The organism is Azohydromonas australica DSM 1124, from assembly GCF_000430725.1.
Lineage (GTDB): Bacteria > Pseudomonadota > Gammaproteobacteria > Burkholderiales > Burkholderiaceae_C > Azohydromonas > Azohydromonas australica.
In genome coordinates, this window is sequence record NZ_KE387207.1 from 244,680 (window position 1) to 300,100 (window position 55,421).

Here is a 55,421-nt window from a genome sequence, read left to right on the forward strand (position 1 = left end):
GCGCCAGCGACTCCATGGCCGCCGCCCTCAGCGCACCAGGCCCGCGAAGTCGCTGAACACGCGGTCGCCGAACTGGTAGAGCCCGCCGCCCAGCAGCGAGGCCGTCACGAAGATCGTCAGCACGATGGCGAAAAACTTGAGGACGTACTGCAGCGTCTGCTCCTGCAGCTGGGTCGCCGCCTGCACGAAGGCCACCAGCAGCCCCACCACCGCCGCCACCACGATGGGCGGCGCCGAGAGCATCAGCACGAACCACAGCGCCTGCTGCGTCAGTTGCACGATCTCGCCGTGATGCATGGTTGCGTCCTCACAGATAAGTCAGGATCAGCCCGTGCGTGAGCTTGACCCAGCCGTCGATGAGCACGAACAGCAGCAGCTTGAACGGCATCGACACGGTGGTGGGCGAGAGCATCATCATGCCCATCGCCATCAGCACGTTCGAGATCACCAGGTCGATGACCAGGAACGGCAGGAAGATCAGGAAGCCGATCTCGAAGGCCACCGCCAGCTCGCTCACGGTGAAGGCCGGCACGACGACCAGGAAGTCGCGGTCGGTGATCTTGGCGGCCTGGCCCGGCGGCAGCGCGCGCTGCGCGGTCTTGAGGAAGAACTCCCGCTCCACCGCCCGGCTGTGCTTGACCAGGAACTCGCGCAGCGGCTCCTTGGCCGTGTCCGCGGCCTGCAGCATGTTCTGGGTGCTGGCGCCGATGCGGTCCATGCCCTGCAGCCGCTGGCCCATTTCCAGGCCCACGGGCGTCATGACGTAGATGCTCAGCACCAGCGCCATGCCGTTGAGCACGACGTTGGGCGGCACCTGCTGCAGCCCCAGCGCGTTGCGCAGCAGGCTCAGCACCACCACCAGCTTGGTGAAGGAAGTGACCATCACTGCGACGAAGGGCGCCAGCGCGAGCAGGACGACCGTCAGCAGGGCGGAGGAGGGGGTGAAAGAGGTGAGGTCCATCGCGCATTGGGTTGCGCGGCGGACCGCGGCGGTTCAAGCCATCACGCCACCGGCAGCGTGGCGTCGTCGGCCTCTTCCAGCGTCTCGATGAACAGCGCCCAGCCGCAGCCCCAGGGCAGTAGCCGGCCGCGCGCCAAGCACAGCGCCGGGGCGCGCTCCTGGGCGCGCAGCCACAGCGACGCGCCCGGGCCCGTGTCCTCCAGCACCGCGCCGGCCTGCCAGCCGGCCAGCGCCGCCAGGGGCTGGCCACGCGGCAGGTCCAGGCGCACTTCGCAGCTCGGACCGTGATCGCCATGAGAACGGAGAAGCTCCGTTCGGGCTGAGCTTGTCGAAGCCCTGTCGCCCGACTGGGCTGCAGGCCCTTCGACAGGGCGTGTCCTGGGCTTGTCGGAAGGCTCAGGGCGAACGGGGTACGAGGTCGAGCCACCGCTTACCGCCCCCAGCCGCGGCGCCAGCGGCGACTCCAGCCGCACCGGCACGCCCGGCGCGCCGTCGCCGTCCTCGCCGTCCGCGCGCAGCAGGCCCTGCCAGGCGGGCTGGAACGATTCGGGCAGCAGCAGCGCACCGCCGGGCTCGATCTGACGCAGCTCCTCGGCCTGCAGCCGCGGGCGCGACAGCAGCAGCTGCGCCGGCACCAGCGGCGGCTGCAGCAATGCGGCCAGGGCGACATCGGGTGTGGGCAGCGCGCGCAGCAGCGCCCAGGGCAGCTCGATGCTGCCCTGCGGCGCGCTGCCGTCCAGGCCGGGGTCCAGCCGCCAGGGCACGCGCACCTGGCTGCCGCGCGGGGCGGGCGCGCGCGGAATCTCGGTCCAGCACCAGTCCAGCGGCTGCCGCAGCCACGCTTCCAGCGCCAGCAGCAGCGGCTCGCAGCGCTGCAGCGCGATGGCGGCGTCCAGCGCGTGGCGCAGCGCCGGCGTGTCGATGCGCAGCCGCAGCGGCCCGGCCGCCACGGCCAGCTCGAACACGCCGCCGCGCGGCGGGCTGGCGGTCCGGGTGAATGCCGCGGCGCTGGGGGACGGGCCGTCGTCCGCGGCCGCCTCGGCGCGCGGGATGTCGAGCACGGCGTTCATGGGCTCAGGCCCGCTGGCTGACCATCATGCGCGTGAGCTGCGCCACGGAGCGCGCCTGCATCTTGGCCATGCCGCGCGCCCGGTACAGCTCCACCGTCTTCACCGACAGCCCGATGCGGTCAGCGATGTTCTTGTTGTAGATGCCCTGGATCACGTAGCCCAGCACCTGGCGCTCGCGCGGCGTCAGCGCCCGCTCGCGCGCGACGAAGCGCGCATGCGCCTGCGCGTCCTCGCCCTCCAGCGCCGTCGGCGCGGCGCTGGCCGCGTGGCGCGGCGCCGGGGCCTCGCCCTCGGCGTGCTCGGCCTGCGCGGTCCAGGCGAAGGCGCTGTGCAGCGCTGCCTCCAGCGTGTCGTCGTCGAAGGGCTTTTCCAGCAGCGTGACCGCGCCCTTGCGCATGGCCTGCACCGCCAGGGGCACGTCGGCATGGCCGCTCATGTAGATCACGGGCAGCGGCGCGCCGCGCTCCAGCAGCGCGTCGTGCACGTCCAGGCCCGACATGCCGGGCATGCGCACGTCCAGCAGCAGGCACGCCTCCTCGGCGCGGTCGCGCCCGGCCAGGGCCTCCAGCGCCTCGTGCGGGTCGCTCCAGGCCCGCACCGTGTAGCCCGCGCCGCCGAGCCAGAAGTCCATCGCGTCGCGGAACTCGGGGTTGTCGTCGAGGATGTAGATGGTGCGCATGGTCAAACTCCTGGCGGACGGTTCACTGCTGGGACGCCGGCAGGCCGACGTGGAAGGTGGTGCCGCGTTCGGGATTGCGGCTGAACCACAGCCGGCCCTGGTGCAGCTCGATGAAGGAGCGGCAGATCGACAGCCCGATGCCCATGCCCGACGGTTTCGTGGAGGCGAAGGGCACGAACAGCCGGGCCTGGGCCTCGTCGTCGAGTCCGCAACCGTTGTCGCTGACCTGCAGCTCCAGCTCGCCGTGGTGGCGCAGCAGGCACAGCGCCAGGCAGGGCTGCGGCGGCGGGTCGGTGCGCAGCGCGTCCAGCGCGTTGCGCATGAGGTTGATCACCACCTGCTGCAGCATCACCTCGTCGCCGCAGACTGTCGCCTCGCCCTCGGGCAGCGCCAGTTCCAGCCGCGTGCCGCTGCGCTGCAGGTCCCAGTCCAGCAGCGGCACGGTGGCGCGCAGCAGCCGGTTGAAATCCAGCTTCACGCGTCGCGGCTGGTGCGAGTGGGTGAACTCGCGGATGCGGGCGATGATGCGCGCGGCAAACATGGCCTGGTCGATGGCGCGGTCCAGCGCCTGCGCCTCGGCCTCCTGCAACCGCCCGCTGCTGCGCCGCGACAGCCGCGAGCGCAGCCCGCGCAGCAGGTTGGCGCAGGCGCCGATGGGCTGGTTGATCTCGTGGGCCAGCGTGGTGGCCATCTCCCCGACCGACAGCACGCGCGAGGTGAACAGCAGCTGCTCGCGGGCATCGAGCTGGCGCTGCAGCGCGCGGCCCTGCTCGCGGCGGTCGGCCAGGCGCAGCAGTCGCTGCCCTTCCGAGGGTGCCGACAGCTCCGCCTGCCACTCGTGCGCGTCGCCCAGGATCAGGCACTGGGTCTGGTCGCCGTCCTTGCCCAGCGCCGCTGCCAGGCCGGGCAGCGCGTGCTCCAGCTGCACCAGCGCCGTGCCGGCGCCCAGCGTGGGCAGCAAGCGTTGCCAGGCGGGGCTGGTCCAGGCGACGCGGTGCGCAGCCGGGTCCAGCGCGGCGACGGCGTCGCCCAGGGCGGCAAAGCCGGCGTGCGCGGGCGCGGCGGTCTGCTCGGGCAGGTCGAGGACGGCGTTCATTCCGATGCTCCATCACGAGTAGGGGCGGTGGCGCTGACCCCGGCCAGCGGCAGCGGGCACACCACCAGCAGCGCGCTCCACTGCACGCCCAGCGCGTTCCAGAAGCTGCGCGCCGCGGCGATGCGCAGCGTCACGGCGCCGGGCGGGCGCTGTTCGGACAGCACCGGGCCGAGCTGCACGCCGCACGCGGCGGCCTGCGACGCGTCCGCGGCCACGAGGCGGCGGCCGTGGCGCGGGTGGTGTTCCTTGACCAGGCGCGCATGGCACCAGCGCGCGCCGCGCGGCGCCTCCCGCCATTGCAGCCAGGCCTCGAAGCAGGGGCCGGCCAGTCGCACCGAGGCGCCGTCGCGGCCCGCCGTCGCCTGCGGCGCCAGCACGAAGGCCCACGCCATGCCCTGCGGCGCCGGGCGCTGCGGGCAGGCCAGGATCACGATCCGCCCGCGCTGCCATTGCTCGGCCGCCGCGCGCAGCGCCGGTGGCGCGTCGGCCGCGCACAGCGCCGCGTGCAGCGCGTGCAGCAGCGTGTCCAGGCGCGCATCGGCGGCGTCGAAGACCAGCGGCGCGGCGGGTGCCTGCTTGCCGGTGTCTTCTTCCGGCGCTTGTTCATCCGCCGCGTCGTCGCCGCGCGCGTCCCGCTCGGCCGGCTCGCGCTCCGCCTCGCCGTCCTGCGTGCGCGAGCGCTCCTGCAGCGGTTGAGGCTGCGGCAGCATCCAGCCGTAGCCCGGATCGACCTGCAGCCCCACCAGCAGCGCCGGCGCAAGTTGCGCGTCCGGCAGCGCGAAGTCCCCGGTGCTGCCCTCGGCCGCCGGTGCCGCCGGCACTTCGGGCTGAGGCTGAGGCGCCGTGTTCGCGTTCTGGGGCTGCGGCCGGCCAAAGGTCTGCAGCATCGCCGTCTCGGCCGCCGGGTCGGTGGACGGCAGCGGCGCGCCCGAGGGCTCCTGCAGGGCGGCGGCCTGCGCCGGGCCGAGCAGGCGTTCGGCAAGGCCTTCGCGCTGCAGCAGCCGGCCCAGCGCGTCGGCCGGCTGCGCCGCGGTGCCGCCGGGCGTGCCGGATGCGGCGCCCGCTGTCTCCGCCTGCACGGCTTCCGCGACCGCGTCGGCCAGGGCCTGGGCCACGGCCGCGAGGGCGTTCTGCGCGGCTTGCAGGGGCGAGGCGTCCATGGCCTGGATGCGGTGGCCGGTGCTTCTTCAGGCGGCGCAGGCCACGGCCTCGCGCAGCACCAGCCCCTGGGCGCCCAGCATCAGCTGCTCCGGCTCCAGGCTCAGCAACTCGATGAGGTAGCCGCGCGCGGCCTGGCGCACGTTGGCCATGGCGGCGGGGCCCTGGCGCAGCGCCAGCGTCCAGGTCTCGGACACCAGCACCGCCAGCAGCGCGAACTTCTCGAAGTAGATCTGCTGCTCGCGCTCCGGGAGCAGCGACAGGCCCACGCGCAGCACGCCGGCGAGCTGGCGGTGCAGCGCCTCGAACTGCTCCGGCGTCACCTCCAGGCCCTGCACCGCGCGCAGGTTCGCGGCCACGAAGTGCGCTGCCGCGATGCCGATGTCGTCGCCCTGGGGCTGCGGCTGCTTCTGCACGCTGGCGCCGGCCGCCATCACGCGCCGGTAGTGCGCCAGGCAGCGCACGTACAGCGCGCGGCGTTCCTCGCGCGCGGCGGCGCTGCCGGGCTGCGCGTCGGCCATCAGCGCGGGGGCGCGCGGCACGCGGGCCTGGGGCACGGTCAGCGGCGCCGTCTCGGCCATCGCGGCGTGCACGGCCGCGGCATCGATGAGCGTGCGGCGCACGCGCTGCGACAGCGTCCGGGCCGCGGTGGTGGCCGTGGCGAGCTGGGGCATGTTCATGCGGAGGTCTCCTGGATGCCGCTGCCGCGGCGCCCCGGCGCGCGGCCCCGGATCGCCAGGGGCGGCGGGGCGCTGCGGTCGGGGGCGGGGTCGGCGTTCACGGCTGGTCGTCGGGCTGATCGGCGTGGGTGTGGGGAAGCAGTTCCAGCGCTTCGTGCGGCAGGGCCTTGGCGCGCAACCGCTCTTCAAGCCGCCCTAGGTTGCGGCGCAGCTCCTGGGGGTTCAAACCGTTCGCGCCGATGGACAGGGCCCAGCGCGCGCCGGCCACCGGCGCCACGGCATGCAGCGTCACGCCGCCGCCCAGCGGCTCGCGCAGCGAGACCTCGAAGGCGCGCGCCCCTTCCAGTCCGGAAGCGCCGGCCGGCTGCGACAGCTCGCCGCGCAGCGCCGCGGGCGGCGGCTCCACCAGGCCGCGCGCGGAAGGGGCGGCCTCGATGGGCGCGGGCGGCTGCACCTGGGCCAGCGCAAGGGCGAAGGCGGCGGGCAGGGCGGGAGCGGGGGAGGCGAGCGGCGCGGCGTCGTTGCGGGGCTCCTCGGTGTCGAGGTCGGTTTCCGTTTCGGCCTGGGCCTGGCGGCCGGGCTGGCGCTCCTTGCCCTGGAGCTGCGAGCGCTGGTGCAAGGCGCGCTCGAAATCGGCGACGTCGCGGGTGTCGGGAGTGGCGCGGCGGTCGGCGTCGCGGGATGAGGCGGGGGTTGAGGAGCTGGTGCGGGAGGAGGAAGAAGCGGCAGTGGAATTCATCAGATCGGCTCCAGGCGGACAGACGAGGCAAGGGCCGTAGCCCGGACAAAGGAAGGTCGCTGGGCGTGGGCCGTGAGCTGCTTCGTTGCGCTCTCTACTTCGTCACTCCCGCAAAGGCGGGAGTCCAGGCGGTCCCCACGTCGGCTGGCGGCACATCGGGTGGCACGCCAAGGCCTTCTGGCTCGCTTCGCGGCACCCGTACGCCGCTGTGGCGTGGGGCCGCCTGGATTCCCGCCTTCGCGGGAATGACGGAGCGGTGGGCGAAGCCGGCCAGCTCACGAGCAGCGTCCTCAAAGTCATTGCCCCTGTGTTGCCTGTCTCCCGCGTGAGGTTCACCCCCTGCGCCGCCCCTGGTCCTCCAGCTCCACCTCCCCGCGCCGCTCCACCGCCCGGGCCAGCTCGCGCCGTGCCTCGTCGGCCAGGCTGCGCACGGCGTCCTCGCCGGCGAGCGCGCGCGTGAGCTCGGCGCGGGCCTTCTGCAGCGCCTCCTGCTTGGCCTCCAGGTGCTCCTCGTCGTCAATCAAGGTCACTTCCAGCCGCTCCAGCCGGTCGGCCAGGCGTTCGCGCTCGGCCGCGGCGATGCCGTGCCAGCGCGGCAGCGCCGCCGCCTGCTCGTGCACCAGGCTGTGCGAGAGCTGCTTCATGTCCTGCCGGCAGCCTTCGATCGCGCGCTGGCTCTGGTGCACCGCGTGCAGCGCCTCGTCCACCTGGACCTGCGCCTCCGCACAGCGCGTGCGCAAGCGCTGCACGCGCAGCGCGCGCAGCCGCAGGAGCTGCTGCGCCTCGCGGATCACCCGACCGTCTCCCGCAGCCGCGCCAGGGTCTCGTCGAAGGGCGTGGGCTCCTCGGCGTGCTGCTGCAGCAGCGCCTTGATCGCCGGCATGCGCTCGATGGCGGCATCGGCCACCGGGTCGCTGCCGGCCTGGTACTCGCCCACGCGCAGCAGGAATTCCACCTCCGCGTGCCGCGCCATCAGCGTGCGCAGCCTGGCCGCGGACTCGCGGTGCGGCTTGTCCGCCACGCGCGTGAACACCCGGCTGGCGCTGCCCAGCACGTCGATGGCCGGGTAGTGGTGCGCCTGCGCCAGCTTGCGCGACAGCAGGATGTGCCCGTCCAGGATGGATCGCACCTCTTCCGCCACCGGGTCGCTGTTGTCGTCGTCCTCGGCCAGCACCGTGTAGAAGGCCGTGATGGAGCCGTGCGCGTCGTTGCCCGCGCGCTCGAAGAGCTTGGGCATCTCCGCGAACACCGAGGGCGGATAGCCCCGGCGCACCGGCGGCTCCAGCGCCGACAGCCCCAGCTCGCGCAGGCCGCGCGCGAAGCGGGTGACGGAGTCCATCAGCAGCAGCACGCGCTTGCCTTCCCTGCGGAAGCCTTCGGCGATGGCCGTGGCCGCGTAGGCCGCGCGCACGCGCTCCAGCGCCGGGCGGTCGGAGGTGGAGACCACCACCACCGAGCGCGCGAGGCCGTCCGCGCCCAGGCTGTCGTCCAGGAACTCGCGCACCTCGCGCCCGCGCTCGCCGATGAGCGAGATCACGTTCACGTCGGCCTTGGCGCAGCGCGCGAGCATGCCCAGCAGCGTGGACTTGCCGCCGCCGGCCATGGCGAAGATGCCCACGCGCTGCCCTTCGCCCACGGTCAGCGCCGAGTCGATGGCGCGCACACCGGTGGGCAGCGCGGTGTCGATGCCGCGGCGCTTGAGCGGCGAGGGCGCCTCGGCGTGCAGCGGCGTGCTGTCGAGCTGGCGGGGGTCCAGCGGCCGGTCGTCCAGGGGGCGGCCGAAGGGGTCGATCACGCGCCCCAGCAGCGCCGGCCCGCAGGGCACGCGCGCTTCCTCGCTGAGCGCCTGCACCGCCGCGCCCACGCTCAGGCCCAGCAGCGGGCCGTAGGGCGCGAGGATGGCCTCCGGCCCGGCGAAGCCGATCACCTCCGCCATCAGCGGCTCGCGCGCCGACAGGCCCTCGGCCGCGTCGAACACCCGCACCTGCTGCCCGATGCGCGCGCGCAGCCCGGTGGCGCGCAGCACCGTTCCGCCGGCCTGCACCACGCGGCCCTGCTCGGCCACGGTGCGGGTGCCGTGCAGGGCGCGCAGCAGGCGGTCGGATTCGGGGGTGGTGAGGGGGGTCATGGCGCGTCCTCTTCCGTCGTCTGCGGCGCCCACGCCTGCTCCAGCCGCGCCAACTGTGCTTCCAGCGACGCGTCGATGCAGCCGTGCTCCGTCTCCAGCCGGCAGCCGTCCGGCGCGCACGCGGCGTCGCCGCGCACCTCGATCTCCGGCGATGGCGCCCCGCGTGCCGCCAGCCGCGCGTGCACGGCCTCAGCCTGGTCCGGATGCACGGCGAGCACCAGCGGCTGCGCCGGCACCACCTCGGCCGCGGCGGTTTCCGCCAGCGCCGCCAGCACCTCGTCGGCGGCCAGGCGCCCAAGCAGCTTGCGCACCACCTGCAGCGCCAGCACGCCGGTGTCGCGGCGCAGCCGCTCGCGTTCCTGGGCGGCTGCCTGCGCGAGCTGCCGCAGCGTGGCGGCGACTTCGTCCCGGGCGGCCAGGCGGCCTTCCTCCAGTCCTTGCGCCTGGCCTTCCGCGCGCGCCGTCTCCAGCACCGCGGCGATGCGCTGCGCCTCGTGGCGCTGCAGCTCCGCCAGCTCGGCGCACAGCCGCTGCGCGTCCTGCAGCACCGGCACCTCGGCCGCGCGCAGCACCAGGCGCGGCGAGGCGATGCGCGTGGCCCCGTCGGCCTGCCACAGCAGCCAGCTCATGAGTGGGCCTCCAGCGCCTCAATGGCCGCAGTCAGCGCGCGCGCCGCGTCGGGCGGCAGATCCAGCGGTGCAGGCATCGCCAGCAGCGGCGACGCGGCGCGGCGCAGCACAGCCGGCTCCAGCGCGGCCAGCAGCACGGCCGCACCCAGGGCCTGCAGCCGTGGCGCCACCGGCAGGCCTTCACCCAGGCGCGGCGGCGTGACGCCGGCCGGCAGCAGCGGCGCGGGCCGTGCCAGCAGCGCCTTCCACCAGCGCTCGCCCACGGCGGCGTGCACGGCCGCCACCAGCGGGCGGGCGATCCACAGGCGCAGCTCGGCGTTGCACAGCAGCGCGCCGGCGCGGCACTGCAGCCGGTCGGCCGCCGCGGCGTCCAGCGCCAGCCAGGCGGGGGCGCGGTCCAGCGTGTCCCATTCGATCTCCGCCGCCAGCGCGGGCGCGGCCACGAGCAGCTGCTCGGCGATGGCGGCACGCCGGCGGCGGCGGGTGTAGACGGCGGCGGCGTCCAGCGCGGCGGTGGCGTGGCCTTGCGCCTGCGCGCTCATTGCGCCTTCTCCGCCGCGCGGCGCAGCATGGCCTGCAGCCGCTCCTGCGTCATTTCGGGCGTGGGCAGCGCCGGGCGCGAGGGCGAGGCGGCGCCGTCCGGCTGGCCGGCCGTGTCGCGGCGGCGCAGCCACAGCATCCCGCCGCCGCCCAGCAGCAGCACGCCGCCGAGGGTGCCGGCCATCAGCGGCAGCGGCAGGCCCGCGGTGGTGGCGCTGGCGCCCGCGGCGGGGACGGGGGCCGGCGTGGCCTGGGCCGGGCGCGGGGCCGACAGCTCCTCGGCCGGGAACAGCGCCACGGTCACGTTGTCGTAGGGCAGGCCCTCGATGCTGTTGACCACCAGGGCCTTGATCTGTGCCACCTGCGCGGTCATGTCCTTGTCCGGGCGGTGCTTGATGAACACCGAGGCCGCCGAGGGCGTGGCCTTGTCGGCCAGCGGATGGCGCTCGGGCATGACCAGGTGCACGCGCGCCTGCACCACGCCGTCGATGCTGGCCAGGGTGTTGGAGATCTCCTGCGACATGGCGTGCACCAGCCGCGCGCGCTCCTCCAGCGGCGAGGAGACGAAGCCCTCGCGCTTGAACACCGTGCCCATGGTGTCGTAGTTCTCCCGCGGGTAGCCCTGCGCGGCCAGCGCGCGCACCGCGGCGGGGAAGTCGTCGCGCTGGGTCTGGATGGCGAACACGCCGTCCTTGCCCTGCTTGTCGGCCTCGATGCCGGCGCTGCGCAGCACGGCCACCATCTCGTTGGCCTGGCGCTCGGAGAGCTGGCCGTAGAGCTCCTGCTCGTTGCAGGCGGTGAGGAAAGGGAGGGCCAGGGGAAGCAACAGCATGGGCCGCAGCCGTGAGCCGATTCGCTCCGCACCCCGACCCGTCATTCCCGCGAAGGCGGGAATCCAGGCGGCCCCACGCCGGAGCGCAGCACCCAAGCAGGCCAACCGTTGCCCCGTCCTTGCCGGGCCGACCTGTCTCGCTTCCGGCTGGCTTGGAGACCGCCTGGATTCCCGCCTTCGCGGGAATGACGAAGCAGTCGGCGCAACGGCTTCGCTATCGGGATGCACGTTCTGCATGGCAAGCCTTCTGGATGGTTGAACCACTCACGCCTGTTGCTTGAACAACTGCTGCAAGCCGTCCGAAGTCCGGTTGGCGATGTTCGAGGTGAGCTGGCAATGGAACATGAACTCCTGGCAGCGCACGGTGAGCATCACCACCTCGCCCGGCGTCATGGACGCGCCGCCGGCCTGGGCGTTGTGGGCCTGGGCGGCCAGCTGCGTGGCCTCGGTGTTGATGAAGTCGAAGGGCCGCATGAGCTGGCGCGCGGCCTCGTTGGTGGCCTCCACCGGCCGGGCCTCCAGCCGTGCTCCCACGCGCGCCAGCGCGCCCTCGAAGCCGCTGAAGTCGCCCAGGGCCACGCCGTAGCCGGCCTGCACCGGCGCGCCGCCGCCGGCCTGCAGCGCGCCGGCGGCGCCACCGCCCGGACCTCCGGCCACCAGGGCCGCGATCTCCATGCTCATGGCGCTGTCCTCACTGCTTGCGCGCCATCGTGTCGAGCGCCTGCCCGATCGAGGAGATGGCGGTGTGCGAGGTGTTGGACAGGAAGCTCATCTTCAGCGACTGCGCCGAGAGCTCCGTGATCGCGCCGGGCGTGTCGTCGCCCCCGGACACGATGTCCGACTGCTGCTGGATGCGCCCGGCCTGCGCGTCCAGCGTCTGGCCCCAGGCGCGGGCCATGGCCTCGAACCAGAGGCCGCTGCCGCCCTTGCTGTTGCTGCTGCTGCCGCTTTGCTGCATGGGCGCCGCGGCGATCAGGGCCAGGGCGTTGTTGGGGTAGTTGGTGGTGGTGGTCATGGCGGGTCTCCTTTCCTCGGGTGGTCCTGGTGGATGCTGGGTTGCACGGGGGTGCTCAGAAGTTCAAGGTCGATTCCTCCCCGCTGCGCTCCAGCGTCACGCGCTGGCCGTCGATGCGGGTGATGCGGTGTCCGGTGGGCAGCATCGCGCCCACGAAGTAGCGCGCGCCGTCGGCGGTGACGAGGTAGGCCGGGTCGCCGGGCACCAGCGAGGCGATGCGCTTGCCGGGGTCGTCGGGCACCGGCGGCGCCGGGGGCGGCGCGGGCTTGGCGCGGTTCACGACCGACAGCCGCGCCAGGCCGCGCACGTCGCGGCGCACCACCTCCTCGGCGCGGGCCAGGCGCTGCGCATCGGGCTCGCTGGCCTCCACCGCCACCTCGCCCGCGCCCTGCACGCGCGCCTGCACCGGCACGCCATTGAGGCGGAAGGTGTCGGTGACGTCGCGCGCCAGGCCCTCGTCGACCTGGACCTGCAACTGCACCGGCTGCGCGGACGCGCTGGGCTGCCGCGCCAGCCAGGCGTCCAGCCGCGCGCGCTCGGCCAGCGTCGCGAGCCGGCCCTTCAGCTCCGGCCGGCCGGCGGTGTCCCAGGCCACGGTGAGCGACGCGAACTCGCTGCGCTGCAGCGCCTCGGCCAGCGACGGCGGCTTCACGGCCGCCACGGCCGTGCTGTTGCCCATGCCGTGCACCAGCGCCAGCGTCAGCGCCGCCATCCCGCCCAGCGTGGCCAGCAGGCCCAGTGGCAGCAGCCAGGCGGCGCCGGGACGGCGCTTGGCGGCCGGCAACCGGGCTACCTGGGCGATGGCGGCCTGCGCTTCCCCGGCGGCCTGCGCGGCGACGTCGGGATCGGCGTCGGCTGGCGCGTCCCAGTCGGCGCTGCCGGCCGGGCCGAAGGCCACCACGGTGCCGCCCAGGCGCAACGCGGCGCGCGGCGGCCAGGGCGCGACGCGGCCGCTCTCCAGCGTCTCCCCGGCGAGGTCCACGCTGCCGGCCAGCACTTCCAGCAGCGCGTGGCCGCCGGCGGCGGCGATGCGCACGCGCGCGGCGGGACCGGCGGGGTCGTGCAGCAGCAGGTCGGCGCTGCCGTCATCGATGAGGGTGTCGGCCACGGCCAGCACGCAGGTGCCGGCCAGCGGCGCCCGCGCCCCGGCCTGCGGGCCTTCCAGGACACGCAGCTCCAGGGCGTCGTCGTCCAGGGCGGAGAAGGCGGTGTGGTCCATGCCTGTTGTCCTTTCGTTGCGATCTCAAGCAGGTGCTGAAAGCGCCTTGTCATGCCCGCGAGGGCGCTGTGCTGTCGGGGGAAAGCGGCTGAGCGCTGGCCGTGAGCTGGGTTGCCCCGTTAACTGCTTCGTCATTCCCGCGAGGGCGGGAATCCAGGCGGCCCCACGTTGGCGCGAAGTCAGGGTGCTGCGAACCGACCCTCCAAGCCTTCCCGGCCTTCCGCCCGATCTGCTTCCGGTGGACTCGGGGGCCGCCTGGACTCCCGCCTTCGCGGGAGTGACGAGTCGGGGTGCGAGCCGACTTGGCTTGCGAGATGCCACGGGGCAGCACTTTCCCCGGACAGCACTGCGCGGGAGCAGCCATGGCATGCATTTCTTCATCAGCCGTCAGTTGCCGCTGTCAGCGCCCGGGGCTCATCGCATCCAGGTCGATTTCCACCGGCGCGCGCTCGGGCGTGTAGCGCGCGCCGGCGGCCGGGGCGGCGGCCACCGGCGGGACGGCCGGCTGCAGCGCGGTGTTGGTGGGCGCCGGGCGCGAGGAGGCCAGGCGCGGCGTGATCAGGAACATGCGTTCGATGCGCGCGCTGCTGCTGGTCTTGTTCTTGAACAGGTTGCCCACCACCGGCACGTCGCCCAGGCCCGGCACCTTGTCCACGTTGGCAGAGCTCACCTCGCGCGTCATGCCGCCGATGAGCAGGCTCTCGCCCTCGGCGATCAGCGCCTGCGTGTTGATGCTGGAGCGCTCGACGATCGGGATCTGGTCCACCTGGCGCCCGGTGAGCGAGCCGTCCTCCACGTTGACCAGCAGCTTGATGCGCGTGGCGTCCTGGTCGCGGAACACGTGCGGCGTCACGCGCAGCGAGGTGCCGGCGCTGACGTTGAACAGGTCCACCTCCTCGCGCCCAGCCACGCGCACGAAGAAGGTGGAGGTGTTGTCGAACACCGCTTCCACGTTGGAGAGCGTCACCACCTGCGGGCTGGAGACCACGCGCGCCGCGCCCTCGGCCTGCAGCGCGTTGATGCGCGCGATGAACTGCCCCAGCGAGCCCAGCACCGTGGTGGCCACGCCGCCGCGGCCCAGCGTGCCGGCGGCCAGGTTGCCGAAGGAGGCGGAGTTGCCGGCGTTGTTCCAGCGCCAGTTGACGCCCAGCTCGCGCAGCCGGTCGGTGTTGACGTCGATGATGGTCGCCTCGATCTCCAGCGACTGCGGCTCCACGTCCAGCGCGGCGATGAGCTGCTCGTAGCGCACCAGCCGCTCGGCCACGTCGCGCACGATGATGGCGTTCAGGCGCGGCTCGGCCTCGATGGTGACCTGGCGCGGGTCGTAGGCCACCGCCGGCCCGGCCGGGGCGCTGGCCGTGGGGCTTTCGCCCGCGGGCGCCGCGGTGCTGTTGAGCGCGTTGACCAGCGCATCCACCGCGCGGCCGCGCGCGGCGTCGGCCGACTCCTTGCCGCGCTCGGCCGACGTGGGCGCCACGCCCTGCGAGGACAGGCCCTGGCCCTTGAGCTTGGGCAGCGTCGGCCGCAGCGCGACGTCCTGCGCGCCTGCACCACTGGGGCGCGAACCCACCAGCGAGCGCAGGATGGACGCCACCCCGGGCACCACGATCTGCCGCCCGCCGAGGTTCACGGTGGTGTCCTGCGCCCAGGCGTAGCGCAGGTAGAAGACCTTGAAATCCATCTGCCCCGGCACGGCCGGCGCGGTGGCCGCGGTCTGCACCGACTGCGCGGCGCGGATGAGCTCGTCCACCTGCTCGGCGAAGCGCTTGGTGCCGCTGATCACGAGCTGGCTGCCCGCGGTCAGGCGCAGCGTGTTGCGCGCGTCGGGCAGGCCCAGCGCCTGCGCCTCGCGCATCACGCGCTCGGCGGCGGCGGGCGCCAGGGCCTGGCTGCGGTTGACCAGCTCGGCGGCCGGCACCACGTGCATGGCCGCGCCGTCGTAGTAGGTCACCAGGTTGTAGACGCGCGCCACGTCGCGCAGCACGCGCTCGGCCGGGCCGCTGAAGTTGCCGTTGACGCTGCCCGCGAGCTGCGGGCTGATCACGGCCGGCACGTCCACCGAGGCGAAGAGGTTCTGCAGGAACGCGGCCACCGGCTGCTCGCGCGCGGTGAGCGTCAGCGGGCGCGCCGCGTTGGGCATCGGTGCGGCCAGTGTGGTGGCCGTGGCGGCGGCGCAGAGCAGGGCGCAGGCGGCGCGGCGCAGGGCGCGCGGCAGGGCAGTGACGGTGTTCACGCGGCCTCCAGCATCGGCGCGGCCGGCAGGGCCACGCGTTCGAGCACGTCGAGCTGCAGCGTGGGCATGAGCTCGTGATAGGACAGCACGGGGGTGTCGAAGCACTCGGCCTCGACCAGTCGCCGCACGTGCCAGCGGATGTCGATGGGGGTGAGCAGCGCCGAGGGCTGGTGGCGGTGCACCGCGGCGCACAGCGCCTGGCTGATGCGCTGCGCCACCGCCGGCTCCAGCGCCAGCTGCGAGCCGCTGCTGTTGGTGCGCACGCCCTGGCGCAGCAGGTCTTCCAGCGCCGGGTCCAGCATCAGCGCGCGCAGCTTGCCGGTGGGCGCCACCTGCCAGCTGATCTGGCGCTTGAGCGCGATGCGGGCCAGCTCGGCCAGCGAGTGCGCGTCCTTCTCGCGCTGCGCGGCGTCGGCCAGCGCCTCCAGGATGTCGCGCAGATTGCGGATGGAGACACCTTCGCCCACCAGGCGGCGCAGCACCTCGGCCACGCGCTGCATGGGCAGCGCGCGCAGCACCTCCTTGACCACGTCGGGCATGTCGGTGGAGGCGCGGGTGAGCAGCAGCGTGGTGTCCTGCGTGCCCAGGAACAGCGGCGTCTGCCGGCGCAGCGCGTGCCGCAGCGCGTCGGCCAGGCCGCGCGCCACGTCTTCCGTGGGCAGCGGCCCGTGCGCCAGCGGCACCTCGAAGGCCAGCAGCTCCCAGTCGTCCTCGCCCGCGCCGTGCAGGTGCACGCGCGGCAGGTGCAGGCCGAGCTGGAGCTGGAAGTCGTCCAGCACCTCCTCCAGCGCGCGGGCCAGCCTGGCGGCGCCGTCGTCCGCCAGCAGCCGCGACGGCACGCGCAGCAGCAGCGGCACGGCGGGGCGCGCCTGCGGCAGCGCGGTGGAGGTGACCTGCGGCGCGGTCTGCAGCCGCTTCACGAGGCCGCGCACGGCCGGGTTGCGCGCCTGGGCCAGGCGGTCGCGCCAGGCCGGGGTGAGCAGCACGCCGGCGCCGATGCACAGCAGCGCCAGCGACAGGAAGGCGCCGATCGGGAAGCCCGGCACCAGGCACATCAGCACGCAGATGCCGCCGGCCACCAGCAGCACGCGCGGCTTGGCGGTGATCTGCTTGCGGATGGCGTCGCCCAGGTGCTTGTCGTCGTCGTCGCCGCTGCGGGTGACGATCAGGCCCGCGGCCATGGCGCCCAGCAGCGCCGGCACCTGCGCCACCATGCCCTCGCCGATGGTCAGGATCGAGTACTTGTGCACGGCGGTGCCAACCGCCATGTCCTGCATCACCACACCCACGGCCAGGCCGCCGAGCAGATTGATGGCGATGATGACGATGCCGGCGATGGCGTCGCCCTTCACGAACTTCATGGCGCCGTCCAGGCTGCCGTGGAGCTTGCTCTCCTGCTCCAGCGCCTTGCGCTTGCGCCGGGCCTCGTCCTTGTCGAGCAGGCCCGAGCGCAGGTCGGAGTCGATGGAGAGCTGCTTGCCGGGCATGGCGTCCAGCGAGAAGCGCGCCGCCACCTCGGCCACGCGCTCGGCGCCCTTGGCGATGACGATGAACTGCACCACGGTGATGATCAGGAACACCACCAGGCCGACCACGAGGTTGCCGCCGGCAACGACCTTGCCGAAGGTGTCGATGATGTGGCCCGCGTCGCCGTGCAGCAGGATCATGCGCGTGGTGGCGATGGACAGCGAGAGGCGGAAGAGGGTGGTCATCAGCAGCACGCTGGGGAACACCGAGAACTCCAGCGGCGACTGGATGTAGATGGCCAGCAGCAGCAGCATCAGCCCGGAGGCGATGTTGGCCGCCACCAGCAGGTCGATGAGCCACAGCGGCAGCGGCAGCACCATCAGCGCCACGATGGCCACCACGCCCGCGACCAGCAGCAGGTCGCTGTAGCGCGCCAGCAGGCTCTCAGGCGCCTTGGCCGAGCCCCGGAAGAAGTCGGCCATGCTCATGACGGGCTCCCAGCCTTGGCGACGATCTGGCCCGTGGGCGAGACGCTGAACTCCTGGTGGAGCCGGCGGTACACCGCCGTCACGTCGCGCACGTAGGCCTGGGTCTCGGCGTAGGGCGGCACGCCGTTGTACTTGGCGACCGCGCCTTCGCCGGCGTTGTAGGCGGCGAGCACGCGCGCGAGGTCGGCGCCGAAGCGCTGCTGCAGCGTGCGCAGGTAGGCGGCGCTGGCCTGGGCGTTGGTGCCGGCGTCGAGCAGTGCGCCGGCGTCGCTGCCGGCGCCGAAGCGCTTGCCGGTGGCGGGCATCACCTGCATCAGGCCGCGCGCGCCGGCGTGCGACACGGCGGCGGCGTTGTGGCGCGACTCCACGTGCGCGATGGCGTGCATCAGCAGCGGGTCGACGCCGTTGGCCTGCGCCGCCGACATCAGCGCCGGGGCGACCACCAGCACGCGGCGGCCGTGGCTGTCGTTCACGGGCGCCGGGGCACGGCGCGGGGCGGGCAGCATCTGCGGCTGCACCTGCGGATCGGCCGGCTCGGCGTAGGGGTCGGCGGCGGGCTCGGCCACGCGGATGGTCACCGAGGCCGGGCCGCGGTTGTAGAGGTCCAGCTGCGCGGAGCGGTGCAGCTTCGCCTCGCCGTTGAGCACCGCGCACTCCTGGGCGATGAGGCGGAACTTCTCGGTGCTGGGGCCCTTCTCGGCGGACTTGGCATCGGGCAGCGGGCCGCTGCAGACCTGCTGCGCCCGGGCCTGCGGCGCGGCGGCCAGCAGCGCGGCGAGCAGCAGGCTGCCATACATGAACGCGAGGCGCTGCGGTTGTGAGGGGCGGAGAGCAGTTGTTCTGATGGCAGGCGGCTTCATGGGGCGCTCCAGGCTGGGAACCAGGTAGCGCTGGGTTGCCGCTGCGGGGCGGGCGGTTCATGCCGCGCGCAGCTCGGGCGTGCGCTTCCCCCCAGGCGCGGCGGGTCGCCGGCCACGGCGTCGTCGAACACGTGCGGAAGTTCACGCTCGCCCCGTGCGTTGCACCGCGCGCCGCGCCGGCGCATCGGATTGGTAACACCCGCAGTTGGGAATGAACCTGATCGGCAATGGCCGCAACGCAGGGCCATCACCACCTCTCGCGGGAGCTGCCATGGCCGAGGACAGCGGCGACAAGACCGAGAAACCCACACCCAAGAAGCTGCAGGACGCGCGCAAGAAAGGCGACGTGCCCAAGAGCAAGGAGCTCACCAGCACGCTGCTGCTGGGCGTGTGGCTGGGCCTGGGCACCTTCGCCGTGGACCAGGCGGCCCAGCGCGTGGGCGCGCTGTTCGAGGCCTTCTTCGTCACCATCGGCCAGGGCTGGACCCTCACGGGCTTTGCCGGCGCGGTGCGCGCGCTGGGCATGCAGGCGCTCGAAGCCGGGCTGCTGCTCACCGCGCTGCTGCTGGCGCCGGTGGCCGCGGCGGGGCTGCTGATCGACTTCCTGCAGATGGGGCCGATCCTGACCTTCGAGAAGGTCAGGCCCAAGCTGGAGAACATGAACCCGGTCGAGGGCGTCAAGCGCATGTTCTCGATGGACAACCTGGTGGAGCTGCTCAAGGCCGTGGTCAAGGCGGCGCTGCTGCTGTTCATCGGCTGGCTGGTGCTGCGCGCGGCGCTGCCGCAGCTCGTGGGCCTGGCGCGCTCGCCGCAGACCTCGCCGCAGCTCATCGGCACGGTGGCCTGGGAGCTGAGCTCGCGGCTGGTGACGTGGACGCTGGGCGTCTTCGCCTTCGTGGCGCTGCTGGACGTGGTCTACCAGCGCCACTCCTTCGAGAAGAAGATGCGCATGAGCCTTCGCGACATCAAGCAGGAATACAAGGAGAGCGAGGGCGACCCGATCATCAAGCAGCAGCGCAAGCAGGCCCACCAGGAGTGGTCGCAGCAGAACCAGACCCAGGCCGCGCGCAACGCCAACGTGCTGGTGGTGAACCCCACGCACGTGGCCATCGCCATCGACTACGACCGCGAGACCTCGCCCGTGCCCACCATCGCCGCCAAGGGCGAGGACCACGTGGCGCGCGCCATGCGCGAGGCGGCGGAGGAGGCGGGCGTGCCCATCGTGCGCAACGTGCCGCTGGCGCGCGACCTGCTGGCGCGCGGCGAGATCGGCGAGATCGTGCCCGGCGACCTGTTCGAGATCATCGCGGAGGTGGTGCTGTGGGCGCGCGAGGTACGCGAGCGCGTCGATGCCCAGCGCCGCGAAGCCGACGGCGAAGTCGTGCCCCCGCTGCCCGCGCCGCGCCTGCAGGCGCCCGGCGAAGACCTCACCCACTACCCGGATGAATCATGGAACCGTTCGTGAGCAACTTCGCCCGCATGCTGGCGGCGCTGGCCCTGGTGTTGGTGCTGGCGTGGATCGCGCTGCGCGTGCTGCGCGGCCGCCTGGGCCGCGGCACGGGAGCCCAAGCAGGCCGTGCCGGCGGCAACGGCGAGGCGCTGCGCTTCGTGCGGGCGCTGCCCGTGGGCACCAAGGAGCGCGTGGTGCTGGTGGAGCACCGCGGCGAGCGCTGGCTGCTGGGCGTGACGGCCGGGGGCATCAGCACCATCGCGCACTGGAGCGCACCCGCCACCGCCCTTGAAAAAACCCTGCCCGGCGGGCCTTCCGACTGGTAACGCTACTGACTGCGGCCGCTACGCACTGCCGCAGGTCCCGACTTTCGGCGAAGGCTTCCATCGCCTTCAATGGAGACCGTCAGCGATGCAAAACCAACGGTTGAAGCAGCGCAGGCGAAAAGCAGCTCCGCAGCGATGCGGACGGTTACCTCAGCAACCAGGGCGCGGTTTCAAGCCTGAAGCGCCCGATACTCGAAGGAGTTCACCATGTTTCCTGTGATCGGTGCAATTGGCAGCATGCTCGGCGGCGCTGGCGGTGTTGGCGGCCTGCTCGGCGGTGGTGGCCTGATCGGCTCGGTGATGGACGTGGGCAAGCTGCTCATGCCCGGCGCCGGCATGGCGGGCAGCCTCATCAACAACCTGATGGGCGGTGCCATCGGCAATGCCGTCAAGGGCGCCGTGGACCAGCTGTGCAAGGACGCCGGCATGCCCAAGTTCATCGGCGACATCATCAAGAAGGCTGTGGACCAGGCCGTGGGCCAGCACCAGCAGCATTGCGGCACGGAGGGCGGCGGCATCGCCGACAAGCTGGGCAAGGCCTTCGAGGACTTCGGCAAGGGCCTGCTGAAGGACATCGTCGATGCCTTCCAGCAGTACAAGAGCGACGCCCGCCAGAACGGCGCCGAGAACGCCGGCGGCAAGGGTGCGGGCGGCGCCGAGGGCGGCAAGGGCGGCAAGAGCTGGTTCGTGGCGCTGATGAAGGCGCTGGGCGAGGTGCAGAACCAGCAGGCTGCCAAGCTGGAGAAGCTCTCCAAGGAGGTGTCGGACGTGCTGGGCGCAGGCAACGACTCCGCCGGCTCGCAGAAGGCGCAGTTCGACAAGATGGAGGAGTTCAAGGCCGAGTCCAAGCTGCAGGAAGTGCTGGCCAACGTCACCAAGTCCATCGGCGACGCCATCGGCAACTCCATCTCCACGGTGGCCCGCGCGCAGTAAGCCCGCAACCGGGGCACGCCAGTGCCGGGCGGCGGAGGTGCCCAGGTCGGGCGCCTGCCGCCGCCTCATCTTTTCCAAGGAGCCGTGCATGGATGCCAGGAAAGTGCTGCTCGCGCTGGGCGTGGCCGCCGCTGCCGCCTCGGCCGCGCTGCCGCTGCGGGCGCAGGACATGGACTGGGCGCGCCGCGACCACGACTTCGCCACGCGCCAGCTCGACGACTTCATGTGGCGCCACCAGCGCAGCCTGGTCAATCCGGTGGCGCGCGCGGTGCAGCGCAACGCCCAGCAGGGCGCCGCGCCGCAGCGCCAGACGCCGCCCGTGACGGGCCAGGCCGCCGCCGCGAGCACCGTGGTACCCGAGCGCGCAGCGCAGGTGCCCGCGGCGATGGCGGCGCCCTACCCGGCCGAGGAGCGCGCGCGCGTGCAGCGCACCTTCGAGCAGCTGCTGCAGCTGCACCAGGCCGTCGAGCGCAAGTTCGGCGTGCCCGCGCGCGACCTGGCCGGGGCCGCCGCGGCTTACCTGACCGGGGCCTACATGGCCTATCACCACACCAACGTGCCCGACGAGTGGTTCCTGCCGCTGGTGGCGCAGATGCGCGGCATCCTCGCCGCCGAGCCGGCGCAGGCCAATGCGCCGCTGCCGGTGCGCCAGGAGATGTACGAGCAGCTCGCCATCGTCGGCATGTTCGCCGCCGTGATGCAGCTGGGCCTCAAGCAGCAGCCCGATGCCGCCATGGAGCAGCGCATGCGCTCGGCCGGCAAGGACTACCTGGAGCAGCTGCTCAAGGTCGATGCCGACCGCGTGCAGCTCACCGCGCAGGGGCTGGTGGTGCGCTAGCCCGGCATTCCCCGCAACAACAACGGAGGCCGGCCGTGATCTTTCCCGTTGCTCCCATCTATGGCTTCTTCTTCAGATCCATCGCGATCCTGGAGCCGGTACAGGACACGCACACGGACCGTTCCGGCGCAGTGCTGCCGGCGTCCACTGGCGGCGCCGCCCCGCTGGACACGGGCGGCCCGCCGTGGCTCAGCGTCGAGACCGTGACGACGCGCTGGGTGCTCAAGGGCTACGAGCTGCGCCCGGTGGGCGTGTGGTATCCCATGGTCAACCCCGGCTGGGACCATTGCGTGGACAACGACCCGGCCGAGATCCACGACCGCGCCGTGCGCGAGGAGGAGAGCCGCGCCGTGCGCCTGCGCGAGCCGCCGGAGCCGGCGTGGCTGGACCCGCTGCAGCAGCCGCACCATCCGAGCGCGCTGGAGGAGCTGGCCGCGTCGCTGGCCGAGCCGCGGCCCACGCATGAGGGAGATGCCTCATGAACGGCATCCCGACCTGGATGGCGGGCGTGGCGTGGCCGGCCTCGCCACGCCCGGCCGCGGCCGCACCCGCGGCGGAGACCCGCGGCCCGGCCGCCTGGTTCGATGACGTGCCGGGTGCCGTGGACATCAGCGCCGACCTCTCGCCGTCCGCGCGCGGATTGAGCGTCGAGGCGCATGCGGGCCGGGTGCTGGAGCTGCTGGTGGGCGGGCGCGGGCCGGCCTGAGGACGATTCCTTCAGGGGAAAAGCCATGGCCGTCCTGCTGTCTGAACCCCAATGGGCCGCTGCCGCGCAGGCGCTGGTGGACGGCTGTGTCGACCTGCCCAGCGACGAGGAGCGCGTCGCGCTGCTGGCCGCCGTGGCGCAGGGGCTGGGCGACGAGCTGTACCCGGCCTTCATCCGGCTGCTGTGGCTCATCGGCCGGCACGGCGACCACGCGGCCAAGGCTGCGGTGGCGCGGGCGCTGGTGCATGCGCTGCGCACCGGGCGGCTGCCCAGCGGCCGGCGCAGTGCCTGGGGCGCGGACATGCCCGGCGGCGGCGAGGCGGCGGCCTGGGGCCGCACGCGCCAGCTCGATCCGCTGGAATACCTGTGCGCCTGGCATGCGCAGACCGACCCGGTGTGCGCGCTCAGCGCGGAGCAGTTCCACGTGGCCGCGCGGGCGCTGATGGACCTCATCGCCTGCAGCCCCGAGGCGCGGCTGCTGTACTGCGAGAAGCTGCTGGCCGATTCGGGCGATCCCATCGGCGGGGCGCTGTCGCGCGCCACGCGCGAGGCGCTGCGCGCACTGGCCCATGCCTGGAGCCAGGGGGCGGACTCCTTTGACGCCAGCGCGCGTTTCCTGTGCACACTTCAGCGCCCGCGTGCCGATGCGCTCTCGGCCCTGGCCGAACGTTGAGCGCGGCGGGCGGGGGCCGAATAACCAAAGTCATCCGGGCGCGGGTCAACCGATTGGCGCCCGCTGCCGTTGCAGGCAGTTCCAGATTTCAGGAGGGAGCGGCAGCGCCACGGCGCTGGGCCGCCATTGAGGGGAAGCGCCGAGCGCGCACCGCGGGCTGCCGGCCGGACCGGCAGCCCGCGGCAGCGGCCTCTGAAGCCGGCTAGAGGTGCCTTTGCTGACAGCTCACTTGGGAAAGTGAGTCGTCACATCGGCTTTCCGCGTGGGCGCGCTGGTGTCCGGGGAAATTGCCAAGCCGTGGCATCTCGTGAGTCGAGCCGCTTCGCACCCTGATTCGTCACGTCCGCGCGGGCGGGAGTCCAGGCGGCCCCCAAGCCGCCGTCAGCAGTTCGGGTTGAATGCCGGCCTTGGGTCCTGGTTCTCTGCACCCAGGCTTCGCGCTGACGTGGGGCCGCCTGGATTCCCGCCTTCGCGGGAATGACGGACCAGGGAGGTTGCCGCCCGTGCTTCGTCCTGCAAGCAAACCTCGACCTTGCCTTGCCACCCCTGAAAAAACCAATGCCCGCTTGCGCGGGCGCTTCCCCGGCGCGGGCCGGGGTGGGGCAGGTGAGGGCTCAACGCCTGAACAGGTCGGCCCAGTCGAAGCGCACGTGGTCCAGCCCCGGGCCGCCGTGGTTGATGTCGTGGCCCGGACCGCCGTCGAGCTGGTCGCAGCCGGGGCCGCCGTCGAGATGGTCGTTGCCACGGCCTCCGTGCAGCTTGTCGTTGCCGCGACCGCCGTCCAGGTGGTCGTTGCCGCTGCCACCATCGATGTGGTCGTTGCCGTCGCCACCATGCAGGTGGTCGTTGCCGCGCCCGCCGTCGATGTAGTCGTTGCCACGGCCGCCATCGATGTGGTCGCGGCCGTCGCCGCCGCGCAGCTGGTCGTTGCCGTCGCCGCCGTCGATGTAGTCGTTGCCCTTGCCGCCGCGGATGTCGTCATTGCCGCGCCCGCCCAGCAGCACGTCGTTGCCGCGCCCGCCGTCGATCTTGTCGTTGCCGCCGCGGCCCAGGATGACGTCGTTGCCGTCACCTCCCTGGAGCTTGTCGTTGCCGCCGCCGCCGATCATCACGTCGTCTCCGCTGCCGCCGTTGGCCTTGATGTCGGCCTTGACGTCGGCGTCGACCACCATGACGTCGTTGCCAGCGCCCAGGTTGAACTGCGTGTTCTCCAGCTGCTGCTTGGTCATGAGCTGCGTCTGGCCGTTGACGTTGACTTCGTACAGGCCCAGCTGCCCGAGCAGCCCGTCGGCCTTGGAAACGTGCACGAAGTCGTCGCCCGAGGTGCCGTTGACGGTATTGGGGGTGGGGGGCGGGAAGCAGCCGCCGGGACCGATGGACATGGACATGGTGGACTCCTTGGTGGTGGTGCAGCGGCCTGGTGGATGAGGAAATCGGGTGCCGCTGGCCTGTATTTCAGGCGCCGGCGGCCATCGCGCCAAGACGGGACGCTCGGCAGCTAGGCGCAGTCCTAATCAGCCCATGGGGCCCCGATGCCGCGCGGGCCAGGAGCCGCCATGCCGGTTGCCAGTGCAACTTTTTCAGGACTCGTGCGTGCCCGCGGCCAGCTTGAGCGGGAGTGCACGCCTGGATAGCGGAGATGCACCATTGTTGTGCTTGATTCGCCTCAAGCTGGTGCTTTGGCGCGGGTTGTCCCTAGAACGCGCCGGCCATAATTTGTGGCACGCACGTTGCAAAACATATTCAAAGCGTAATTTTTGCCAGGAGCCATTTCAAGTCATGAACATCGACGAATGCCTGCCCCACATGCGCGATGTGGTGACTTGTGAAGCCTCGCTGCGCGACATCAGCCTGATGTGGCGGCTGATCGAAGGCACGGCGCGCATGACCTGTCCGGACGGCACGCAGGGCCTGCTGTCGATGCTGGCGGCCACGCGCGAGGGTTTCGAGTCGCTGGAGCGGGACCTGATCGCCAGCTTCGCGCGGCAGAAGGTGGGCAACCTGATGGTGGAGGCGGGCACGCCGGCGCGGCATGCCATCGATGCGCTGGTGCGCAACCTCTTCGAGCGCACGGCCGACATCGGCTTCCTGGCCACGGACCGGGCGCTGCGCGAGTTCCTGGCCGGCACGGGGATGGACGCGGCGCAGGCTTCGGAGCGGCTGCGCGCCTACCGCGCCAAGTACACGGTCTACGACGCCATCGTGCTGCTGGACGCCGAGGGCCGCGTGATGGCCGCCACCGGCGCCGCCGAGGGCGTGGCGCGCTGCGACGACGCGCTGGTGGCGCGCTCGCTGGAGGCCGACGGCTACGTGGAGACCTTCGGTCCCACCGCGCTGCAGCGCGACGGCTCGCCGGCGCTGGTGTACTCGCAGCGCATGCTGCACCCGCGCACCGGGCAGCCCGCGGGCGTGCTGTGCCTGGTGTTCGCCTTCGCCACCGAGATGGAAGGCATCTTCGCCTCGCGCCACGTGCGCGACGGGCGGTCCAACCTGGTGCTGCTCGATGCCGGCGACCGCATCATCGCCAGCGCCGAGCCCGACTGGATGCCGGCGGGGCTGAAGGTGCCGGTGAACGCGGGCGAGGAGGTGACGCTGCGCATCTGGTGCGGGCGCAAGTACCTGGTGCAGACCTTCGCCGCCGAGGGCTTCCAGGGCTACGCCGGCCCGCCGGGGTGGAAGGCGCAGACCATGGTGCCGCTGGACCTGGCCTTCGACACCTCGGTGGCGGGCGTGCTGGAGGGGCTGGAGGAGTCGGTGGTGGACGGGTTGCTGGCGCACTCGTCGCGCTTCTGCCCGCCGCTGCACGACATCATCGTGGCCGCCGACGCGGTGCGCCGCGTGGTGTGGAACGGTCAGGTGATGGCCCCGGCGCAGCGCCGCGACGAGCGCGCGCTGCGCACGGTGCTGGAGCAGATCACGGACAACGGCTCGCGCAGCGACGCGCTGTTCTCGCGCTCCATCCGCGAGCTGGCCGACACCGCGCTGGCGGCGCGGCTGAGCTCGGCGCGCTTCACCTCGCAGTGGCTGGTGGAGCTGCTGGACCGCAACCTCTACGAGCGCGCCAACGACTGCCGCTGGTGGGCGCTGACGCCCGAGCTCGCCGCCGCGCTGGCTGCGGGCAACGACCGGCTGGCCGCCGACGAGGCCGCGCGCGTGCTCAAGCACATCAACGCGCTCTACACGGTGTACACGCGGCTGGTGGTGTACGACCGCCAGGGCCGCATCATCGCCGCCAGCCACGCGGTGGATGCGCGCGGCACGAGCATGATCGGCCAGCGCATCGAGGCCGACACGCTGGCGGCGGTGATGGCGCTGACGGACCAGCAGCGCTACCACGTCACGCCGCTGCGGCCGAGCCCGCTCTACGAGGGCCGGCCGACCTGGGTCTACCACGCCGCGATCCGCGAGAACGGCGAGGGCCCGGTGCTGGGCGGCATCGGCATCGTGTTCGACACCACGCCGCAGCTCGAAGCCATGCTGCACGGGGCGCTGGCCGGGCAGGACGAGGCCTCGCGCGCGGCCTTCATCGACCGCGAGGGCCGCATCCTGTGCACCACCGATCCCGAGCTGGCGTCGCTGGAGCGGCTGCAGGACCTGCCGCCGGAGCTGCTGAAGCTGCCGCGCGGGCAGGGCGCGGCGCGCATCATGGTGCGCGACGGTCAGTACATCGTGCTGGGCGTGAGCGCCTCGCCCGGCTACCGCGAGTTCAAGCTGTGCGACGGCTACGACGACCAGGTGCTGGCCGTGACGCTGCAGCCGCTGGGGCCGGTGCAGGAAGGCCGCGCTGCGCGGCGGCGTCCGCAGGCGGTGCCCGCCACGCGCCGCACCGATGCGAGCGGCGGCGTCGAGTACGCCACCTTCTGCCTGGGTGAGGAGGTGTTCGCGGTGCGTGCCGACCAGGTGGTGGAGGCGCAGCCCGCGTCGCAGGTGCACCGGCTGCCGGCGGTGGGCAACACGCACCGCGTGGGCATGCTGGCGCTGCGCCGCGACGGGCTGGTGCTGCGCCACGTGTCGGTGTTCGACCTGGACGCGCTGCTGGGCGGGCCGGGCACGGACCTGGCGGCCGGCGGCCAAGTCGTGGTGCTGCGCGCCGACAACTTCGAGCTGGGCCTGCTGGTGAGCGACCTGCACGGGGTGTGGAGCTTTTCGGCCGAGCAGAGCCAGCACGCGCCCTGGACGGGCGACATGCTGCCGCCGCTGGTGACGCAGCTGCTCACGGCCGACGAGGGCCGGCAGCTGATCCAGGTGCTGGACGTGCAGCGCCTGCGCGAGTGGCTCAGCGGCCGTCCGGCGGTGCGGCGGCTGGAGGCGCCGGAGCGGCCGCAGCTGCTGGCGGTGGGTTGACGCCATTGGGGCGGCGTGCTCTTTCCTCCGCCTCTCACGTTTCCTGCGCCGCCACTTCCCGCTCCTCCTCGCCCCCCGGCAGCCGCACCGCGAAGCGGCTGCCCGCGCCGGGCTGGCTGTGCACGTTGATGCTGCCGTGCATGGCTTCCACCAGGCTCTTGGTCAGCGCCAGCCCGATGCCCGTGCCCTCAATGCGGCTGCGCTCGCGCCCCAGGCGGTTGAAGGGCTGGAACAGCTGCGCGAGCTGCGTCTCGTCCATGCCCAGGCCGTCGTCCTCCACCACCAGCTCCACGTCGGCGTTGCCCGCCGGTTGCGCTCGCAGCCGCACCTGGCCGCCGGGGCGGTTGTACTTGATGGCGTTGGACAGCAGGTTCTGCATCACCTGGCGCAGCCGCGTGGCGTCGGCGCGCACGCAGTCGGCCTGCGCCGGCGGCGCCTCCACCCGCACCGTGACCTCCTGGCGTTGCGCCAGCGCGTCCAGGTCGCGCGCGGCGGCGGTCAGCAGCTCGGCCACGTCCACCGTGCCCAGCTGCAGCTCCATGGTGCCGCTCTCGATGCGCGAGATGTCCAGCAGGTCGTTGACCAGCGCCAGCAGGTGCTGGCCCGCGCTGGACACGTGGCCCACCCATTCGCGCTGGCGCGGCTCCAGCGGCGTGAGCCGCGTCAGCAGCTCGGTGAAGCCCAGGATGGCGTTGAGCGGCGTGCGCAGCTCGTGGCTCACGCGGGCCATGAACACCGACTTCTGCCGGTTGGCCGCCTCCGACAGCGCCTGCGCCGCGCGCGCCTGCTCGGCCTCGATCTGGCTGCGGTGCGCCTGCTCCAGCTCGTCGAGCATGGCGTTGATGCGCTGGTTGAGCATGTCGATCTCGCTGGTGCGCGCGCGCGGCAGCCGCACGCTGCGGTCGGCCCAGCGCTCGGTCTGCATGGTGGCGGCGCAGCCGACCAGGTTTTCCAGGTCGCGCGTGAGGCGGCGCGCGAAGAAGCGGCCCGTTCCCGCCGCCAGCACCAGGGCCACCGCCAGCATGCCCAGCACCAGCAGCAGGCCGTCCTCGCGCGGCGGCGGCGCCTGCACCGCGTCGGCCCGCAGGCGCACCCGCAGCTTCAGCGGCAGGAACTGGTCGGCCGAGGGAATGTCCACGGCCGCCCGCGCCGGGTCCGGGGCGGCGCCGGCGACGATCTCGTAGCGCGCATCGGGCACCAGGTCGGCCAGGCGCATGCGCGCCACCAGCGCCCCTTCCGGCGCGGCCGTGCGGGCGTAGCGCACCAGGGTGATGAAGGCCAGCTCGGCCTGCTCGCCCCGGCCGAAGATCGCCACGGCCGCGTCGCCGTGCGCCACCTGCCGGGCCAGCCAGCGCTGCTGCTCGGCGTCGAAGCCGGCTCCGCGCGTGGTGGCGATGGGCTGGCCCTCGAAATCGGCGAACAGCACCGCCACCGGCGTGCGGCCGATCAGGCCCAGCTGCTGCAGGTAGGGCAGCAGGTACAGCTCCTTGCCCGCGCTGTCCACCAGCGCCGTGGCGATGAGGCTGCTGGCGGCGGCCTGCTGCAGGCGTTCCTGCACGGCGCCGAGCCGGTCGGCCACGCGCCGTGCCTGCTCCGACAGCAGCTGCAGCGAGATGTCCTCCTGCGCGCGCACGTGCTGGCGGTGCAGCAGGTAGGCCGCGCCCAGGCCCAGCAGCAGCACCGTGCCCAGCGCCACGAGCACCGCCGCGGCGGTGATGCGGGTGGCCAGGCTGGAGTGCGTGTGCGGGCCCTTCACTTGGCCTTGCGCGGCTGGTCGTCCACGGGCGCGAGGGCGCCGTCCGGGCGGTAGCGCGCCAGCAGCAGGTTGCGCTCGTCCAGCGCCTCGTGCCGGGTGGAGGTGAAGGGTGGGGCGTAGCGCTTGATCAGGCCGTCGTGCTCGCGCAGCCGTTCCAGCGCGTCGCGCACCCGCGCGCGCTCGGCGCTGCCGGCGCGCTCCACGGCCAGTGCCAGGATGTGCATGAGGTCGTAGGCATGGGCCACGCCCACGGGCGCGGCGATCTGCTCCGGGCGCTCGATGCCGTAGCGCGGGCGGGCCGCCTCGGCGAAGCGCCGCCACGCCGCGGGACGGGCCTGGAAGAAGCTGAAGGTCTGGATGACCTGGAAGTCCACCTGCCACAGCGCGGGGCCGGCCTGGCGCACGAAGTCCCCACCCGAGACGCCCCAGTGGCTGAGGATGGGCACGCGCTGCGCGGCGGGCAGCGCCGCCATCTCGCGCACCAGCAGCGCGGCCTCGTCGTCGTTGGCCACCAGCACGATGGCCCGGGCCCCGGCGTCGAGCAGCTGGCGGTAGGGCTCGATCAGCGAGGTGTCGCGAAAGTTGTACCAGGCGGTGCCGACGATGCGCGGCGAGCGGTTGCCCGCGGCGTAGTCCTGCGCCGCCTTACGGTTGCTGCGGCCCCAGCCGGTGTTGGTCAGCAGCAGCCCCACCTCGGAGAGCCCACGCTCGGCGCAGGCGCGCAGCAGCCTGGGCATGGCCAGACTGTCGCGCAGCGACAGCCGGAACACGTAGTTGGGCTGCATGCCGTTGTCCACGATGGCGTCGGCCGAGGACCACGGCGCCATCAGCAGCGTGCGCGTCTCGCGGATGAGGTCCATCTCCTCCAGCACCACGGGGCTGAAGCGCCCGGCGAACACGGCCAGCAGCCCGGGCATGGCGGCGAACTCGCGCAGGTTCTTGATGCCGCGCGCGGCGATGGAGCCGTGGTCGCGCGTGACCACCTCGAAGCGCCGCCCGCCCAGCACGCCGCCGCGGCGCTCGATCTCGTCGATGGCGATGCGGATGCCCATCTCCACCGCCTGCGCCGAGCGGCTGTTCTGCAGGCTGAACTCGCCGTCGATGCCGATGAGGATGGGCGGCGCGCCGTTCGCCGCCGCGGCGACGGCACGGGCCGGCCGCAACCCGGCCGCGGCGCACAGCGGCGCGGCGGCCAGGGCTTGAACGAGTTGGCGGCGTGGGCGGTCCATAGGTTCCGCGAACAATTGTGCATCGCAATACAAGTCCTGGAACCCGGGGCCCGCCGTGGCGGGCCGGCCTGCGATCGTGGGGCCGGGTGCGAAAATCCGCCGCCATGAACGCTCCGCAGTCCCTCACCTTCACCCGCCCCGACGACTGGCACCTGCACGTGCGCGACGGCGCGGCGCTGCAATCGGTCGTGCCGCACACGGCACGCCAGTTCGGCCGGGCCATCGTCATGCCCAACCTGCGCCCGCCCGTGACCACCGCGGCGCAGGCCGTGGCCTACCGCGAGCGCATCCTGGCCGCCGTGCCCGCGGGCGTGGACTTCGAGCCGCTGATGACGCTGTATCTCACCGACCGGCTGCCGCCCGAGGAAATCGCCAAGGCCCGGGAAGCCGGCGTGGTGGCCGTCAAGCTCTACCCGGCCGGCGCCACCACCAACAGCGACGCGGGCGTCACGGACATCAGGCTCACCTACCCGACGCTGGAGGCCATGCAGCGCGAGGGACTGAAGCTGCTGGTGCACGGCGAGGTCACGAACGCCGACATCGACCTCTTCGACCGCGAGGCGGTGTTCATCGACCGCGTGCTCATCCCGCTGCGGCGCGACTTCCCCGAGCTGAAGATCGTCTTCGAGCACATCACCACGCGCGAGGCCGCGCAGTACGTGGCGCAGGCTGACGCCCACACCGCGGCCACCATCACCGCGCACCACCTGCTCTACAACCGCAACGCCATCTTCACCGGCGGCATCCGCCCGCATTACTACTGCCTGCCGGTGCTCAAGCGCGAGGAGCACCGCCAGGCGCTGGTGCAGGCCGCCACTTCGGGCAGCAACAAGTTTTTCCTGGGCACCGACAGCGCCCCGCACGCCGCGCACCTGAAGGAGCACGCCTCGGGCTGCGCCGGCTGCTACACGGCGCTGTCGGCGCTGGAGCTCTACGCCCAGGCCTTCGAGGACGCCGGCGCGCTGGACAAGCTGGAGGGCTTCGCCAGCTTCCACGGCCCGGACTTCTACGGCCTGCCGCGCAACAGCGGCACCGTGACCCTGGTGCGCGAGGACTGGACCCTGCCCGAGACCGTGCCCTTCGGCGACGCGTCGCTCAAGCCGCTGTGCGCGGGCGAGGTGCTGCGCTGGAAGCTGGCCTGAGCGCGCCCCGCCACCTGCGCCTGCCCGTGGCGCGGCTGCCGCTGCGCGAGGCCTTCGCGTCCATCGACTGGACGCGCCCCTGGCTGGCGCCGTACCGGGCACATGGCGAGGCCGCGTGCGCAGCGGTGCTGGGCGGGGCCACGGTGGCGCAGGCGCTCAACGCGCTGGCGGCGCGGCAGCCGCCGCGGCTGGCCGCCGGCACGCTGCATTTCGTGCCCCAGGCCGAGCTGCCCGAAGGGGAGGCTTATGAAAACTTCATCTTCCGTTGCGCGGGCGTGCCCACGCGCGACCACCTGCACGACTTCTTCAACGGCCTGGTGTGGCTCACCGAGCCGGCGCTGAAGCGCCGGCTCAACGAGCTGCATGCGCAGGTGCTGGCCGAGGAGGGCGTGCAGCCGCGGCGCAGCCCGCTGCGCGACGTGCTGACGCTGGCCGACGAGAGCGGTGCGCTGCTGGAGGCACCGCCCGATGCCGTGGAACTGCTGCGCCGGCGCCGCTGGCACGAGCTGCTGGTGGAGCAGCGCGCGCGCTGGCTGCCGGGTGGCGACATCCGGCTGCGGCTGATCGGCCACGCGCTGATGGAGCAGCTGGTGCTGCCCTACAAGGGCATCACCGCCCACGTCTGGCCCGGCGGCTCGGCCGCGGCGCTGGCACCGGGGCCGCAGGCGCTGCAGCCGCGGCCCTTCCTGCCGCTGCCGGTGCTGGGCGTGCCCGGCTGGTGGGCGGCCAACGCCGAAGGCGCCTTCTACGACGACGCGGCGGTGTTCAGGCCGCTGCCGTCGGCGGTGCCGGCGGGCTCGGAGCGGTTGCGTCCCAGCAGCTTGGCGCGGTAGAGCGCGCGGTCGGCGCGCGTGAGCACGCTGTCCATGCTGTCGCCGGGCAGCGCCTGCGCCACGCCGGCGGAGAAGGTGAAGCCCAGCTCGCCCAGCGGCGCCAGGTGCAGCGGCTGCAGGCCGCGGCGCAGCCGCTGCGTCACCTCCAGCGCCGTGTCCTGGCGCGCCCCGGGCGTGAGCAGCAGGAATTCCTCGCCGCCGATGCGGCCGAAGAGGTCGCCCTGGCGCAGCGAGGTGCGCATCTGGGCGGCGAAGTCGCGCAGCACGGCGTCGCCCACGTCATGGCCGTGGTCGTCGTTGACGCGCTTGAAGTGGTCCAGGTCGATCAGCGCCACGCTGCAGGGCTTGCCCATCGCCTCGCAGCGCGCCAGCGCCACGGCGCCGTATTCGAAGACGTGGCGCCGGTTGGGGCCGGCGGTGAGCAGGTCCGTGCGGGCGTCGGTCTCGGCCTGCGCCTGGGCCTGGCGCAGGAGCAGCTCGCCGTGCTTGAGCGAAGTGATGTCGCTGGCCACGCACAGCATCCAGCCGTCGGGCAGCAGGGTCTCGGTCATGCGCAGCCAGCGGCCGTCGAGGGTGTCGGTCTCGAAGGCGCGGTAGGGTTGGCTGCGCCGGCGCGGCAGGACGTCGCGCAGGAAAGCCTCGACGTCGCCGCAGGCGATGCGCACCCCGATGCCGCGGCGGAAGTTGTCGCGCAGCAGCTCGGCGAAGGGCAGCGGCAGCGGCAGCTCCCGCACGAAGCTGCGCGCGTAGGCGCTGTTGCACCAGCGCAACTCATCCCGCGGGTCGTACAGCGCCGCCAGCAGCTCGCTGGCCGACAGCGCCTGCAGCAGCGTGCCGGCCACGGTGGGCGGGAAGGCGCCGCCCCCGGCAGCGCGCGAGCGGGTGGGTCTTTTCTTCTTCAAGGGCGGCGGCGCGCTGGCGCGCGCACCGGCCGGGTCGGCACGCGAGCCCGCACGTAATGCAGGTCGGTGCCATTAGCTTACTAACTTTCCGTTACTCGGTCGGCAGGAAGCCTTCGATGGAGAGGTAGCGCTCGCCGGTGTCGTAGTTGAAGCCCAGGACGCGGCTGCCCGCGCCCAGCTCGGGGAGCTTCTGCGCGATGGCGCTGAGCGTGGCGCCGCTGGAGATGCCCACCAGGATGCCTTCCTCGCGCGCGCAGCGGCGCGCCATCTCGCGCGCGGCCTCGGCCTCGACCTGGATCACGCCGTCGAGCAGCTCGGTCTTGAGGTTGGTCGGGATGAAGCCGGCGCCGATGCCCTGGATCGGGTGCGGTGCGGGCTGGCCGCCGCTGATCACGGGCGAGGCGCTGGGCTCCACCGCGAACACCTTGAGCTTGGGCCAGGCGGCCTTGAGCACCTGGGCGCAGCCGCTGATGTGGCCGCCGGTGCCCACGCCGGTGATGAGCGCGTCCAGACCTTCGGGGAAGTCCTCCAGGATCTCCTGCGCCGTGGTGCGCACGTGCACGTCGATGTTGGCCGGGTTGTCGAACTGCTGCGGCATCCAGCTGCCGGGCTTGGCGGCAATGAGCTCCTGGGCGCGGGCGATGGCGCCCTTCATGCCCTTCTCGCGCGGCGTGAGCTCGAACTTGGCGCCGTAGGCCAGCATCAGGCGGCGGCGCTCGATGCTCATGCTGTCGGGCATCACGAGGATGAGCTCGTAACCTTTGACCGCGGCCACCATCGCCAGCCCGATGCCGGTGTTGCCCGAGGTGGGCTCGACGATGGTGCCGCCGGGCTTGAGCTGGCCCGAGGCCTCGGCCGCTTCCACCATGGCCAGCGCGATGCGGTCCTTGACGGAGCCACCGGGGTTGCTGCGCTCGGACTTGATCCACACCTCCGCGGCGCCGAAGAGGCGCTGCATGCGGATGTGCGGGGTGCGGCCGATGGTGTCGAGGATGGTGTTGGCTTTCACGAAAGGGGTCTCCGTCTGAAGGCGGCGATAATGTCGGTTGTGAAGCAGGCTAGGCCGCCGCTGGTGCACCACGCCGCAAGGCGGCACTGGAGGAAGGTCCGGACTGCACAGGGCAGCGTAGCAGCTAACGGCTGTCCACCGCGAGGTGAGGATCAGAGCAACAGAGACGAGTCCGCGAGCGGCGACGCCCGCGGGGTGAAACGGGCAATCTCTACGCGCAGCAACACCAAATAGGCCGGCGATGATGTGGCTCCGCGGAGCCGGCGGGTAGGTGGCATTGAGCCGTGCGAGCGATCCACGGCCCAGAGGAATGGCGGCCACGGCCGCGGCGCCCGCAAGGGCGTTGCGGACGCACAGAATCCGGCCCATCGGCCTGCTTCACAACACACACCAGGGGTTCGCCGGCATCGCGTCCGGCGGGCTCGCCGAGGGCGGTGCGCACGGGTGCGCAAGCCCCTACGACTGCCTTCTCTTCGGCCGGCTCAACGGCGTGCGAGGCGCGGCGCCATGGGCTTCGGGCTTCAGGTGCCCGTATCCATCAGGTGCGGAATCTCCGCCGCCAGCTCCCGCGCCAGGAAGCCCAGCCCGCCCATGCGCGCCGCGAGCTGCTCGCCCGCGCGCGCGTGCAGCGCCACGCCCCACACCGCGGCCTGCTCCAGCGGCGTGCCGCGCGCGATCAGCCCGGCGATCAGGCCGGCCAGGATGTCGCCCGAGCCCGAGGTCGCCAGGCCGGGGTTGCCGCCCTCGTGGCGCCACAGCCGGCCGTCGGGCGCGGCGACGTGCGTGGTCGAGCCCTTGAGCACCACCACCGCGTGCCAGCGCTGCGCGGCGTCCAGCGCGCAGCGCGCGGGATCGGCCTGCACCTCCTCCTTGGCGCTGCCGCACAGCTGCGCCATCTCGCCCGCGTGCGGCGTGATCAGCAGCCCGCCCTCGCGCTGCGGCACGTGCGGCGCGGCGCACAGGCCCAGCGCGTCCAGCAGCAGCGGCACCGCCGGCGGCAAGTGCTGCAGCAAGGTCTGCACGAACATCGGCGCGGCGGCCTCGTCCTGCAGCCCCGGGCCCACCAGCAGCGCGTTGGCGCGGGGGGCCAGCGGCTTGAGCAGCAGCGCGCCGGCGGCGTCCACGCCGCCGCCGGCGGTTTCGGGCAGGCCGACCACGCGCGCCTCGGGCAGCGCCATGGCCATGGCCAGTGCCATGCGCTGCACCGTGGCCACGGTGAGCTTGCCGGCGCCGGCGCGCAGGGCCGCCGTGCCCGCCAGCAGCACCGCGCCCGGGATCTCGGCGCTGCCGCCCACCACCAGCGTGCGGCCGCGCTCCTCCTTGTCGCTGTGCGCCCCGGGCTTGGCCAGGGGCCAGCCGCGCAGCAGGTCGTCGTCAACGGGAATCGGGTCCATGCAGCCTCCTCTGGAGTCGTTGTGGCTCAGGGCTCACTTCGCAAAACGCGGCAAGAAAGGGACCGGCAGCGGCGGCTGCCGGCTGCCGCGCCCGATGCACCCGGGTTCAGGACTTGGGTGCGGCCGGCACGTCGGGCTCGGCCGTGACCGGCGCGCCGGCCTGGCGCAGCGGCGAGACGAAGTTGAGCTGGCGCAGCACGAGGCGGCCGTTCTTGCCCAGCGCGGGGTCGAAGGCGTAGCTGGTGAGGCCGCAGTTGGGCACGTCGGCCTGGCGGTCCGTCTCCAGGATCTGCTCCTCGTCCATGCGCTCCAGCAAGTAGCGCAGGCAGTTGACCACCACCTGGTGCGCCACGATCAGCACGCGCTCGCCCCGGTACTCGCGCACCACCGTCTCCAGCAGGCTGCGCAGGCGCAGGATCACGTCGCACCAGCTCTCGCCGCCGGGCGGGCGGAAGTAGAACTTGCCGACATGGCGGCGCTGCTCGCTGAGCTCCGGGTACTTGAGCTGGATGCCGTGGCGGGTGAGGCGGTCCAGCAGCCCGAACTCCTTCTCGCGCAGCCGCTCGTCCACCACCCAGTTCACGTCCTCGCACTCGATGCCCGCAGCCTCCAGCACCAGCTGTGCCGTCTGGCGCGTCCGCACGTAGGGCGAGCACAGCACGACGTTGGGCCGTTCCTCGGCCGGCAGCGCGCCGAACCAGTCTCCCAGCGCCTGTGCTTGCTGGCGGCCGAGGTCCGACAGCGGCACGTCCACGTCGCGCTCGGCGATGTCGATCAGCGGCAGCCCGGCGGCTTCGGCATGGTCGCGCGCCACGTTGCCGGCGCTCTGGCCGTGGCGAACGATCCACAGCAGGTCAGGCCATTTCTGTTCCAAGGCAGTTCCCGGACGGTTCAAGACTTCGGTTGAGGACGGTTGCGCCGTACCGCCGCAAGGTGGCCGGGCATGGTTGTGATTGGTGTCAGGGCCAAGCCGGACGGGCGGAGGGAGCGCGGGGCGAGACGGCGGGCGACGTCCGGCAGCGTCGGGCCCTCGCTGGTCGATGCTCGAAGCAGGGCCTGGGCCGCTCGGCTGGGCGCAGCGCGCCTGTCACGGCTTGGCAGAGCGTTTCGGCAACCACCGTGCCCAGGCCGTGCCAGCAGCGTTCAGCCCGGCAGGCCCAGCGCCCGGTGCATGGCCGCGGCGGCGATGGCGGCGCCGCCGGCGGCCACCGTGATCTGGTTCAGGCTCTGCGCCACGTCGCCCGCTGCGTACAGGCCCTCGATGCTGGTGCGCTGGTGGCTGTCGGTGAGCAGGTAGCCATCGTCGTCGTGCGCCGCGCCCAGCGCGGTGGCGAGCTGCGAATGCACGCGCAGGCCCAGCGCGCCGTAGAGGGCGTCGCAGTCGTCGGCGCCGTCCTCATGCTCGACGCGCACGCCCGCGCCCTCGCGCAGGCGCAAGGCGCGCACCGGCGCGGGCTGCAGGGCGACGCCGGCGGCGGCCAGGCGCTGGCGGTCCTCCTCGCTGACCTCCACGCGCTGCGTGAAGTAGAGCGTGACGCGGTCGCTGAAGTGGCGCAGGTACAGCGCCTCGCGCACGCCGGCGCAGCGGTCGGTGAGCACGCCCACGTGGCAGCCGATGACCTCGAAGCCGTCGCACACCGGGCAGTAGCGCAGCGCGCCGTCGCGCAGCGCCTGTGCCAGCTGCGGCATCGCGGGCGCGTTGTCGCTCACGCCCGTGGCCAGCAGCACGCTGCGGCAGCGCAGGGGCTCGCGGCCGTCGTCGAAGTGCACGGCGAAGCCGCCCTCGATGCGCTGCAGCCGCTGCACGCACGCCTTCTCCACCTGCGCGCCGTAGAGGTGCGCCTGGGCGCGCATGGCGGCGATCAGCTCCGCGCCGACCACGCCCTCCGGGTAGCCGGGCATGTTGTGGCTGCGCGGGATCTTCGCGGCGCGGCTGAAGCCGGCATCGAGCACCGTCACGCTGCGCTTGAAGCGCGCCAGGTAGATTGCGCCGGTCAGGCCGGCCGGGCCGCCGCCGACGACGGCCGCCTCGCAATCGAAGGGATTAGCGGCCATCGCGGGCACTGGCGTGGGGTGGGGCGAAGGGCGGCGCTGTCTCAGGCGCCGCCGATGCCCACGTTGACCTTGCCGCTGCCGCCGCAGTCCGGGCAGGCGCTGGCGCCGAGCTGGCCGCTGCCGCCGCAGCGCGGGCAGACGTCCTCGCCGGTGCCGGGCGTGCCGGGAGGCGCCTGGTCGCCCGGGTTCATGGGCGTGCGGCTGGGATCGGCGGCGGCATCGCGGCCGTCGGCGGGTTGGTCGCTGCTGGGGGGAACGGCACTCATGGCAAGTCTCCTCAAGGGTCCCTCAAGAGGGGTCAAAGGGTCAGGCAACGTCGGCAAGCCTCGTTCCCCGCCCCGGACAGGAATGGGCCTTGCCGGCAGCGCCCATGGAACTGCGCATGCACGAGGCCGAGGTCGGACCGCGGCGCCGGTGGCTGCTGATGGCGGCGGGGCTGGCCTGCCTGGGGCCCGGCGCCGCGCCGCTGCGCGCCCAGGAGCGGCAGGAGGTGCCGCCGACGCTGAAGCTGCCGCTGGTGGCCGGGAGCGGCGCCGCGGCGTCCGCGCCGGGCGAGGGTGGCGTGCCCGGCGGCTCGGTGCACTTCATCGGCACGGCCACCGTGGTGCTGCGGCTGGGTCCCTTCACGCTGCTGACCGATCCCAACTTCCTGCACCGCGGCGAGCATGCGCAGCTGGGCTACGGCATCAGCTCGCCGCGGCTGACCGAGCCGGCTCTCGGCATCGAGCAGCTGCCGCCGCTGGACGCGGTGCTGCTGTCGCACTACCACGGCGACCATTTCGACCAGGTGGCCGAGCAGAAGCTCGACAAGCTGCTGCCCATCATCAGTACGCCACACGCGGTGCGGCAGCTGGCCGAGCGGGGATTCCGGTCGCTGCACGCGCTGGCCACCTGGCAGGCAATCGAGTTGGAGAAGGGCGCGGCGCGGCTGCGCGTGACGGCGCTGCCGGCGCGGCACGGTCCGCCGGTGCTGCACGCGGCGCTGCCGCAGACCATGGGCAGCCTCGTGGAGCTGCTGGCGCCGGGCGGCACGCCGGCGTGGCGCATCTACATCAGCGGGGATACGCTCATCCACGACGCGCTGGCGGAAATCCCGCGCCGCTTTCCCGACATCGACCTGGCGCTGCTTCACCTGGGCGGCACGCGGCTGTTCGGCATCCTGCTGACCATGGACGCGGAGCAGGGCGTGCAGGCGCTGCGGCTGATCCAGCCGAGGCGGGCCATCCCGATCCACAACGACGACTACCCGGTGTTCAAGTCTTCGCTGGAGGAATTCCTAGCGGCGGCACGCGCGGCGGGGCTGCAGGACCGGGTGCAGGTGCTGCACCCGGGCGAGCGTTTCAATTTCACACTGCCCGCCGAGCGCTGGCGCTGAAAAGCGCTGTCGCGGCGACGACAATCGCCGCCTTCCGGGCCGGGGCCCGGCGCTGCCGGTTCAGCGCTTGTCCGGGGCCTGCGGGTCCTGCTGCGGGCTCTCCTGCTCCGGCGGGCAGGCGCCGGGCTGCAGCGTCCAGTCGTGGCTGTCCTTGCTGGTGGAGATCTTCTTGTCGGCGTTCATCGCGGCGCTGGGCGAGATCGGGTCGCTGGCCGGGAAGGTCTCGTCCACCGCCTCGTCGAGCAACTCCTGGTAGGTGGGCACCTTCTCCTCGGGCTGCTGGGCCTGGCCCTCAAGGCGCTTGGCTTCCTGCTGGCGGCTGTGGGCGTCGGTCGTCATGGTGATCCTCCTGCGCGTGGCATCCAGCCTGGAGGGCGGCAAGCCCTGTTCCTGAAGGCGGGGAAATTCGGCCGGGATTTATTTCTCGTGCCTTGCGCGCGCCCAAAACCATGAGCCCATCTCACCATTCACTTTCAGTGGGGGGCGCAAGTCCTTATTTCTGCAGCACTTTTTTACTCTCAAACGGGATTCAATTCCACGTCTAACTTGTTGATTTCATTGAATTTTTTGCGCCGGAAAAGTTGACCCGGGTGTGCCACTCCGGTACAGTGGAGAAAAGTGGTTGGAAGTGGGGTGTTGTGGCTGGTCATGTCTTTCAGGGTCCTGCGGCGTTGACGCTGGACGGAAAGGGGCGTCTTACCGTCCCTTCTCGTCACCGCGATGCGCTGATGGCCCTGTCGAATGGCCAGCTCACCCTCACCAAGAGCCCGGCGGGTTGCCTGTTCATGTTTCCGCGTCCGGCGTGGGAACAGTTCCGCGACAAGCTGCTGCAGCTGCCCATGGCGGCTGACGGCTGGCGTCGCGTGTTCCTGGGCAACGCGCTGGATGTGGACATGGATGGCGCCTCGCGTGTGTTGGTGGCGCCGGAGCTGCGCGAGGCTGCCGGGCTGGTGCGTGACGTGATGCTCATTGGCATGGGTTCGCGTCTGGAGCTGTGGGATCGCGCGCGTCTGGCGGCGCACGAGGCGCAGGTGATGAGCTCCGAAATGCCGGCTGCGATCCAGGATTTCATCGCGTGATGCGTTCTTCTTCTCCCGGGCAACACCAGACGGTGCTGCTGCATGAAACCGTGGACGCCGTGTTCGGCGCCCCCGACGGCGTTTACGTGGACGGCACCTTCGGCCGTGGCGGGCACTCGCGCCTGCTGCTGCAGCGGTTGGGTCCGCGCGGGCGCCTCATCGCGCTGGACCGCGACCCCGAGGCGCTGGCCGCGGCCACCTCGGGCGAGGCGGCCATCGCCGACCCGCGCTTCTCGATCCACCACGCCAACTTCGGCGCCATGGCCGAGGTGCTGGCGGCGCTGGGCGTGGAGCGCGTGGACGGCGTGCTGCTGGACATCGGCGTGTCCTCGCCGCAGATCGACACGCCCGAACGCGGCTTCAGCTTCCGTTTCGACGGCCCGCTCGACATGCGCATGGACCCCACGCGCGGCGAGAGCGCGGCCGAGTTCCTGGCGCGCGCCGACGAGCGCCAGATAGCACAGGTGATCCGCGACTATGGCGAAGAACGGTTTGCTGTCCCGATTGCAAAGGCGGTTGTGGCTCGCAGGACAGGCGGGCAGCCCCTCCAGCGCACCGCCGAGCTGTCCGCCCTCGTGGCTGGTGCGGTCAAGACCCGTGAGCCGGGGCAGGACCCCGCCACGCGCACCTTTCAAGCTCTTCGGATTCACGTCAATGGCGAGCTCCAGGAGCTGGAGCAGGGCCTGAGCGCGGCGCTGGGGCTGCTGGCCCCGGGCGGGCGGCTGGCGGTGATCAGCTTCCACTCGCTGGAGGACCGCATCGTCAAGACCTTCATGGCGCGCGAGAGCCGCGCCGAGGTGGACCGGCGCGCGCCGTTCGCGCCGCCGGTGCCGTCGCGGCTGTGCGCGGTCGAACGCATCCGGCCCTCGGCGGCCGAGGTGGCCGCCAACCCGCGCTCGCGCTCGGCGGTGCTGCGCGTGGCCGAGCGCACCGAGGTGCCGTTCGAGGCCGGCGTGCCGCTGCAGGCCGGTGGCGCGCGCGGCGCACGCGCCGCGGCGCCCGCGGGGAGGGGCCGATGACGCGGCTGAACTTCTTGCTGCTGGCCGCGCTGGTGGGCAGCTGCATGTACATGGTGAAGATCACCTACGAGGGGCGCCAGCTGTTCACGGCGCTGGACCGCGCCCGCACCGAGGAGCGCCAGCACGAGCGCGACTTCAAGCGGCTGCAGGCCGAGCGCGAGGCGCAGGCCACCTCCGGGCGCGTGGAGCAGGTCGCGCGCGAGCGGCTGTCCATGCGCACGGCCACGCCGGCCGTGACTTTCTACGTGGACGCCGCGGCGTCGGAGGTGCGGCGATGAGCGCGCTCCACCCGCGCGCCGGCGGCGTCAGCGTGCGCAGCGTCAACTACGCCACCAGCCCGCTGCTGGCGTCCAAGACGCCGCCGTGGCGCTCGCGGCTGCTGGTGGCGATGGTGGGCATCGGCTTCACGGCGCTGCTGGCGCGCGCGGCTTACGTGCAGGTCATCGGCACCGACTTCTTCCAGCAGCAGGGCGAGAAGCGCTACGTGCACACGCTGCAGATGCCCGCCAGCCGCGGCCGCATCCTCGACCGCAACGGCGCGCTGCTGGCCACCAGCGTGGCCGCGCCCTCGGTGTGGGCCATCCCCAAGGACCTCAACCCCGACTCCACCCCGGCGCAGCGCGCCGAGCTGGCACGGCTGCTGGGCATGAACCCGCCCGACCTGGAAAAGCGGCTGCAGGACAACCCCAACTTCGTGTGGCTGCGCCGCCAGGTCGAGGACGAGACCTGGGCCAAGGTCAAGGCGCTCAACCTCAAGGGCGTGCACCAGGTCTCGGAGTTCAAGCGCCGCTACCCCGAGGGCGAGGCCGCCGCGCACGTGGTGGGCTTCACGGGCGTGGAGCAGACCGGGCAGGAAGGCATCGAGCTGGCCTTCCAGCGCGAGCTGCAGGGCAAGGACGGCTCGCGCGAGGTGGTCAAGGACCGGCTCGGCCGCGTGATCGAGGACGTGGGCCAGCAGCTCGACCCCATCGACGGGCGCGACATCACGCTGTCCATCGATGCCAAGGTGCAGTTCTTCGCCTACCAGCGCATCCGCGACGCGGTGGCCGAGCACAAGGCCAAGGCCGGCAGCGTGGTGGTGGTGGACGTGCAGACCGGCGAGGTGCTGGCGCTGGCCAACTACCCCAGCTACGACCCGGCCGACCGCGGCAAGCTCAACGGCAACCAGCTGCGCAACCGCGCGCTCACCGACACCTTCGAGCCCGGCTCGACGATGAAGCCCTTCATCGCCGCGCAGTCGCTGGAAACCGGGCGCGTGCGCGTGGACACGCCCGTGGTCACCGGTGCGGGCTCGCTGGTGGTGGGCGGCTCGACCATCCGCGACGCGCACGCGCACCCGATGCTCACGGTGGCCGAGGTGATCCAGAAGTCCAGCAACATCGGCGCGGCCCGGCTGGCGCTGCAGATGCCTCCGCGCGAGATGTGGGAGCTCTACTCCAACGTGGGCTTCGGCCACAAGCCGCAGCTCAAGTTCCCCGGCGCCGTCACCGGGCGGCTGCGCCCGTGGAAGACCTGGAAGCCCATCGAGCAGGCGACCATGGCTTACGGCTACGGCCTGTCGGCCTCGCTGCTGCAGATCGCACAGGCCTACACCGCCTTCGCGCGCGACGGCGAGGTGGTGCCGGTGTCGATGTTCAAGCAGGACGCGCCGCCGCCGGGGCTGCGCGTGTTCAAGCCCGAGACCGCACGCCAGGTGCGCAAGATGCTGCAGATGGCCGCCGGCCCCGGCGGCACCGGTCCGCTGGCGCAGACCATCGGCTACTCGGTAGGCGGCAAGAGCGGCACCGCGCACAAGCAGGAAGGCCGCGGTTACGCCAGCAACAAGTACCGCTCCTGGTTCGTGGGCCTGGCCCCGGTGGACAAGCCGCGCGTGATCGTGGCGGTGATGGTGGACGAGCCGAGCAACGGCAAGTATTTCGGCGGCGCGGTGGCCGCCCCGGTGTTCAGCCAGGTGGTGCAGCACACGCTGCGGCTGAAGAACGTCGAGCCTGACCTGGAGGTCAAGCCCCAGATCGTGACCAAGGCCGTGCCGGCCGAGCCGGAGAGCTTCTGATGGCCGCCGCATGGATGCACCGGGCCGCTGCGCCCGCAACGGATGACTACAAGGCGACGGCGCATCGGCGCACGCCGCCGGGGAGGGGGAAGCGATGGCAGTGACTGAGCTGGCCGACGCCGACGCGGCCGCGCGCTGGCTGCGCGAGCGCGCCACGGGCACGCTGCGCAGCGACAGCCGACAGGTGCGCCCGGGCGACGCCTTCATGGCCTGGCCGGGCGCGGCGCACGACGCGCGCCGCTTCGTGGCCGGCGCGCTGGAGGCCGGCGCCGGCGCCTGCCTCGTGGCCGCCGAGGGTGTCGAGGCCTTCGGCTTCGACGATGCGCGCATCGCGACGCTGCCCGGGCTCAAGGCGGCCGCGGGCCTGGTGGCCGGCGCCTTCTTCGGCACGCCCAGCGCGGCGCTGGAGCTGGTCGCCGCCACCGGCACCAACGGCAAGACCTCCACAAGCTGGTGGACCGCGCAGGCGCTCACCGCGCTGTCGCGGCGCTGCGGCCTGGTGGGCACGCTGGGCATCGGCGAGCCGCCGCGCGCGGGCACGCGCGAGGGCGCGGCCATCGAGTTCACGGGCCTGACCACGCCCGACCCGGTGAGCTTCCACGCGGCGCTGCGCCGCTTCGCGGACGCGGGCTTCCAGGCCTGCGCGCTGGAGGCCTCTTCCATCGGGCTGGTGGAGCAGCGCCTGGCCGGCGCGTGCATCGCGGTGGCGCAGTTCACCAACTTCACGCGCGACCACCTCGACTTCCACGGCGACATGCAGGCCTACTGGGCCTGCAAGCGCGTGCTCTTCGACTGGCCGGGGCTGCGCGCCGCGGTCATCAACCTCGACGACCCGCAGGGCGCGGCGCTGGCGCAGGAGCTGGCCGCGCGCGCCGACCTTGACCTCTGGACCTACTCGCTGCAGCAGCCCGCGCGGCTGCGCGCCGAGGGCCTGCGCTACGAGGGCGGCGGCCTGGCCTTCGACCTGAGCGAAGGCGGACGCTCGCACGCCGTGCGCAGCAGCCTCATCGGCGACTACAACGCCAGCAACCTGCTGGCGGTGCTGGGCGCGCTGCGCGCGCTGGGCGTGCCGCTGGCCGAAGCCGCGGCCGTGGTGCCGCTGCTCACGCCCGTGCCCGGGCGCATGCAGCAGGTGCGCGCCGACGCCGGCGCCCCGGCGCCGGAGGTGGTGGTGGACTACGCCCACACGCCCGATGCGCTGGAGAAGGCGCTCACCGCGCTGCGGCCGCTGGCGCGCGCGCGCGGCGGGCGGCTGTGGTGCGTGTTCGGTTGCGGAGGCGACCGGGACGCCACCAAGCGCCCGCTGATGGGCGCAATCGCACAACGTCTTGCAGATGACGTGGTGCTGACAAGCGACAATCCGCGGTCCGAGCCGCCGGGGGCCATCCTGGCGCAGATCGCAGCCGGGTTGCCGCAGGGCGCCCGGGCTGCGGTCATCGAGGATCGCCGCCAGGCCATCCTCGACGCGGTGCGCTCGGCAGACCCCGCCGACGTGCTGCTCATCGCCGGCAAGGGACACGAGGACCACCAGGACGTCGGCGGCCGCAAGCTGCCCTTCTCCGATATCGACGAGGCGCTGAACGCGTTGCGGACGCGACAGGCGCAGCCATGACTCATCCAACTGCTTTCCATTCGACTTCGGCAACGCGGCACGGCCGCGTTGCGGCGTTGAGCGCCCTCCACGGGAGGCGCGCATGACCATGCTGACCCTGCGCGAGGCGCAGGCGCTGCTGCCCGGTTCCACCCTGGTGGGTGCGCCGGACACGGTGCTTTCGCGCGTGCACACCGACACGCGCAGCCTGCAGCCGGGCGACCTGTTCGTCGCGCTGCGCGGCGATCGCTTCGACGGCCATGACCACTTGGGCGCCGCGCGCGGCGCCGGCGCGGCGGCGGCCATCGCCCAGCGCGGCCTGGCCGAGGCCGGCCTGCCCGGGCTGCTGGTGGACGACACCCTGGCGGCGCTGCAGGCGCTGGCCGCCGGCTGGCGCGCGCGCTTCGCGGCGCTGCCGCTGATCGCCGTCACCGGCAGCAACGGCAAGACCACCGTCACGCAGATGGCAGCGGCCATCCTGCGCGCCTGGCTCGCCGATGCGGCGCTGGCCACGGCGGGCAACTTCAACAACCACATCGGGCTGCCGCTGACGCTGCTGCGGCTGCGCCCCGGCCACCAGGCGGCCGTGGTCGAGCTGGGCATGAACCATCCCGGCGAGATCGCCGAGCTCGCGCGCATCGCGCAGCCGACGGTAGCGCTGGTCAACAACGCGCAGCGCGAGCACCAGGAGTTCATGGCCTCGGTGGAGGCGGTGGCGCGCGAGAACGGCAGCGTGATCCAGGCGCTGGGCGCGGACGGCTGCGCGGTGTTCCCGGCCGACGACGCCTTCAGCGGCCTGTGGGCCGAGCTGGCCGGCGCGCGGCGCGTGCTGCGCTTCGGCCCGGGCGGCGAGGTGCAGGGCCAGGCCCAGTGGCTGGCGGACCACTGGTCGGTGGCGCTGGACACGCCGCTGGGCTCGGCGCGCCTGGTGCTGCGCATGCCCGGCGAGCACAACGTGCGCAACGCGCTGGCCGCGGCGGCCTGCGCGCTGGCCGCAGGCGCGCCGCTGGCGGCGGTGGTGCAGGGCCTGGAGGCCTTCCAACCGGTGGCCGGCCGCTCGCAATTGAAGAAGCTGCTGCGCGGCGGCCGCGAGCTGCCGCTGGTGGACGACAGCTACAACGCCAACCCCGACTCCGTGCGCGCCGCCATCGAGGTGCTGGCCGCGCTGCCCGCGCCGCGGGCGCTGCTGCTGGGCGACATGGGCGAGGTGGGCGAGCAGGGCCCGGCCTTCCACCGCGAGGTGGGTGCGCTGGCGGCGCAGCGCGGCATCGAGACCTTCTGGTGCGCGGGCACGCTGTGCGCGCACGCGGCCGAGGCCTACGGTGCCGGTGCGCGCCATTTCGCCTCGGCGGACGACCTCGCCGCGGCGCTGCCGCAGCTGGGCGAGGCCGCCTCGGTGCTGGTGAAGGGTTCCCGCTTCATGCGCATGGAACGCGTGCTGCCGCTGCTTGGGGAGGTGCGCTGATGCTGCTCCTGCTCACGCAATGGCTGGCCGAGCTGTACCCGGAGCGCCTGGGTTTCCTGCGCGTGTTCCAGTATTTGACGCTGCGCGCGCTGCTGGCGGCGATGACGGCGCTGCTCATCGGCATCGGCTTCGGCCCGCTGGTCATCCGCAAGCTCGCCGAGCTCAAGATCGGTCAGCCCATCCGCGAATACGGCGTCGCGGCGCACATGGTCAAGAGCGGCACGCCCACCATGGGCGGCGTGCTGATCCTGCTGGGCATCGCCGTGTCCACGCTGCTGTGGTTCGACTGGGCCAACCGCTTCGTGTGGATCGTGATGATCGTCACCTTCGGCTTCGGCGCCATCGGCTGGGTCGACGACTGGCGCAAGGTGGTGCGCAAGGACCCGGAGGGCATGCGGTCGCGCGAGAAGTACTTCTGGCAGTCCGTGATCGGTCTGGTGGCGGCGCTGTACCTGGCCTTCAGCGTCAGCGAGACCTCGGCGATGCGCGTGATCGAGCTGTTCATGCGCTGGGTGGGCAGCGGCTTCTCCAACGACCTGCCGCCCAAGGCCGACCTGATCGTGCCTTTCTTCAAGACCATCAGCTACCCGCTGGGGGTGTTCGGCTTCATCGCGCTGACCTACGTGGTGATCGTGGGCGCCTCCAACGCGGTGAACCTCACCGACGGCCTGGACGGGCTGGCGATCATGCCGGTGGTGATGGTGGGCGCGTCGCTGGGCGTGTTCGCCTACGTCACGGGCAGCGCGGTGTACAGCCGCTACCTGCTGTTCCCCTACATCCCCGGCGCCGGCGAGCTGCTGGTGTTCACCTCGGCCATGGCCGGGGCGGGGCTGGCGTTCCTGTGGTTCAACGCGCACCCGGCCGAGGTGTTCATGGGCGACGTGGGCGCGCTGGCGCTGGGCGGGGCGCTGGGCACCATCGCCGTGATCACGCGCCAGGAGATCGTGCTGGCGGTCATGGGCGGCGTGTTCGTGGTCGAGGCGCTGTCGGTCATGGCCCAGGTGGCGTGGTTCAAGTACACCAAGAAGCGCTTCGGCGTGGGGCGGCGCATCTTCCTCATGGCGCCGCTGCACCACCATTTCGAGAAGTCCGGGTGGAAGGAGACGCAGGTCGTCATCCGGTTCTGGATCATCACCATGCTGCTGTGCCTGCTGGGCCTGGCCACGCTGAAGCTGCGCTGAGACACGGCCATGAGCACCACCGCTTCCACTTCTCCCATGGCCGACCTGCAGGGCGTGCAGGTGCTGGTGCTGGGCCTGGGCGACTCGGGCCTGGCAATGGCGCGCTGGTGCGCCGCGGAGGGCGCGCGGGTGCGCGTCTGGGACTCGCGCGCCGAGCCGCCGCAGGCCGCGGCGCTGCGGGCCGAGTGGCCCGAGGTGCCCGTGTTCCACGGCGAGCTGCTGCCGACGGAGCAGCTGCAGGGACTGCAGCTGCTGCTCAAGAGCCCGGGGCTGTCGCCGCAGGACGCGCGCATCGAGCCGCTGCTCACCGCCGCGCGCGCCATCGGCGTGCGCATCGAGGGCGAGCTGGGCCTGTTCGCGCGCGCGCTGGCCGCGCTCAAGGAGCGCCACGGCTACGCGCCGCGGGTGGTGGCCATCACCGGCACCAACGGCAAGACCACCGTCACCTCGCTGACCTCGCTGCTGCTGCGCCGCTGCGAGCTGCGCGTGGCCACCGCCGGCAACATCGGCCCGACGCTGCTGGACACGCTGTCGCAGGCGCTGGCGCAGGAGACCTTCCCGCAGCCGCAGGCCGAGGCCGACGCCGCTGCTGCCGCTGAGACGGCCGAGGCTGCCGAAGCTGCCGTCGGGGCACCGGCGCAGGACGGCGAGGGCGCTGCCGCCGAGGCTGCCGCGTCCGCCGCCGTGGACCTGTCCGCGCCCGATGCGCCGGCGCTGCCGCCCCCGCCGCCGCCCGCGCCGGTGTTCTTGCACCTGCCCGAGGCCTGGGTGCTGGAGCTTTCCAGCTTCCAGCTCGACGGCGTGCAGGGCTTCGAGCCCGATGCGGCGGTGGTGCTCAACGTGACGCAGGACCACCTGGACTGGCATGGCGACATGGCGGCCTACGCCCGCGCCAAGGCCGCCATCTACGGCCGCGACGCGGTGATGGTCGTCAACCGCGACGACCCGGCGGTGGAGGCCATGGTGCCGCCGCCCACGGTGGTCAAGGCCGCGGTGCGCGGCGGGCGTCCGCGCGTGGTCTCGCGCCGCGTCGTGCACTTCGGGCTGGACGTGCCGCGCGTTCCCGGCGACTTCGGCCTGATCGAGGAGCGCGGCGTGGCCTGGCTGGTGCGCGCGCAAGGCGACGAGGAGCCGGTGGGCCCGCGCCGCCGCCGCGACGAGCAGCCTGAGATCCGGCTGCAGCGCCTGATGCCGGCGGATGCGCTGCGCATCCGCGGCCGCCACAACGCTGCCAACGCGCTGGCCGCGCTGGCGCTGGCGAGCGCCGTCGGCTGCCCGATGGGCCCGATGCTGCACGGCCTGCGCGAGTACCGCGGCGAGCCGCACCGCGTGGAGCCGGTGGGCATGGTCGGCGGCGTGGAGGCCTTCGACGACAGCAAGGGCACCAACGTCGGCGCCACGGTGGCTGCGCTCAACGGCCTGGGCTCGGACCGCGACCCAGCCAAGCTGCTGGTGATCCTGGGCGGCGACGGCAAGGGCCAGGATTTCGCCCCGCTGGCCGAGCCCGTGGCGCGCTACGCGCGCGGCGTGGCCCTGATCGGGCGCGACGCGCCGGCGCTGCAGGACGCGCTGGCCACCACCGAGGTACCGATGCAGCGCTTCGACACCCTGGAGGCGGCCACCGCCTGGTGCTTCGGGCAGGCGCGCGAGGGCGATGCCGTGCTGCTGAGCCCGGCCTGCGCGAGCCTGGACATGTTCCGCAACTACGCGCACCGGGCCGAGGTGTTCGTGGCCGCGGTGGCTGCGCTGGCCACCGAGCGAGGGGAGTCGCTGTGAAAGCCCTGCTGAGCCGGCTGCGGGGAGCGCGCGCGACGGCGCGCGAGTACTCGCTGCCCGTGCGCGACTTCGTGCGCACCGCGCCGGCGCAGCCCGCGCGGCTCTCGGGCTTCGACCAGGGCCTGCTGTGGGTCACGGTCGGGCTGCTGGCGCTGGGGCTGGTGATGGTCTATTCGGCCACCGTGGCGCTGCCGGACAACCCGCGCTTCGCGCGCTACACGCCCACGTACTTCCTGGTGCGGCACCTGGCCGCGCTGGGCATCGGCTTCGTGGCCGCGCTGCTGGTGGTGCAAGTGCCGGTGGCGCAGTGGGAGAAATGGGCGCCCTACCTGTTCGTGGGCTCGCTGGTCGGGCTGGTGGTGGTGCTGATCCCGCACGTGGGCCTGTCGGTCAACGGCGCGCGGCGCTGGATCCCGCTGGGGATCATGAACTTCCAGCCCAGCGAGGCGGCCAAGGTCGGCATCGCCATGTACGCCGCGAGCTACATGGTGCGCAAGATGGACATCAAGGAGCGCTTCTTCAAGGCGGTGCTGCCGATGGCCGTGGCGCTGGGCGTGATCGGTGTGCTGCTGCTGGCCGAGCCCGACATGGGCGCCTTCATCGTGATCGCCGCCGTGGCGCTGGGCATCCTGTTCCTGGGCGGCGTCAACGGCCGCATGTTCTTCCTCAGCGTGGCGGTGCTGGTGGGCGCCTTCGTGCTGATGATCGTGTTCAGCGAATTCCGCCGCCAGCGCATCTTTGCCTACCTCGATCCCTGGGACGAGAAGTACGCGCAGGGCAAGGCCTACCAGCTCACGCACTCGCTCATCGCGCTGGGCCGCGGCGAGCTCACCGGCCAGGGCCTGGGCAACAGCGTGGAGAAGCTGCACTACCTGCCCGAGGCGCACACCGACTTCCTGCTGGCGGTGGTGGGCGAGGAACTGGGCTTCGTGGGCGTGGCGATCGTGGTGTGCGCCTTCTTCTGGCTCACGCGGCGCATCTTCCACATCGGCCGCCAGGCCATCGCGCTGGACCGCGTCTTCGCCGGTCTGATGACGCAGGGCGTCGGCATCTGGATGGGCGGCCAGGCCTTTATCAACATGGGCGTGAACCTGGGGCTGCTGCCCACCAAGGGCCTGACGCTGCCGCTCATGAGCTACGGCGGCTCGGCCATTCTGATGAACCTCGTGGCGCTGGCGCTGGTGATGCGGGTCGACATCGAGAACCGCGCGCTGATGCGGGGAGGCCGCGCATGAGCCGCCACCTCGTCATCATGGCGGCGGGCACCGGCGGGCACGTGATCCCGGGCCTGGCCGTGGCGCGCGAGATGCAGCAGCGCGGCTGGAGCGTGAGCTGGCTGGGCACGCCCGCCGGCATGGAGAACAAGCTCGTGCCGCCTTCGGGCATCACGCTGGACCGCATCGGCTTCAGCGGCCTGCGCGGCAAGGGGCTCGTGCACACGCTCACCGGCGGCATGCGGCTGCTCAAGGCCTTCATCGAATGCCTGGGCATCCTGCGCCGGCGCCGCGCCGACGCGGTGCTGGGCATGGGCGGCTACGTCTGCTTCCCCGGCGGCATGATGGCCGCTGCGCTGGGCAAGCCGCTGGTGCTGGTCAACGCCGACGCGGCGCTGCTGCTGAGCAACAAGGCGCTGCTGCCGGTGGCCGACGGCGTGGCCTTCGGCTTCGACGGCCAGGCCGCGACGGCGACGAAGCACGCCACCGTCACCGGCAACCCGGTGCGCACCGAGATCGAGGCGCTGCCCGCGCCCGAGGCGCGCTTCGCCGGGCGCCAGGGGCCGCTGCGCGTGCTGGTGGTGGGCGGCAGCCTGGGCGCCAAGGTGCTCAACGAGACGCTGCCCGCGGCGCTGGCGCTGATGGACCCGGCGCAGCGCCCGCTGGTGACGCAGCAGACCGGCACCGCCCACATCGACAGCGTGCGCGCCGCCTACGCCCAGGCCGGCGTGCAGGCCGAGCTGCTGCCCTTCATCGACGACATGGCCCGGCGCCTGGCGGACTGCGACGTGGTGCTGTGCCGCGCCGGCGCGGTGACGGTGAGCGAGCTCTGTGCCGCGGGCGTGGCCAGCATCCTGGTGCCGCTGATCGTCAGCACCACCTCCCACCAGCGCGACAACGCCGCCTACATGGCGCAGCACGGCGCCGCCATCCACCTGCCGCAGTCCGAGCTCTCCCCCCAGGCGCTGGCGCAGCGCCTGGCGTCGCTGGAGCGTTCGCAACTGCTGGCCATGGCGCGGCAGGCCCGCGCCCTGGCCCGGCCGCGCGCTGCCGCGCGCGTGGCCGACACCATCGAAAAGCTCGTCAAGACATGAAACACGCCGTCAAGCACATCCATTTCGTCGGCATCGGCGGCGCCGGCATGAGCGGCATCGCCGAGATCCTGCACAACCTGGGCTACGTGGTCTCGGGCTCGGACCAGTCCGAGAGCGCCACCACGCGGCGCCTGGCGGAGCTGGGCATCCGCGTCTTCATCGGCCACGAGGCCGCTCAGATCCAGGGCGCGCAGGCGGTGGTGACCTCCACCGCCGTGCGCGGCGACAACCCCGAAGTCATCGCCGCGCGCGCGAAGCGCGTGCCCGTGGTGCCGCGCGCGCTGATGCTGGCCGAGCTGATGCGGCTGAAGGCCGGCATCGCCATCGCCGGCACGCACGGCAAGACCACCACCACCTCGCTGGTCACCAGCGTGCTGGCCGAGGCCGGGCTGGACCCCACCTTCGTCATCGGCGGCAAGCTCAACAGCGCCGGCGCCAACTCGGCGCTGGGCAAGGGCGAGCACATCGTGGTGGAGGCCGACGAGAGCGACGCTTCCTTCCTCAACCTCAGCCCGGTGCTGTCGGTCGTCACCAACATCGACGCCGACCACATGGACACCTACGGCCACGACTTCGCGCGGCTCAAGGGGGCCTTCGTCGAGTTCCTGCACCGCATGCCGTTCTACGGCGCGGCGGTGCTGTGCGGCGACGACCCCGGCGTGCGCTCGATCATGCCGATGGTCTCGCGCCCGGTGGTGAGCTACGGCCTGGGCGAGGACGCGCAGGTGCGCGCGGTGGACGTGCAGGCGCTGCCTGGCGGGCAGATGCGCTTCACGGTGCGCCGGCGCAACGGCGAGAAGATGCCGGACCTGCGCATCACGCTCAACCTGCCCGGCGAGCACAACGTGCGCAACGCGCTGGCGGCCATCGCCATCGCCACGGAGCTGGAGATTCCCGACGCGCCCATCGCCGCGGCGCTGGCCAAGTTCGGCGGCGTGGGCCGGCGCTTCCAGCGCTACGGCGACCTGGTGGCGGCCCAAGGCCGCTTCACGCTCATCGACGACTACGGCCACCACCCGGTGGAGATGGACGCTGTGCTGTCGGCCGCGCGCGGCGCCTTCCCCGGGCGGCGCCTGGTGCTGGCCTTCCAGCCGCACCGCTACACGCGCACGCGTGACTGCTTCGAGGACTTCGTGAAGGTCATGGGGCAGGCCGACGCCGTGCTGCTGGCCGAGGTGTATGCCGCGGGCGAGAGCCCGATCGTGGCCGCCGACGGGCGCAGCCTGGCACGCGCACTGCGCGTGGCGGGCAAGGTGGACCCGGTGTTCGTGGATGACGTGGGTGCGCTGCCGCAGGCCATCGCCGACTTCGTGCGCGAGGGCGACGTGGTGATCTCCATGGGCGCGGGCTCCATCGGCGCGGTGCCGGGACGCCTGGTCGAGATGCTGCCGCGCGGCGAGTGAGGCGAGGGAGGGGCACAGACATGAACGTGAAATCACTGGGCAAGGTGGCGGTGCTCATGGGTGGCGAGTCCGCCGAGCGCGAGATCTCGCTGCTGTCGGGCAACGGGGTGCTGCAGGCGCTGCTGTCGCAGGGCGTGGACGCGCAGGCCTTCGACCCCGCGCAGCGACCGCTGGGCGAGCTCAAGAGCGAGAGCTTCAGCCGCTGCTTCATCGCGCTGCACGGGCGCCATGGCGAGGACGGCACGGTGCAGGGCGCGCTGGAGCTGCTGGGCATTCCCTACACCGGCTCGGGCGTGATGGCCAGCGCCATCGCCATGGACAAGGTGATGACCAAGCGCGTGTGGGCTGCCGAGGGGCTGCCCATGCCGCGCCAGGTGGTGCTGCGGCGCCAGGACTGCAGCCCCGAGCGGCTGGCGGCGGTGGTGGCCGAGCTGGGCCTGCCGCTGATCGTCAAGCCGCCGCACGAGGGCAGCTCCATCGGCATGACCAAGGTGGAGCAGGCCTCGCAGCTGGCCGCCGCGGTGGAGCTGGCGGCGCACCACGACAGCGTGGTGCTGTGCGAGGAGTTCATCCAGGGCGCGGAGCTGACCTGCCCGGTGCTGGGCGAGGGCGATGCGGCCCAGGCGCTGCCCGTGATCCGCATCGTGCCGCCGGCCGCCGGCTACGACTACAACAACAAGTACTTCACCGACGAGGTGAAGTACCTCGTGCCCAGCGGGCTGGACGCCGCGCTGGAGGCCCGGATCCAGCAGATCGTGCTGTGCGCGTACCGCGTGCTGGGCTGCCGCGGCTGGGGCCGTGCCGACCTGATGCTGCGCGAGAGCGACGGCGAGCCCTTCCTGCTGGAGATGAACACCTCGCCGGGCATGACCGGGCACTCGCTGGTGCCGATGTCCGCCCGTGCCGCGGGCATCAGCTACGAGCAGCTGTGCCTGCGGCTGCTGACGCAGGCGGCGCTGGACGGCGGCGCGCGGGGCTGAAGGGACGGGACACAAGACCATGGTTGCCCGAGCAATGGCCCCGCTGCCGCCTGACGTGCGGCTCACGAACGCGGTGGCCAGCCTGATCTACACGCTGGTGGTGCTGGGGTTGCTGGCCGCGGCGGCGCAGTGGGCGTCGCGCTTGCCCCTGTTCGCGCTGCGCGTGATCAGCGTCGAAGGCGAGATCGAGCGCAGCACCCCGGTGCAGCTGCGCAACGAGGCCGTGCCGCAGCTGCGGGGCAACTTCTTCACGCTGGACCTGCAATCCGCGCGCGAGGCCTTCGAGGCGCTGCCCTGGGTGCGCCAGGCGGTGCTGCACCGGGTCTTCCCCAACCGGCTGGAGGTGCGGCTGCTGGAGCATCGCGCCGCGGCGATCTGGGACGGCGGCGAGGAGGGCGGCGACCGGCTCGTGAGCACGCAGGGCGAGATCTTCGAGGCCAACGTCGGCGACGTGGAGGACGAGGGTCTGCCCGTCTTCGAAGGCCCCGAGGACGGGGCCGCGCGCATGCTGGGGATGCACGCGCGGCTGGCGCCGGTGTTCGAGCCGCTGGGCGGCATCCGGCGCCTGAAGCTCAGCGCGCGCGGCTCCTGGAGCGTGGAGGTCGGCGGCGGCGGCAGCGGCAGCGGTGCCGCGCATGTGGAGCTGGGCCGCGGCAACGACGTGGACGTGGCCGCGCGCAGCGAGCGCTTCGTGCGCACGCTGGCGCAGGTCACGGCCCACTACGAGCGTCCGCTGCAATATGCCGACCTGCGTCACAAGGACGGCTACGTGGTGAAGCTGAAGGGCATCTCGACCACGCTGCCCGCAACGGCGGCGAAGAAATCCAAATAGAGGGCAGGCAGGCAATGGCCAAGGAATACAAGGATCTGGTGGTCGGGCTGGACATCGGCACCGCCAAGGTGATGGCGGTGGTGGCCGAGGTGCTGCCCGGAGGGGAGCTGCGCGTGGCGGGGCTGGGCGTGGCTTCCTCGCACGGGCTCAAGCGCGGCGTGGTGGTCAACATCGACGCCACCGTGCAGAGCATCCAGCAGGCGCTCAAGGAGGCCGAGATGATGGCCGACTGCAAGATCAGCCGCGTCTACACCGGCATCACGGGCAGCCACATCCGCGGGCAGAACTCCACCGGCATGGTGATCGTGCGCGACAAGGAGGTCACGCCGGTGGACGTGGCCAGGGTGGTGGAGACGGCCAAGGCCATCAACATCCCCAACGACCAGAAGGTGCTGCTGGTCGAGCCGCAGGAGTTCGTGATCGACGGGCACGAGGTCAAGGAGCCCATCGGCATGAGCGGCGGGCGCCTGGAAGTGAAGGTGCACATCGTCACCGGCGCGCAGAGCGCGGCGGAGAACATTGTCAAGTGCGTGCGCCGCTGCGGGCTGGAGGTGGAGCAGCTCATGCTCAACCCCAGCGCCTCCAGCGCGGCGGTGCTCACCGACGACGAGCGCGCTCTGGGCGTGGCGCTGGTGGACATCGGCGCGGGCACGACCGACGTGGCCATCTTCACCGGCGGCTCGATCCGCCACACGGCCGTGATCCCGATCGCGGGCGACCTCATCACCAGCGACATCGCCATGGCGCTGCGCACGCCGACCAAGGACGCCGAGGAGATCAAGGTCGAGTTCGGCGTGGCCAAGCAGCTGCTGGCGGACCCGGCCGAGCAGGTCGAGGTGCCGGGCCTGGGCGACCGCGGCCCGCGCATGCTCTCGCGCCAGGCGCTCGCGGGCGTGATCGAGCCGCGCGTGGAGGAGATCTTCTCGCTGGTGCACCAGGTCATCCGCGACAGCGGCTACGAGGAATTGCTCTCCA

General features: G+C 72.6%; 55 protein-coding genes and 1 other RNA gene (2 of these 56 cut by a window edge). 26 read left to right on the top strand and 30 right to left on the bottom strand.

Going from position 1 to position 55,421, the window contains the following annotated elements:
• The 20 genes from sctT to H537_RS46095 form a co-directional block, all read right to left on the bottom strand.
• Positions 1-16: the beginning of a type III secretion system export apparatus subunit SctT gene (gene sctT, locus H537_RS0128700; protein WP_051243439.1), read on the bottom strand. Its footprint begins 785 nt before the window's first position; 16 of the gene's 801 nt are visible here — the first part of the coding sequence; its start codon is at positions 14-16; its stop codon lies beyond the left edge, outside the window.
• 11 nt (positions 17-27) lie between these two features.
• Complete coding sequence (gene sctS, locus H537_RS0128705; protein WP_029000615.1) at positions 28-297, bottom strand: type III secretion system export apparatus subunit SctS; 270 nt, start codon at positions 295-297, stop codon at positions 28-30.
• Between the two features lie 10 nt (positions 298-307).
• Entirely contained in the window at positions 308-961 is a 654-nt protein-coding gene (sctR, locus tag H537_RS0128710) for a type III secretion system export apparatus subunit SctR (protein WP_029000616.1), read from the bottom strand.
• Positions 962-1,002: 41 nt separating this feature from the next.
• Positions 1,003-2,031 carry a hypothetical protein gene (locus H537_RS0128715; protein WP_029000617.1) on the bottom strand — a complete coding sequence of 343 codons (1,029 nt, stop codon included), beginning with the start codon at positions 2,029-2,031 and terminating at the stop codon, positions 1,003-1,005.
• A 4-nt stretch (positions 2,032-2,035) separates the two neighbouring features.
• Complete coding sequence (locus H537_RS0128720) at positions 2,036-2,710, bottom strand: response regulator transcription factor (RefSeq protein ID WP_043460393.1); 675 nt, start codon at positions 2,708-2,710, stop codon at positions 2,036-2,038.
• Positions 2,711-2,732: 22 nt separating this feature from the next.
• The gene (locus H537_RS46080; RefSeq protein ID WP_029000619.1) at positions 2,733-3,806 is read right to left on the bottom strand and encodes a sensor histidine kinase; all 1,074 of its coding nucleotides are present in this window, start codon (positions 3,804-3,806) and stop codon (positions 2,733-2,735) included.
• Positions 3,803-4,966, bottom strand: coding sequence for a hypothetical protein (locus H537_RS0128730; protein WP_029000620.1), 1,164 nt, complete (start codon positions 4,964-4,966; stop codon positions 3,803-3,805). The genes H537_RS46080 and H537_RS0128730 overlap by 4 nt, the downstream gene beginning before the upstream one ends.
• Before the next feature lie 27 nt (positions 4,967-4,993).
• A complete protein-coding gene (locus H537_RS0128735) occupies positions 4,994-5,644 on the bottom strand; it encodes a DUF6683 family protein (protein ID WP_029000621.1) in 651 nt (216 codons plus the stop codon).
• 97 nt (positions 5,645-5,741) lie between these two features.
• Positions 5,742-6,383 (bottom strand): hypothetical protein, encoded by a 642-nt coding sequence (locus H537_RS0128740; protein WP_029000622.1) that lies wholly within the window; start codon positions 6,381-6,383, stop codon positions 5,742-5,744.
• A gap of 332 nt (positions 6,384-6,715) precedes the next feature.
• Positions 6,716-7,177 carry a hypothetical protein gene (locus tag H537_RS0128745; RefSeq protein ID WP_029000623.1) on the bottom strand — a complete coding sequence of 154 codons (462 nt, stop codon included), beginning with the start codon at positions 7,175-7,177 and terminating at the stop codon, positions 6,716-6,718.
• Positions 7,174-8,511 carry a FliI/YscN family ATPase gene (locus H537_RS0128750; protein ID WP_043460396.1) on the bottom strand — a complete coding sequence of 446 codons (1,338 nt, stop codon included), beginning with the start codon at positions 8,509-8,511 and terminating at the stop codon, positions 7,174-7,176. The genes H537_RS0128745 and H537_RS0128750 overlap by 4 nt, the downstream gene beginning before the upstream one ends.
• A complete protein-coding gene (locus H537_RS49800; protein ID WP_029000625.1) occupies positions 8,508-9,140 on the bottom strand; it encodes a FliH/SctL family protein in 633 nt (210 codons plus the stop codon). Before H537_RS49800 ends, H537_RS0128750 begins: the two co-directional genes overlap by 4 nt.
• On the bottom strand, positions 9,137-9,682 hold the full coding sequence (locus H537_RS0128760) for a hypothetical protein (RefSeq protein WP_029000626.1): 546 nt from the start codon (positions 9,680-9,682) through the stop codon (positions 9,137-9,139). Before H537_RS0128760 ends, H537_RS49800 begins: the two co-directional genes overlap by 4 nt.
• Complete coding sequence (sctJ, locus tag H537_RS46090) at positions 9,679-10,512, bottom strand: type III secretion system inner membrane ring lipoprotein SctJ (protein ID WP_051243442.1); 834 nt, start codon at positions 10,510-10,512, stop codon at positions 9,679-9,681. Before sctJ ends, H537_RS0128760 begins: the two co-directional genes overlap by 4 nt.
• Positions 10,513-10,776: 264 nt before the next feature.
• A complete protein-coding gene (locus H537_RS0128770; RefSeq protein WP_029000627.1) occupies positions 10,777-11,193 on the bottom strand; it encodes a hypothetical protein in 417 nt (138 codons plus the stop codon).
• Between the two features lie 10 nt (positions 11,194-11,203).
• Positions 11,204-11,527 carry a hypothetical protein gene (locus H537_RS0128775; protein ID WP_238446833.1) on the bottom strand — a complete coding sequence of 108 codons (324 nt, stop codon included), beginning with the start codon at positions 11,525-11,527 and terminating at the stop codon, positions 11,204-11,206.
• A 55-nt stretch (positions 11,528-11,582) separates the two neighbouring features.
• Positions 11,583-12,746: a SctD/MshK family protein gene (locus H537_RS0128780; RefSeq protein ID WP_029000629.1), complete on the bottom strand. Its 1,164-nt coding sequence runs from the start codon at positions 12,744-12,746 to the stop codon at positions 11,583-11,585.
• 400 nt (positions 12,747-13,146) lie between these two features.
• Entirely contained in the window at positions 13,147-14,979 is a 1,833-nt protein-coding gene (sctC, locus tag H537_RS0128785) for a type III secretion system outer membrane ring subunit SctC (protein ID WP_029000630.1), read from the bottom strand.
• Positions 14,976-16,934 carry a flagellar biosynthesis protein FlhA gene (locus H537_RS0128790; RefSeq protein WP_029000631.1) on the bottom strand — a complete coding sequence of 653 codons (1,959 nt, stop codon included), beginning with the start codon at positions 16,932-16,934 and terminating at the stop codon, positions 14,976-14,978. Before H537_RS0128790 ends, sctC begins: the two co-directional genes overlap by 4 nt.
• Positions 16,931-17,794 carry a lytic transglycosylase domain-containing protein gene (locus H537_RS46095; protein ID WP_084151008.1) on the bottom strand — a complete coding sequence of 288 codons (864 nt, stop codon included), beginning with the start codon at positions 17,792-17,794 and terminating at the stop codon, positions 16,931-16,933. The genes H537_RS0128790 and H537_RS46095 overlap by 4 nt, the downstream gene beginning before the upstream one ends.
• A 271-nt stretch (positions 17,795-18,065) precedes the next feature.
• Between H537_RS46095 and sctU the strand changes: the two genes are divergently transcribed.
• From sctU to H537_RS0128830, 7 genes are all read left to right on the top strand, one after another.
• Complete coding sequence (gene sctU / locus H537_RS46100; RefSeq protein WP_043460398.1) at positions 18,066-19,259, top strand: type III secretion system export apparatus subunit SctU; 1,194 nt, start codon at positions 18,066-18,068, stop codon at positions 19,257-19,259.
• The gene (locus tag H537_RS46105) at positions 19,256-19,570 is read left to right on the top strand and encodes a FliO/MopB family protein (RefSeq protein WP_169517106.1); all 315 of its coding nucleotides are present in this window, start codon (positions 19,256-19,258) and stop codon (positions 19,568-19,570) included. The genes sctU and H537_RS46105 overlap by 4 nt, the downstream gene beginning before the upstream one ends.
• 207 nt (positions 19,571-19,777) lie before the next feature.
• Complete coding sequence (locus H537_RS0128810; RefSeq protein ID WP_043460400.1) at positions 19,778-20,503, top strand: hypothetical protein; 726 nt, start codon at positions 19,778-19,780, stop codon at positions 20,501-20,503.
• A gap of 88 nt (positions 20,504-20,591) precedes the next feature.
• On the top strand, positions 20,592-21,341 hold the full coding sequence (locus H537_RS46110) for a DUF6683 family protein (RefSeq protein ID WP_051243450.1): 750 nt from the start codon (positions 20,592-20,594) through the stop codon (positions 21,339-21,341).
• 35 nt (positions 21,342-21,376) lie between these two features.
• Entirely contained in the window at positions 21,377-21,823 is a 447-nt protein-coding gene (locus H537_RS0128820; protein ID WP_029000633.1) for a hypothetical protein, read from the top strand.
• Positions 21,820-22,047 (top strand): hypothetical protein, encoded by a 228-nt coding sequence (locus tag H537_RS0128825; RefSeq protein WP_029000634.1) that lies wholly within the window; start codon positions 21,820-21,822, stop codon positions 22,045-22,047. The genes H537_RS0128820 and H537_RS0128825 overlap by 4 nt, the downstream gene beginning before the upstream one ends.
• A 25-nt stretch (positions 22,048-22,072) precedes the next feature.
• Positions 22,073-22,720: a hypothetical protein gene (locus H537_RS0128830; RefSeq protein WP_029000635.1), complete on the top strand. Its 648-nt coding sequence runs from the start codon at positions 22,073-22,075 to the stop codon at positions 22,718-22,720.
• 614 nt (positions 22,721-23,334) lie between these two features.
• Here the strand turns inward: H537_RS0128830 and H537_RS49805 are convergent.
• Positions 23,335-24,108, bottom strand: coding sequence for a calcium-binding protein (locus H537_RS49805; protein ID WP_051243453.1), 774 nt, complete (start codon positions 24,106-24,108; stop codon positions 23,335-23,337).
• A gap of 391 nt (positions 24,109-24,499) precedes the next feature.
• On the opposite strand from H537_RS49805, the gene H537_RS46120 reads away from it, so the two are divergent.
• Positions 24,500-27,064 carry a chemotaxis protein CheW gene (locus tag H537_RS46120; RefSeq protein WP_051243456.1) on the top strand — a complete coding sequence of 855 codons (2,565 nt, stop codon included), beginning with the start codon at positions 24,500-24,502 and terminating at the stop codon, positions 27,062-27,064.
• Between the two features lie 34 nt (positions 27,065-27,098).
• Here the strand turns inward: H537_RS46120 and H537_RS49810 are convergent, their stop codons facing one another.
• Both H537_RS49810 and H537_RS0128850 read right to left on the bottom strand, forming a co-directional pair.
• Complete coding sequence (locus H537_RS49810; protein WP_051243459.1) at positions 27,099-28,820, bottom strand: sensor histidine kinase; 1,722 nt, start codon at positions 28,818-28,820, stop codon at positions 27,099-27,101.
• Positions 28,817-30,049, bottom strand: coding sequence for an ABC transporter substrate-binding protein (locus tag H537_RS0128850; RefSeq protein WP_029000636.1), 1,233 nt, complete (start codon positions 30,047-30,049; stop codon positions 28,817-28,819). Before H537_RS0128850 ends, H537_RS49810 begins: the two co-directional genes overlap by 4 nt.
• 104 nt (positions 30,050-30,153) lie before the next feature.
• On the opposite strand from H537_RS0128850, the gene pyrC reads away from it, so the two are divergent.
• Together pyrC and H537_RS46130 are read left to right on the top strand one after the other, a co-directional pair.
• Positions 30,154-31,191: a dihydroorotase gene (gene pyrC / locus H537_RS0128855; protein WP_043460402.1), complete on the top strand. Its 1,038-nt coding sequence runs from the start codon at positions 30,154-30,156 to the stop codon at positions 31,189-31,191.
• Between the two features lie 26 nt (positions 31,192-31,217).
• On the top strand, positions 31,218-32,024 hold the full coding sequence (locus H537_RS46130) for a DUF3025 domain-containing protein (protein ID WP_084151014.1): 807 nt from the start codon (positions 31,218-31,220) through the stop codon (positions 32,022-32,024).
• Here the strand turns inward: H537_RS46130 and H537_RS46135 are convergent.
• On the bottom strand, positions 31,937-32,926 hold the full coding sequence (locus H537_RS46135) for a GGDEF domain-containing protein (protein ID WP_156901992.1): 990 nt from the start codon (positions 32,924-32,926) through the stop codon (positions 31,937-31,939). The genes H537_RS46130 and H537_RS46135 overlap by 88 nt on opposite strands.
• Positions 32,927-33,017: 91 nt before the next feature.
• Positions 33,018-33,935, bottom strand: a complete 918-nt coding sequence (cysK, locus tag H537_RS0128870) for a cysteine synthase A (RefSeq protein WP_029000638.1) — start codon at positions 33,933-33,935, stop codon at positions 33,018-33,020.
• A gap of 41 nt (positions 33,936-33,976) precedes the next feature.
• Between cysK and rnpB the strand changes: the two genes are divergently transcribed.
• Positions 33,977-34,319: RNase P RNA component class A (gene rnpB / locus H537_RS49815), an RNA gene on the top strand.
• Positions 34,320-34,456: 137 nt separating this feature from the next.
• On the opposite strand, the gene H537_RS0128875 is transcribed toward rnpB, so the two are convergent.
• The 4 genes from H537_RS0128875 to H537_RS46140 all read right to left on the bottom strand — a co-directional run bounded on the left by H537_RS0128875 (position 34,457) and on the right by H537_RS46140 (position 37,650).
• Entirely contained in the window at positions 34,457-35,329 is an 873-nt protein-coding gene (locus tag H537_RS0128875; RefSeq protein ID WP_029000639.1) for an NAD(P)H-hydrate dehydratase, read from the bottom strand.
• A 106-nt stretch (positions 35,330-35,435) separates the two neighbouring features.
• The gene (locus H537_RS0128880) at positions 35,436-36,203 is read right to left on the bottom strand and encodes a histidine phosphatase family protein (RefSeq protein WP_029000640.1); all 768 of its coding nucleotides are present in this window, start codon (positions 36,201-36,203) and stop codon (positions 35,436-35,438) included.
• A gap of 269 nt (positions 36,204-36,472) precedes the next feature.
• A complete protein-coding gene (locus tag H537_RS0128885) occupies positions 36,473-37,384 on the bottom strand; it encodes an NAD(P)/FAD-dependent oxidoreductase (RefSeq protein ID WP_029000641.1) in 912 nt (303 codons plus the stop codon).
• 41 nt (positions 37,385-37,425) lie between these two features.
• A complete protein-coding gene (locus H537_RS46140) occupies positions 37,426-37,650 on the bottom strand; it encodes a hypothetical protein (protein ID WP_043460405.1) in 225 nt (74 codons plus the stop codon).
• A gap of 104 nt (positions 37,651-37,754) precedes the next feature.
• Between H537_RS46140 and H537_RS0128895 the strand changes: the two genes are divergently transcribed.
• On the top strand, positions 37,755-38,759 hold the full coding sequence (locus H537_RS0128895) for an MBL fold metallo-hydrolase (protein ID WP_211235098.1): 1,005 nt from the start codon (positions 37,755-37,757) through the stop codon (positions 38,757-38,759).
• Between the two features lie 60 nt (positions 38,760-38,819).
• Here H537_RS0128895 and H537_RS46145 read toward each other — a convergent pair whose 3' ends face one another.
• Positions 38,820-39,098 (bottom strand): hypothetical protein, encoded by a 279-nt coding sequence (locus tag H537_RS46145; RefSeq protein ID WP_043460407.1) that lies wholly within the window; start codon positions 39,096-39,098, stop codon positions 38,820-38,822.
• A gap of 299 nt (positions 39,099-39,397) precedes the next feature.
• Between H537_RS46145 and H537_RS0128905 the strand changes: the two genes are divergently transcribed.
• The 14 genes from H537_RS0128905 to ftsA all read left to right on the top strand — a co-directional run.
• Positions 39,398-39,838, top strand: a complete 441-nt coding sequence (locus tag H537_RS0128905) for a division/cell wall cluster transcriptional repressor MraZ (RefSeq protein WP_029000643.1) — start codon at positions 39,398-39,400, stop codon at positions 39,836-39,838.
• Positions 39,838-40,857: a 16S rRNA (cytosine(1402)-N(4))-methyltransferase RsmH gene (gene rsmH / locus H537_RS46150; RefSeq protein ID WP_084151009.1), complete on the top strand. Its 1,020-nt coding sequence runs from the start codon at positions 39,838-39,840 to the stop codon at positions 40,855-40,857. The genes H537_RS0128905 and rsmH overlap by 1 nt, the downstream gene beginning before the upstream one ends.
• Entirely contained in the window at positions 40,854-41,135 is a 282-nt protein-coding gene (gene ftsL, locus H537_RS0128915) for a cell division protein FtsL (protein WP_029000644.1), read from the top strand. The genes rsmH and ftsL overlap by 4 nt, the downstream gene beginning before the upstream one ends.
• Positions 41,132-42,910, top strand: a complete 1,779-nt coding sequence (locus tag H537_RS0128920; RefSeq protein WP_029000645.1) for a peptidoglycan D,D-transpeptidase FtsI family protein — start codon at positions 41,132-41,134, stop codon at positions 42,908-42,910. The genes ftsL and H537_RS0128920 overlap by 4 nt, the downstream gene beginning before the upstream one ends.
• A 94-nt stretch (positions 42,911-43,004) precedes the next feature.
• Complete coding sequence (locus tag H537_RS0128925; protein WP_029000646.1) at positions 43,005-44,522, top strand: UDP-N-acetylmuramoyl-L-alanyl-D-glutamate--2,6-diaminopimelate ligase; 1,518 nt, start codon at positions 43,005-43,007, stop codon at positions 44,520-44,522.
• An 88-nt stretch (positions 44,523-44,610) separates the two neighbouring features.
• Positions 44,611-45,966, top strand: a complete 1,356-nt coding sequence (locus H537_RS0128930; RefSeq protein ID WP_051243506.1) for a UDP-N-acetylmuramoyl-tripeptide--D-alanyl-D-alanine ligase — start codon at positions 44,611-44,613, stop codon at positions 45,964-45,966.
• Positions 45,966-47,147 carry a phospho-N-acetylmuramoyl-pentapeptide-transferase gene (gene mraY / locus H537_RS0128935; RefSeq protein WP_029000648.1) on the top strand — a complete coding sequence of 394 codons (1,182 nt, stop codon included), beginning with the start codon at positions 45,966-45,968 and terminating at the stop codon, positions 47,145-47,147. Before H537_RS0128930 ends, mraY begins: the two co-directional genes overlap by 1 nt.
• Before the next feature lie 9 nt (positions 47,148-47,156).
• On the top strand, positions 47,157-48,923 hold the full coding sequence (locus H537_RS0128940) for a Mur ligase family protein (protein ID WP_238446834.1): 1,767 nt from the start codon (positions 47,157-47,159) through the stop codon (positions 48,921-48,923).
• Positions 48,920-50,158 (top strand): putative lipid II flippase FtsW, encoded by a 1,239-nt coding sequence (gene ftsW, locus H537_RS0128945; protein WP_029000650.1) that lies wholly within the window; start codon positions 48,920-48,922, stop codon positions 50,156-50,158. Before H537_RS0128940 ends, ftsW begins: the two co-directional genes overlap by 4 nt.
• Positions 50,155-51,231, top strand: coding sequence for an undecaprenyldiphospho-muramoylpentapeptide beta-N-acetylglucosaminyltransferase (gene murG / locus H537_RS0128950; protein ID WP_029000651.1), 1,077 nt, complete (start codon positions 50,155-50,157; stop codon positions 51,229-51,231). Before ftsW ends, murG begins: the two co-directional genes overlap by 4 nt.
• Positions 51,228-52,634, top strand: a complete 1,407-nt coding sequence (gene murC / locus H537_RS0128955; protein ID WP_029000652.1) for a UDP-N-acetylmuramate--L-alanine ligase — start codon at positions 51,228-51,230, stop codon at positions 52,632-52,634. Before murG ends, murC begins: the two co-directional genes overlap by 4 nt.
• 20 nt (positions 52,635-52,654) lie before the next feature.
• A complete protein-coding gene (locus H537_RS0128960; RefSeq protein WP_029000653.1) occupies positions 52,655-53,614 on the top strand; it encodes a D-alanine--D-alanine ligase in 960 nt (319 codons plus the stop codon).
• 19 nt (positions 53,615-53,633) lie between these two features.
• Positions 53,634-54,446, top strand: a complete 813-nt coding sequence (locus tag H537_RS0128965; RefSeq protein ID WP_029000654.1) for a cell division protein FtsQ/DivIB — start codon at positions 53,634-53,636, stop codon at positions 54,444-54,446.
• A gap of 14 nt (positions 54,447-54,460) precedes the next feature.
• Positions 54,461-55,421, top strand: the 5' portion of a protein-coding gene (ftsA, locus tag H537_RS0128970) for a cell division protein FtsA (protein ID WP_029000655.1). It continues 269 nt past the right edge of the window; the window shows 961 of its 1,230 coding nt (coding positions 1-961); it begins with the start codon at positions 54,461-54,463; its stop codon lies off the right edge, out of view.

Excerpts from the sequence above, each read along its gene's own strand:
- sctS (WP_029000615.1), bottom strand. The coding sequence starts at position 297 with ATGCATCACGGCGAGATCGTGCAACTGACGCAGCAGGCGCTGTGGTTC.
- sctR (WP_029000616.1), bottom strand. The coding sequence starts at position 961 with ATGGACCTCACCTCTTTCACCCCCTCCTCCGCCCTGCTGACGGTCGTC.
- H537_RS0128715 (WP_029000617.1), bottom strand. The coding sequence starts at position 2,031 with ATGAACGCCGTGCTCGACATCCCGCGCGCCGAGGCGGCCGCGGACGAC.
- H537_RS0128720 (WP_043460393.1), bottom strand. The coding sequence starts at position 2,710 with ATGCGCACCATCTACATCCTCGACGACAACCCCGAGTTCCGCGACGCG.
- H537_RS46080 (WP_029000619.1), bottom strand. The coding sequence starts at position 3,806 with ATGAACGCCGTCCTCGACCTGCCCGAGCAGACCGCCGCGCCCGCGCAC.
- H537_RS0128730 (WP_029000620.1), bottom strand. The coding sequence starts at position 4,966 with ATGGACGCCTCGCCCCTGCAAGCCGCGCAGAACGCCCTCGCGGCCGTG.
- H537_RS0128735 (WP_029000621.1), bottom strand. The coding sequence starts at position 5,644 with ATGAACATGCCCCAGCTCGCCACGGCCACCACCGCGGCCCGGACGCTG.
- H537_RS0128740 (WP_029000622.1), bottom strand. The coding sequence starts at position 6,383 with ATGAATTCCACTGCCGCTTCTTCCTCCTCCCGCACCAGCTCCTCAACC.
- H537_RS0128750 (WP_043460396.1), bottom strand. The coding sequence starts at position 8,511 with ATGACCCCCCTCACCACCCCCGAATCCGACCGCCTGCTGCGCGCCCTG.
- H537_RS49800 (WP_029000625.1), bottom strand. The coding sequence starts at position 9,140 with ATGAGCTGGCTGCTGTGGCAGGCCGACGGGGCCACGCGCATCGCCTCG.
- H537_RS0128760 (WP_029000626.1), bottom strand. The coding sequence starts at position 9,682 with ATGAGCGCGCAGGCGCAAGGCCACGCCACCGCCGCGCTGGACGCCGCC.
- sctJ (WP_051243442.1), bottom strand. The coding sequence starts at position 10,512 with ATGCTGTTGCTTCCCCTGGCCCTCCCTTTCCTCACCGCCTGCAACGAG.
- H537_RS0128770 (WP_029000627.1), bottom strand. The coding sequence starts at position 11,193 with ATGAGCATGGAGATCGCGGCCCTGGTGGCCGGAGGTCCGGGCGGTGGC.
- H537_RS0128775 (WP_238446833.1), bottom strand. The coding sequence starts at position 11,527 with ATGACCACCACCACCAACTACCCCAACAACGCCCTGGCCCTGATCGCC.
- H537_RS0128780 (WP_029000629.1), bottom strand. The coding sequence starts at position 12,746 with ATGGACCACACCGCCTTCTCCGCCCTGGACGACGACGCCCTGGAGCTG.
- H537_RS0128790 (WP_029000631.1), bottom strand. The coding sequence starts at position 16,934 with ATGAGCATGGCCGACTTCTTCCGGGGCTCGGCCAAGGCGCCTGAGAGC.
- H537_RS46095 (WP_084151008.1), bottom strand. The coding sequence starts at position 17,794 with ATGAAGCCGCCTGCCATCAGAACAACTGCTCTCCGCCCCTCACAACCG.
- sctU (WP_043460398.1), top strand. The coding sequence starts at position 18,066 with ATGGCCGAGGACAGCGGCGACAAGACCGAGAAACCCACACCCAAGAAG.
- H537_RS0128810 (WP_043460400.1), top strand. The coding sequence starts at position 19,778 with ATGTTTCCTGTGATCGGTGCAATTGGCAGCATGCTCGGCGGCGCTGGC.
- H537_RS46110 (WP_051243450.1), top strand. The coding sequence starts at position 20,592 with ATGGATGCCAGGAAAGTGCTGCTCGCGCTGGGCGTGGCCGCCGCTGCC.
- H537_RS0128825 (WP_029000634.1), top strand. The coding sequence starts at position 21,820 with ATGAACGGCATCCCGACCTGGATGGCGGGCGTGGCGTGGCCGGCCTCG.
- H537_RS0128830 (WP_029000635.1), top strand. The coding sequence starts at position 22,073 with ATGGCCGTCCTGCTGTCTGAACCCCAATGGGCCGCTGCCGCGCAGGCG.
- H537_RS49805 (WP_051243453.1), bottom strand. The coding sequence starts at position 24,108 with ATGTCCATGTCCATCGGTCCCGGCGGCTGCTTCCCGCCCCCCACCCCC.
- H537_RS46120 (WP_051243456.1), top strand. The coding sequence starts at position 24,500 with ATGAACATCGACGAATGCCTGCCCCACATGCGCGATGTGGTGACTTGT.
- H537_RS0128850 (WP_029000636.1), bottom strand. The coding sequence starts at position 30,049 with ATGGACCGCCCACGCCGCCAACTCGTTCAAGCCCTGGCCGCCGCGCCG.
- pyrC (WP_043460402.1), top strand. The coding sequence starts at position 30,154 with ATGAACGCTCCGCAGTCCCTCACCTTCACCCGCCCCGACGACTGGCAC.
- H537_RS0128875 (WP_029000639.1), bottom strand. The coding sequence starts at position 35,329 with ATGGACCCGATTCCCGTTGACGACGACCTGCTGCGCGGCTGGCCCCTG.
- H537_RS0128885 (WP_029000641.1), bottom strand. The coding sequence starts at position 37,384 with ATGGCCGCTAATCCCTTCGATTGCGAGGCGGCCGTCGTCGGCGGCGGC.
- H537_RS46140 (WP_043460405.1), bottom strand. The coding sequence starts at position 37,650 with ATGAGTGCCGTTCCCCCCAGCAGCGACCAACCCGCCGACGGCCGCGAT.
- H537_RS0128895 (WP_211235098.1), top strand. The coding sequence starts at position 37,755 with ATGGAACTGCGCATGCACGAGGCCGAGGTCGGACCGCGGCGCCGGTGG.
- H537_RS46145 (WP_043460407.1), bottom strand. The coding sequence starts at position 39,098 with ATGACGACCGACGCCCACAGCCGCCAGCAGGAAGCCAAGCGCCTTGAG.
- rsmH (WP_084151009.1), top strand. The coding sequence starts at position 39,838 with ATGCGTTCTTCTTCTCCCGGGCAACACCAGACGGTGCTGCTGCATGAA.
- ftsL (WP_029000644.1), top strand. The coding sequence starts at position 40,854 with ATGACGCGGCTGAACTTCTTGCTGCTGGCCGCGCTGGTGGGCAGCTGC.
- H537_RS0128920 (WP_029000645.1), top strand. The coding sequence starts at position 41,132 with ATGAGCGCGCTCCACCCGCGCGCCGGCGGCGTCAGCGTGCGCAGCGTC.
- H537_RS0128925 (WP_029000646.1), top strand. The coding sequence starts at position 43,005 with ATGGCAGTGACTGAGCTGGCCGACGCCGACGCGGCCGCGCGCTGGCTG.
- H537_RS0128930 (WP_051243506.1), top strand. The coding sequence starts at position 44,611 with ATGCTGACCCTGCGCGAGGCGCAGGCGCTGCTGCCCGGTTCCACCCTG.
- mraY (WP_029000648.1), top strand. The coding sequence starts at position 45,966 with ATGCTGCTCCTGCTCACGCAATGGCTGGCCGAGCTGTACCCGGAGCGC.
- H537_RS0128940 (WP_238446834.1), top strand. The coding sequence starts at position 47,157 with ATGAGCACCACCGCTTCCACTTCTCCCATGGCCGACCTGCAGGGCGTG.
- murG (WP_029000651.1), top strand. The coding sequence starts at position 50,155 with ATGAGCCGCCACCTCGTCATCATGGCGGCGGGCACCGGCGGGCACGTG.
- murC (WP_029000652.1), top strand. The coding sequence starts at position 51,228 with ATGAAACACGCCGTCAAGCACATCCATTTCGTCGGCATCGGCGGCGCC.
- H537_RS0128960 (WP_029000653.1), top strand. The coding sequence starts at position 52,655 with ATGAACGTGAAATCACTGGGCAAGGTGGCGGTGCTCATGGGTGGCGAG.
- H537_RS0128965 (WP_029000654.1), top strand. The coding sequence starts at position 53,634 with ATGGTTGCCCGAGCAATGGCCCCGCTGCCGCCTGACGTGCGGCTCACG.